Origin of the sequence: Chitinophaga sp. (assembly GCF_039596135.1) — a bacterium.
GTDB lineage: Bacteria > Bacteroidota > Bacteroidia > Chitinophagales > Chitinophagaceae > Chitinophaga.
In genome coordinates, this window is record NZ_JBCNKH010000041.1 from 1 (window position 1) to 57,671 (window position 57,671).

50 protein-coding genes and 1 pseudogene (1 of these 51 running past the window's edge) are annotated in these 57,671 nt (G+C 42.6%); 19 read left to right on the forward strand and 32 right to left on the reverse strand.

The window, feature by feature from the left end; all coding sequences use genetic code 11:
• Positions 1–287: pseudogene (locus tag ABDW16_RS21075) on the reverse strand (hypothetical protein); the annotation flags it as partial.
• Positions 288–607: 320 nt separating this feature from the next.
• Here ABDW16_RS21075 and ABDW16_RS21080 point away from each other — a divergent pair.
• A complete protein-coding gene (locus ABDW16_RS21080; RefSeq protein WP_343672462.1) occupies positions 608–1,519 on the forward strand; it encodes a glycoside hydrolase family 43 protein in 912 nt (303 codons plus the stop codon).
• A gap of 79 nt (positions 1,520–1,598) precedes the next feature.
• Here the strand turns inward: ABDW16_RS21080 and ABDW16_RS21085 are convergent, their stop codons facing one another.
• The 14 genes from ABDW16_RS21085 to ABDW16_RS21150 all read right to left on the reverse strand — a co-directional run bounded on the left by ABDW16_RS21085 (position 1,599) and on the right by ABDW16_RS21150 (position 23,622).
• The gene (locus tag ABDW16_RS21085; RefSeq protein ID WP_343672463.1) at positions 1,599–1,964 is read right to left on the reverse strand and encodes a hypothetical protein; all 366 of its coding nucleotides are present in this window, start codon (positions 1,962–1,964) and stop codon (positions 1,599–1,601) included.
• A gap of 60 nt (positions 1,965–2,024) precedes the next feature.
• Positions 2,025–2,612, reverse strand: coding sequence for a Crp/Fnr family transcriptional regulator (locus ABDW16_RS21090; protein WP_343672464.1), 588 nt, complete (start codon positions 2,610–2,612; stop codon positions 2,025–2,027).
• Positions 2,613–2,764: 152 nt separating this feature from the next.
• The gene (locus tag ABDW16_RS21095) at positions 2,765–3,130 is read right to left on the reverse strand and encodes a hypothetical protein (protein ID WP_343672465.1); all 366 of its coding nucleotides are present in this window, start codon (positions 3,128–3,130) and stop codon (positions 2,765–2,767) included.
• A 317-nt stretch (positions 3,131–3,447) separates the two neighbouring features.
• On the reverse strand, positions 3,448–4,323 hold the full coding sequence (locus tag ABDW16_RS21100; protein WP_343672466.1) for a hypothetical protein: 876 nt from the start codon (positions 4,321–4,323) through the stop codon (positions 3,448–3,450).
• Between the two features lie 46 nt (positions 4,324–4,369).
• A complete protein-coding gene (locus ABDW16_RS21105) occupies positions 4,370–4,804 on the reverse strand; it encodes a hypothetical protein (RefSeq protein ID WP_343672467.1) in 435 nt (144 codons plus the stop codon).
• Positions 4,805–4,906: 102 nt separating this feature from the next.
• Entirely contained in the window at positions 4,907–5,614 is a 708-nt protein-coding gene (locus tag ABDW16_RS21110) for a hypothetical protein (protein ID WP_343672468.1), read from the reverse strand.
• 301 nt (positions 5,615–5,915) lie between these two features.
• Complete coding sequence (locus tag ABDW16_RS21115; RefSeq protein ID WP_343672469.1) at positions 5,916–6,206, reverse strand: hypothetical protein; 291 nt, start codon at positions 6,204–6,206, stop codon at positions 5,916–5,918.
• A 702-nt stretch (positions 6,207–6,908) separates the two neighbouring features.
• Positions 6,909–7,457: a macro domain-containing protein gene (locus ABDW16_RS21120; protein ID WP_343672470.1), complete on the reverse strand. Its 549-nt coding sequence runs from the start codon at positions 7,455–7,457 to the stop codon at positions 6,909–6,911.
• A 413-nt stretch (positions 7,458–7,870) separates the two neighbouring features.
• Entirely contained in the window at positions 7,871–8,740 is an 870-nt protein-coding gene (locus tag ABDW16_RS21125) for a hypothetical protein (protein ID WP_343672471.1), read from the reverse strand.
• 2 nt (positions 8,741–8,742) lie between these two features.
• Entirely contained in the window at positions 8,743–15,234 is a 6,492-nt protein-coding gene (locus ABDW16_RS21130) for a DUF6443 domain-containing protein (protein WP_343672472.1), read from the reverse strand.
• Positions 15,235–15,245: 11 nt separating this feature from the next.
• Entirely contained in the window at positions 15,246–18,761 is a 3,516-nt protein-coding gene (locus tag ABDW16_RS21135; RefSeq protein ID WP_343672473.1) for a hypothetical protein, read from the reverse strand.
• 11 nt (positions 18,762–18,772) lie between these two features.
• On the reverse strand, positions 18,773–20,134 hold the full coding sequence (locus ABDW16_RS21140) for a hypothetical protein (protein ID WP_343672474.1): 1,362 nt from the start codon (positions 20,132–20,134) through the stop codon (positions 18,773–18,775).
• Between the two features lie 189 nt (positions 20,135–20,323).
• A complete protein-coding gene (locus ABDW16_RS21145) occupies positions 20,324–21,733 on the reverse strand; it encodes a hypothetical protein (protein WP_343672476.1) in 1,410 nt (469 codons plus the stop codon).
• A gap of 110 nt (positions 21,734–21,843) precedes the next feature.
• On the reverse strand, positions 21,844–23,622 hold the full coding sequence (locus tag ABDW16_RS21150) for an ABC transporter ATP-binding protein (protein ID WP_343672478.1): 1,779 nt from the start codon (positions 23,620–23,622) through the stop codon (positions 21,844–21,846).
• A 75-nt stretch (positions 23,623–23,697) separates the two neighbouring features.
• Between ABDW16_RS21150 and ABDW16_RS21155 the strand changes: the two genes are divergently transcribed.
• From ABDW16_RS21155 to ABDW16_RS21165, 3 genes are all read left to right on the forward strand, one after another.
• Complete coding sequence (locus ABDW16_RS21155) at positions 23,698–23,922, forward strand: VF530 family protein (RefSeq protein ID WP_343672480.1); 225 nt, start codon at positions 23,698–23,700, stop codon at positions 23,920–23,922.
• A 15-nt stretch (positions 23,923–23,937) separates the two neighbouring features.
• The gene (locus ABDW16_RS21160; protein WP_343672481.1) at positions 23,938–25,074 is read left to right on the forward strand and encodes a serine hydrolase domain-containing protein; all 1,137 of its coding nucleotides are present in this window, start codon (positions 23,938–23,940) and stop codon (positions 25,072–25,074) included.
• Between the two features lie 90 nt (positions 25,075–25,164).
• The gene (locus ABDW16_RS21165) at positions 25,165–28,344 is read left to right on the forward strand and encodes a reprolysin-like metallopeptidase (protein ID WP_343672482.1); all 3,180 of its coding nucleotides are present in this window, start codon (positions 25,165–25,167) and stop codon (positions 28,342–28,344) included.
• A gap of 86 nt (positions 28,345–28,430) precedes the next feature.
• Here ABDW16_RS21165 and ABDW16_RS21170 read toward each other — a convergent pair whose 3' ends face one another.
• Positions 28,431–30,212 carry a hypothetical protein gene (locus ABDW16_RS21170; RefSeq protein ID WP_343672484.1) on the reverse strand — a complete coding sequence of 594 codons (1,782 nt, stop codon included), beginning with the start codon at positions 30,210–30,212 and terminating at the stop codon, positions 28,431–28,433.
• Positions 30,213–30,500: 288 nt separating this feature from the next.
• Between ABDW16_RS21170 and ABDW16_RS21175 the strand changes: the two genes are divergently transcribed.
• The 7 genes from ABDW16_RS21175 to ABDW16_RS21205 all read left to right on the forward strand — a co-directional run bounded on the left by ABDW16_RS21175 (position 30,501) and on the right by ABDW16_RS21205 (position 36,974).
• On the forward strand, positions 30,501–32,693 hold the full coding sequence (locus ABDW16_RS21175) for a ribonucleoside triphosphate reductase (protein WP_343672485.1): 2,193 nt from the start codon (positions 30,501–30,503) through the stop codon (positions 32,691–32,693).
• Positions 32,686–33,363 carry an anaerobic ribonucleoside-triphosphate reductase activating protein gene (locus ABDW16_RS21180; protein ID WP_343672486.1) on the forward strand — a complete coding sequence of 226 codons (678 nt, stop codon included), beginning with the start codon at positions 32,686–32,688 and terminating at the stop codon, positions 33,361–33,363. Before ABDW16_RS21175 ends, ABDW16_RS21180 begins: the two co-directional genes overlap by 8 nt.
• Positions 33,364–33,621: 258 nt before the next feature.
• On the forward strand, positions 33,622–34,188 hold the full coding sequence (locus ABDW16_RS21185; protein ID WP_343672487.1) for a hypothetical protein: 567 nt from the start codon (positions 33,622–33,624) through the stop codon (positions 34,186–34,188).
• 178 nt (positions 34,189–34,366) lie between these two features.
• On the forward strand, positions 34,367–35,233 hold the full coding sequence (locus ABDW16_RS21190; RefSeq protein WP_343672488.1) for a DMT family transporter: 867 nt from the start codon (positions 34,367–34,369) through the stop codon (positions 35,231–35,233).
• A 3-nt stretch (positions 35,234–35,236) separates the two neighbouring features.
• Positions 35,237–35,776, forward strand: coding sequence for a YbaK/EbsC family protein (locus ABDW16_RS21195; RefSeq protein WP_343672490.1), 540 nt, complete (start codon positions 35,237–35,239; stop codon positions 35,774–35,776).
• Between the two features lie 108 nt (positions 35,777–35,884).
• Entirely contained in the window at positions 35,885–36,625 is a 741-nt protein-coding gene (locus ABDW16_RS21200) for a lysophospholipid acyltransferase family protein (protein WP_343672491.1), read from the forward strand.
• A 19-nt stretch (positions 36,626–36,644) separates the two neighbouring features.
• Positions 36,645–36,974, forward strand: a complete 330-nt coding sequence (locus ABDW16_RS21205; protein ID WP_343672492.1) for a gamma-glutamylcyclotransferase family protein — start codon at positions 36,645–36,647, stop codon at positions 36,972–36,974.
• Here the strand turns inward: ABDW16_RS21205 and ABDW16_RS21210 are convergent.
• The 8 genes from ABDW16_RS21210 to ABDW16_RS21245 all read right to left on the reverse strand — a co-directional run bounded on the left by ABDW16_RS21210 (position 36,971) and on the right by ABDW16_RS21245 (position 44,412).
• Entirely contained in the window at positions 36,971–37,459 is a 489-nt protein-coding gene (locus tag ABDW16_RS21210; protein ID WP_343672494.1) for a hypothetical protein, read from the reverse strand. The genes ABDW16_RS21205 and ABDW16_RS21210 overlap by 4 nt on opposite strands.
• A gap of 123 nt (positions 37,460–37,582) precedes the next feature.
• Entirely contained in the window at positions 37,583–38,278 is a 696-nt protein-coding gene (ric, locus tag ABDW16_RS21215; protein WP_343672495.1) for an iron-sulfur cluster repair di-iron protein, read from the reverse strand.
• A gap of 20 nt (positions 38,279–38,298) precedes the next feature.
• Positions 38,299–39,066 (reverse strand): ABC transporter permease subunit, encoded by a 768-nt coding sequence (locus ABDW16_RS21220; protein ID WP_343672496.1) that lies wholly within the window; start codon positions 39,064–39,066, stop codon positions 38,299–38,301.
• Between the two features lie 12 nt (positions 39,067–39,078).
• Entirely contained in the window at positions 39,079–39,786 is a 708-nt protein-coding gene (locus tag ABDW16_RS21225; protein WP_343672497.1) for an ABC transporter ATP-binding protein, read from the reverse strand.
• Positions 39,783–41,003, reverse strand: coding sequence for a nitrous oxide reductase family maturation protein NosD (locus ABDW16_RS21230; protein WP_343672498.1), 1,221 nt, complete (start codon positions 41,001–41,003; stop codon positions 39,783–39,785). Before ABDW16_RS21230 ends, ABDW16_RS21225 begins: the two co-directional genes overlap by 4 nt.
• Positions 40,982–41,941 carry a nitrous oxide reductase accessory protein NosL gene (locus ABDW16_RS21235; protein ID WP_343672499.1) on the reverse strand — a complete coding sequence of 320 codons (960 nt, stop codon included), beginning with the start codon at positions 41,939–41,941 and terminating at the stop codon, positions 40,982–40,984. The genes ABDW16_RS21230 and ABDW16_RS21235 overlap by 22 nt, the downstream gene beginning before the upstream one ends.
• A gap of 10 nt (positions 41,942–41,951) precedes the next feature.
• Positions 41,952–43,913: a Sec-dependent nitrous-oxide reductase gene (nosZ, locus tag ABDW16_RS21240; protein WP_343672500.1), complete on the reverse strand. Its 1,962-nt coding sequence runs from the start codon at positions 43,911–43,913 to the stop codon at positions 41,952–41,954.
• A gap of 7 nt (positions 43,914–43,920) precedes the next feature.
• Complete coding sequence (locus tag ABDW16_RS21245; RefSeq protein ID WP_343672502.1) at positions 43,921–44,412, reverse strand: cytochrome c; 492 nt, start codon at positions 44,410–44,412, stop codon at positions 43,921–43,923.
• A gap of 177 nt (positions 44,413–44,589) precedes the next feature.
• Between ABDW16_RS21245 and ABDW16_RS21250 the strand changes: the two genes are divergently transcribed.
• The 4 genes from ABDW16_RS21250 to ABDW16_RS21265 all read left to right on the forward strand — a co-directional run bounded on the left by ABDW16_RS21250 (position 44,590) and on the right by ABDW16_RS21265 (position 47,076).
• Positions 44,590–45,180, forward strand: coding sequence for a Crp/Fnr family transcriptional regulator (locus ABDW16_RS21250; protein ID WP_343672503.1), 591 nt, complete (start codon positions 44,590–44,592; stop codon positions 45,178–45,180).
• Positions 45,173–46,345 (forward strand): hypothetical protein, encoded by a 1,173-nt coding sequence (locus tag ABDW16_RS21255; protein ID WP_343672504.1) that lies wholly within the window; start codon positions 45,173–45,175, stop codon positions 46,343–46,345. The genes ABDW16_RS21250 and ABDW16_RS21255 overlap by 8 nt, the downstream gene beginning before the upstream one ends.
• 76 nt (positions 46,346–46,421) lie before the next feature.
• On the forward strand, positions 46,422–46,889 hold the full coding sequence (locus tag ABDW16_RS21260) for a hypothetical protein (protein ID WP_343672506.1): 468 nt from the start codon (positions 46,422–46,424) through the stop codon (positions 46,887–46,889).
• A gap of 1 nt (position 46,890) precedes the next feature.
• On the forward strand, positions 46,891–47,076 hold the full coding sequence (locus tag ABDW16_RS21265) for a hypothetical protein (RefSeq protein WP_343672507.1): 186 nt from the start codon (positions 46,891–46,893) through the stop codon (positions 47,074–47,076).
• A 129-nt stretch (positions 47,077–47,205) separates the two neighbouring features.
• Here the strand turns inward: ABDW16_RS21265 and ABDW16_RS21270 are convergent, their stop codons facing one another.
• Positions 47,206–48,324: an NAD(P)/FAD-dependent oxidoreductase gene (locus ABDW16_RS21270; RefSeq protein WP_343672509.1), complete on the reverse strand. Its 1,119-nt coding sequence runs from the start codon at positions 48,322–48,324 to the stop codon at positions 47,206–47,208.
• 91 nt (positions 48,325–48,415) lie between these two features.
• Here ABDW16_RS21270 and ABDW16_RS21275 point away from each other — a divergent pair, with 91 nt between their 5' ends.
• Together ABDW16_RS21275 and ABDW16_RS21280 are read left to right on the forward strand one after the other, a co-directional pair.
• On the forward strand, positions 48,416–49,345 hold the full coding sequence (locus tag ABDW16_RS21275) for an AraC family transcriptional regulator (protein WP_343672510.1): 930 nt from the start codon (positions 48,416–48,418) through the stop codon (positions 49,343–49,345).
• A complete protein-coding gene (locus tag ABDW16_RS21280) occupies positions 49,335–49,760 on the forward strand; it encodes a hypothetical protein (RefSeq protein WP_343672512.1) in 426 nt (141 codons plus the stop codon). The genes ABDW16_RS21275 and ABDW16_RS21280 overlap by 11 nt, the downstream gene beginning before the upstream one ends.
• Here the strand turns inward: ABDW16_RS21280 and hypE are convergent.
• The 7 genes from hypE to ABDW16_RS21315 are packed head-to-tail and all read right to left on the reverse strand — an operon-like array spanning position 49,757 to position 55,518.
• Positions 49,757–50,797: a hydrogenase expression/formation protein HypE gene (hypE, locus tag ABDW16_RS21285; RefSeq protein ID WP_343672513.1), complete on the reverse strand. Its 1,041-nt coding sequence runs from the start codon at positions 50,795–50,797 to the stop codon at positions 49,757–49,759. The genes ABDW16_RS21280 and hypE overlap by 4 nt on opposite strands.
• Complete coding sequence (gene hypD / locus ABDW16_RS21290; protein ID WP_343672514.1) at positions 50,788–51,882, reverse strand: hydrogenase formation protein HypD; 1,095 nt, start codon at positions 51,880–51,882, stop codon at positions 50,788–50,790. The genes hypE and hypD overlap by 10 nt, the downstream gene beginning before the upstream one ends.
• Entirely contained in the window at positions 51,879–52,124 is a 246-nt protein-coding gene (locus ABDW16_RS21295; RefSeq protein WP_343672515.1) for a HypC/HybG/HupF family hydrogenase formation chaperone, read from the reverse strand. The genes hypD and ABDW16_RS21295 overlap by 4 nt, the downstream gene beginning before the upstream one ends.
• Before the next feature lie 3 nt (positions 52,125–52,127).
• Positions 52,128–54,305: a carbamoyltransferase HypF gene (hypF, locus tag ABDW16_RS21300; RefSeq protein ID WP_343672516.1), complete on the reverse strand. Its 2,178-nt coding sequence runs from the start codon at positions 54,303–54,305 to the stop codon at positions 52,128–52,130.
• The gene (hypB, locus tag ABDW16_RS21305; RefSeq protein WP_343672517.1) at positions 54,281–54,991 is read right to left on the reverse strand and encodes a hydrogenase nickel incorporation protein HypB; all 711 of its coding nucleotides are present in this window, start codon (positions 54,989–54,991) and stop codon (positions 54,281–54,283) included. Before hypB ends, hypF begins: the two co-directional genes overlap by 25 nt.
• Positions 54,992–55,001: 10 nt before the next feature.
• Positions 55,002–55,334 (reverse strand): hydrogenase maturation nickel metallochaperone HypA, encoded by a 333-nt coding sequence (locus ABDW16_RS21310; RefSeq protein ID WP_343672519.1) that lies wholly within the window; start codon positions 55,332–55,334, stop codon positions 55,002–55,004.
• Positions 55,327–55,518, reverse strand: a complete 192-nt coding sequence (locus ABDW16_RS21315; RefSeq protein WP_343672521.1) for a hypothetical protein — start codon at positions 55,516–55,518, stop codon at positions 55,327–55,329. The genes ABDW16_RS21310 and ABDW16_RS21315 overlap by 8 nt, the downstream gene beginning before the upstream one ends.
• Before the next feature lie 134 nt (positions 55,519–55,652).
• Between ABDW16_RS21315 and ABDW16_RS21320 the strand changes: the two genes are divergently transcribed.
• Positions 55,653–56,765 carry a hydrogenase small subunit gene (locus tag ABDW16_RS21320; protein WP_343672522.1) on the forward strand — a complete coding sequence of 371 codons (1,113 nt, stop codon included), beginning with the start codon at positions 55,653–55,655 and terminating at the stop codon, positions 56,763–56,765.
• Positions 56,766–56,779: 14 nt separating this feature from the next.
• Positions 56,780–57,671: the 5' portion of a nickel-dependent hydrogenase large subunit gene (locus ABDW16_RS21325; protein WP_343672523.1), read on the forward strand. Its footprint extends 833 nt past the window's final position; only the first 892 of its 1,725 coding nucleotides appear in the window; the start codon lies at positions 56,780–56,782; its stop codon lies beyond the right edge, outside the window.

The following is a 57,671-nucleotide window of genomic DNA, read 5'->3' on the forward strand; positions in this document are numbered from 1 at the left end:
GGATACCGATAAGCATCCTTTACAGCCATATTATAAGCATTCTGCCCCGGGCCTGCCAGCGACTTATAATAAGCCTTCAGCTCCGGATCTTCCAGGATCACCACAGCATAAGCCGCCGCTACCCGCATCTTATACCGCGCTTCCAGCTGCTTCTTCGTCGGCTTTTTCTTAGACGGGCCGCGTTTCTTCGCCATAATTATCTGCCCGTTCCGCTCGTAAATTGTAATCTGATCGCCCAGCGTACCCCGGACGAGTTGGAGGAGTATATTGTCTTTAACAATAGCCATAAAAATCAATTTTGGGGTTTATAAGACCAATATTAATGATCTTATCCAAACAATAGTGAAGCTTTATTACTAAATGAGTACTAATACGTCACTAAATGTGCACCTCAATATCCAATCGATATAGAAATGTACTTTTAATGTACTTATGGTATGCTTATCGTAGTAAGGCTATGCTATACATTAGCCTACTCGAAATACTATTTACTGGCGGCACCATCTATAGCCAGTAAGCAAAGAATCTTTCTGGAAAATATACTATCGCTATATTACCTTTAACCCCTATGAATACTCAGAAAATATCTTTTTGCATTGCATTCCTTATGACATGCGTCTCCACCGCATGCCTGGCACAACAGCCATCTATCTTTCTGGCTGACCCAACAATATTCAGGGATCAGGGAAAGTTCTACCTTTATGGCACCGGCAATCCGGACGGATTTCCAGTCTTTGAATCGAACAATCTTACAAGCTGGACACCTGCAGTCCACCACCTCGCCCTAACCCGAAGTGAAAGCTTCGGTTCGCAAGGCTTCTGGGCACCACAGGTCATCTTATTTAAAGGAGTTTATTACATGGCCTATACCGCCAATGAGCAAATTGCCATTGCTAAAGCTACCAGTCCGACCGGGCCATTCAGGCAGGATAGTCTCCATGCAATCAGCGGTACGGGCAAACAAATCGATCCATTCCTTTTCTTTGACGATAATGGGAAGGTATACCTCTATCATGTGAAGTTGCAACATGGCAACCGCATCTTTGTTACAGAAATGAAACCCGACCTGTCTGATATCATTCCCGGTACGGAAAAGGAATGTATTGCAGGAACTGCAGGATGGGAAAATACCGCAAATTCGGACTGGCCCGTAACGGAGGGGCCTACGGTTTTAAAATATAAAAATACCTATTACCTCATTTATTCTGCCAATGACTTTCGTAATAAGGAATATGCAGTAGGGTATGCCACATCTGCTTCTCCAACAGGTCCATGGAAGAAATATGAAAATAATCCCATCATCAGCAGGCATAATATCGGGTATAACGGAACAGGTCACGGAGATGTTTTTATGGACAACAGCCATCATATGTATTATGTGCTGCATACACATCGTTCAACGGAGAAAGTATCTCCCCGTGCCACTGGCATGATAAAAATAAAATTTAAGGATGTAAAATCAGGGCCGGCAGTACTGGTAGCAGATACGACCTCGTTTGAATGGTTGCAGGAGAAGTAGTTTTTTATAGCCCGGCAAAGCGCCACTTTGCCGGGCTGATTATTTTTCGTAATGTGGCCTGTGTTGGCTGATTATATAATTATACCTTTTCTAAGCCATCCGGTATGTCATCCACACTATAATATACCTTCAGTCCCATTTCCCTCGCCTTCCTCACATCCTCATCCGCCCCTTTGGAAGCTCCTTCTATTCTCAACACTGCATCACATTTTTCCAGCATCCTATGTGCAACAGGGTACTGAATTTCCTCCCATGCCGCATCTCCTGGCCGCTTGGAGCCGGCCAAATGAATTAAAGGCAATGCTATCCATTCCCCTATAAATGGAACATGCCCTTTCCTGAATATAGGCAACGCTACTGCTTCCAGCTTTGACAGGTTTTCTTTCATCCGTGCGGGGTCGTCATTCGTCCCACTACGATAGGGGCCGGCAATTAGAATCAACATGTTTTTGTTTTTTTACAAAGGAAATAAGATTCCCACACTCCGGACTTAAGGTATATTAAGTTATTTGTCCCGAAGATGTTTTTTGCGAATATAGCTCAGAAACTCAGGGGTAATGCCCAGGTAAAAAGCAATTTGCTTTTGGGTAACATTACTGGCAATCTGTGGATACTTGTTAATAAACCGTACATATCGTTCTTCCGCATTGAGTGTCAGGTTTTCTATACTACGCAGCTGTTCCCTTGTATAAGCATTCTGCATCAGTATGCGGAAAAAACGTTCAAACTTTGGAATGGCAGTTAATAACTGGTCAAAATTGACTTTGCTCAAGTTGAATACACTGCTATCTTCAATGGTTTCTATAAAGGTCATGCTTGGCTTTTCGTTGAGAAAGCAATACATGTCTGTCAGCCACCAGTCTTTCATCGCAAACATAATGGTAGATTCCTTCCCTTTTTCGTCTAAGCAGTAGGATCGTAAAGCACCGGTATGGATATAGCTTAACTGGTTACAGGTCTGACCTTCTGCTAATATGGTTGTTTTTTTGGGTATTTCTTTATGGACCAGGAGGGAGGTGAAATAGTTTTGCTCTTCTTTGGTTAAAGAAATATGTTTGGCTATGGTTTTTAAAATTGAGTCGTTTAGTTCCATGGAGAGGGAAGGTAGTAATAAAAATGAAAATGGAGACTTGGGGCTGGTTCAATTGGCTGATATTTGGGCAAATCCCTATGATTATGACCTTTTTCCAATGTTCTTATTACAGGTAAAAATGAACATTCTAATTTTAGATCTCATCAAGTGTCTTAAATAAAATACCCCTGAATAGATTTACAAAGAACATAATCCTGATCTTTAAAATGAATTTCATTTTCTTCATTAAAAGGATCCAAAGAAATATAATACCCCTCATTATTCTTAAATAATTTAAAACGTTCAACGTAATAAAAGTAATGGGATTTTGAATAAAAAAAAGAGTATTCTTCTATTTCCAGAAATCTTATTTTAATTTCTCTTTGCGCTTTTGAACGAGATAAATTTAAATAGATATCGATCACTAATCCTTCATTAGCGTCTTCAAAAATATCTAATTTAAATAGTCTGCTATCCAGTATACTTAATTCTGCAGATAACTTATTAACTAAATTCTCATTCGATTCTATTAATTGCATATTGCTAAACATTTACGTCTAAACTGAGAATGATAGGCGGCTTTTAAAAAATTCAAGAAAAGAAAATGTATTATTGACATAACAATTTCATTACTCCCTCGATATGGCCATTAAATACAATAAAACCTGAAAAACATACTCCTGCTAACATGAATTCTAATCCACCGCCATCTCCGAACTCCTTATTCTGTAGTTTTTTTCATTACAATTAAATCTGTTCTCCAGGTAGTTCATTCCCTCCAATGCATTCGAACTTATCTTCCCCATAGTAAGTACCAAAGAATAATAATGAGTTCATTTGGTAAAAGCAGTTTCAGTTATTTATTTAGCTTACTACAAAAAGAAGTATCTAAAAGCATCCATGTTATTTCATTATTTTTTTGGCTGGCGATAAACGTTATGTTCAATTTAAATACTGACGTGGGCTTCCTATCTTCTCTTCCATATCCGTTTTGCAGTCCCTCACAAAAAGACAGAATATCTCCAGAAAAATTCAAATCCATTAAACCATCCTTATCGACATCAATATTCTTGAATATAAGTTCAAACGGCTTGTAACATATACACTCCAGGCTATTGTTATACACTGGTATCCCATTATTACAATAGTTATCTGACAATGTGCTAAATTTACTCAGAAAATACTGGGTTCCATCAAATTCATATAAGTAAAAATATCCCCTTGATTTTAAAATATGAACACCAGCAAGAAAGTAGGCAGTATCTGCTTCTTTCAATTTTACGAGATCAAAATTATCTAAAAAAAATATTGCAGCTTGCGCCCTCAGTTTGCTTATAACTAATATTCCTTTTTTATAAACTGATTCTGGCAGCTGATCTGATAACTCAAATTTATAAATGCTGGTCATTCCCCAATTTCTAAGGTTCGCTTCTTTAACATACATGATTTTCTTAATATCATTAATAGTAATACTTGGGAATATATCAGAGAAAGAAGTTAAAAAAAATTGATTTGGAATAGAATCTTTTTTAACAATATCTAAATTGACTCCTACTACTTTGCTTTTATTTAATAGATCATTCGCTGTTGAATCCTGGGGTTCCCTTGTACTATCACTAGATTTAGATAAAGAAATGTTATCTAATCCCGTTTTATACTTTTTCTCATCCAACCTATGCTTACAACTAATGCATAGAGAAAATATTAGAATGATGAACCTAAGATTTTTCATAATCTTGTTTTTTTCTTTTTCTGAAGCATTTATTAAATACTCAATACTAGTTTCCAGAAAATGTAAAAACATCCCCCTCTTTTCCCTTGCATAATATGTAAATCTGTTTAGGGATTCCATTTTCAAAACTTATCGTTGTTTTTTGATCACAGTCTTTATATGGAAGAAATATCAGTTTTGCCTTCTCCAATCTATCAGGAAGATACCATACCCCACCCACATAATAATTTCCCAAATACCTATTCCTTCTATCATAGATCAAAAGCTGACATGTAGCCCGCTTTGCATCTTCGTACAATCCAAAAAGGTAAATTGAATTTAAAAATTTCAGCGTTTCCCCTTTCTTCGTCTTAATACACACTAAATATCTTAATCGGGTTTCACTATTACCTTTCGCTTTAAATATAAATTCCTTCCCTACAACATTTTTATGCAACACCTGTTCCCTAATCCTGACCTCATCTTGAGCGTATGTCCTCAAATAAGCACCAATAAAAAATAGTCAAATTATGGCTCTCATGATTTTAAATAATTAGAAATGAAGCAGTTATAATGCGTCTTCTCCTTAAATTCTATTTGCAGTCTAATAATTTATAATTTTGTAGCATACGGGGATAAAAACTTCCTTCTTTTTATTATATCGTGCAAGATAACTTACATGCTTGTTGTTTCGAACCTTAAAGTCCAATTTCAATCCTGTTTCATTAATAACTACACCGCTAAAAGCAAACACGACAACCTCCATTTTAGCTAAACTAAAAATTAAAAAGGGCTTATCCTGATTTGCAGATGTTGGAGATAAGTATTTGAACACTACTACCACACATTCTCCATAATTGTCTATAGCAGCGTTATAAATCCTGTCAAACCTAAGCCGCTCTGTCAAATAAAAATCTTCGTCCGCGCCCATGATTTTTCTATAAAATTCATTTGCAAAAACGGAATCTTTTAAAAGTCCAGTGATGGTATCCTCATATTGGTAGTATTTGACTTGATGATTAAACAGATTATACTCCTCCAATAGTTCTTTAGTACTCAATGCCTGATATCCTCTTTGGCAGTCGTGAACTTCATTGATTGAGTCTAATACAGAATTATTTATATTTTCTTTTTTTCTGATAAACGCAATAGAATGTACGTTGACAGTATCAACCTTATCAATCATTTGGCCTATTACGGTATCATTTGAAGTGAAGGTAGAATCCCCCATTCCCGTTTTATTGCCGGTATGAGAACAACTAATCATAGCAATAGTGAGAACAAGAATAACAATATCACCATTATACTTCATAACTAATAGTTTATACTAGTGGGGTTCTTTGATTTTCCTTTCATTTTGAGAACGTTCCTTTTTATCTGGCAATCATTTTTTTGCCTTGCACATTCTGTATTATCAGAGGATTTTTTGAAAACTGACATTAAGTTCTTCGACCCAAAAGTTGCTCCCAAAAACATATTAACCAGCTACCCGCGGAAGCTAAAGATTACGTATTCAATCACATTGACATAACAATTCGAGGCATTAAAAGCAAAAATCATAAATAATGTAAGCTTTACCAATTATGGCATGACCCACAATATTTATTTTAAACTTACCTGATCTCCCCTTCTCCTAAAATATCCCGTCCTTCATCAAAAGTAAACTTCACTCCCGTTTTACAATAACCATCATCTATCATTTCTTTTATAAAAGTAATTTCAACGTTACCTTTTGAACCTGGGTAAAAATAGTCTGCTCCTATAATTTTAATACTACCCGATATTTTTGTCGTTGCACCCGGAAGGTTAAACAATGGTCTATAGCCGCTCCTAAAAGGAGTTTTTCGTAATCGCGCATCTGAAAACAATTCTATTGTTGCAAAATTTTTTATAAGATCTACCATTCTTTAGAGTTAAAAGAGTTAGTGGGACGAGGTGAAAAATTTAACCTTTTCCTTTAAAAATGATAGTGCTATCTTTTTCTAAGAAAACATTAAAGCTGTCAAAAAACTTTACCAGTTACCAAGATGTATATATAACCACTAATACCCCATTGGAAACCAGACTCCCCTTGCAACAGGGGGGACCATGTTGGGTATTACATGACCCTGATCTAAGGTCCTTATATCAACATTTTTAACCATTCGCTTTATTATCGGAAGGTCATTGGTCTTAAAGACTTTTTCCTTCAAAATCCCAATTGCATCTTCATAATTATATGCAGTAATACCACAGCCTATTAGTGTACCAGAAGGTATTTGGCAACATCCGTGAAATTTAAATCAAATTCAAACCAATATCTTAACATATAATGTTGTTTTAAACTAATTATCACTCTTTATTCTACAGTCGCCGGGTCAGCGTCATAATATTGACGGATATATTCTATCACCTCAACAAAACGGTCGTCCGCCCCACACCGCCATTCCCCCTTGGTTGCTGCGACGGCAGCCAGAGTGTTCAGAAGAAGGCCGTAATACTATTCTGCGCGTGGAGGATGCGCCCTTAAAAGAAACTCAACTTACGACTACTGCTAAAACTAAAAGCATAAAAAGCCACAGATCTGAATCTGTGGCTCGATTATTTTAAAATTCCATACGCTAAGATCAAGATTTTAAAAACTCTTCAAAGACGACTAGATTAACTAAAGAATCTTTAGCTGTATGAACAATTACCTCCTTTACTTCCTCCCAAACCAACCCTCCTAAGCCAGCTCCAATTCTCGGCAGGCCAATCTGCGTTATACCATTATCATCTGCAAGCTTTAGCATCAAAGACAAGCTTTCCATTATTGCTGGCAACTCCGCTTTTGTTCTCCAGTTTTTTTGAGTCCCTAAATTGAATACCGTAAACGGAGGGGAGCTATAAACAAAAACACTCCCTAATTTGAATGTTCCATTTTTGCAACGAACCTTATACTCTTCATACATCTTTGGGTACCTGACCTTAAAATCCAACGCTATGCCTTTTCCCATTGCCCCGGCACAATTGCATCCGTGGGCATAGGCGGTAAGGCCAGGATAATTAAACAGATCACCTTTAATAAACAAAACTGCCATTCTATTTCCTATTATTCCATGATCGATAAAATTCTTCAGCCGTAATTCTATCAGAAGGATCAAAATCAAGCTGATCAAGTGGTTGATCCCTAACATATGTTCCCCTTCTTCCGGATTGTTCTCATCCAGATAAATAACCTTTGCAGGATAAACTTCTATTTGTTTAGTAATATAATTATCTGCAAACTCAAAATAAAACGTTCCCCACTCCCCTTCTGCAGATTTTCGTTCTTTTTTATATATACTTTATCCATCATTATTTTAATTTCCACCAGGTAGACCATGATTTCTGATTCGCCCTCCTAAATTCAATGAAGTATTAGAACTATTTAAGAAAATATTATTCTTGTGTCTAACTTTTAGGGGGCAGGTCATATGTACACTATATTCCCGTGGATACTTATTCAAAAAAACAAAAAGCATATTCAGAGTAAAACACAAACCAGCGGAATATATCCGCGGAACTTTGTATGATCAATATTTCACTTAGCACTTCGGGGCAATTTCACCTATATCCAATTTGACATTAACAATTGAAAACTACTATTCAGATTCAATGAGTCATCCAGTTTAATCAACATAAAATACTCTTCCCCATTCTTATCCTTCATCACTTCCCATTGCCCTTTCTTAAAAGAAAAAACAGTAATTTTATAACACTCAGCATCCGAACAATTAAAATTTTTATATTTCTTATTCCCCGCTACTAACCTCTGTATATCCTTATGAGTAAAGCCGCTTTGAATAGACAAAAAATCCAGGCACCCATCATGATTTATATCTGAGTATCTAAGCCCTGCAATGTCATCAGTATTAATAAAATAATGAAAACTTGTATCTGATTTATAAATTCCAATCACAGGATAAAAGTTAATCCGACAGGCCCCTCCTACACAATTATCAGGATAAGGCCCACCTTTCATGATAATAAATGATGCCCCATTGTAAGTGATTAAACTATTAGGCCAATAATTAAATTGCTGCCAACACATTAAGGTATCCTGATTGAAGCATTTATTACCAATACCTAAGAAGCTATAACAACCCTCGGGGTCATTAGCAATGGACCCTTTTTCAGAAAAAAAATATTGTTTCACCAATCCCATTTTCTTCACAAGCTTTAAGCCATGTTTAGTATATAAAGTATCAGTCTGCGGTCTACTTACTGAAAAAGCATTCCTTTTTTTTGGGGACAGTTTGCCCATATAGCATATACTATCTAAAAAACGCTTAAAGGATTTATACTTCGATGCTTCATAATTGTCCGGAGTACCTGCCTCACAAACTTGTACAATTGCACTTGATTTTACTGATTTAACAGATACCCCCATTTTAAAATGGCTAAAAAACAACAAACAAAAACCTAATATAAATTTCATATTTATTTCTTTTTATACTTATCAGAAAAAGTACCGTAAATATTACCTCCATAAGAAGCAGTAATAATATACTTATAACTATTCGAAGAAGTTCCAATGTGTGCAGGGTTAGTAATAGGCGTATATATACCTTTAAAATAGCCATTATCAGCCCATTTATATCCATTTGCCTGCTGCTCCTTATACATTATCCATCCGGGAGTAAAAAAGTCCTTACCATGTTCTTGTATCGCTCCATTTGAATAATCCTCACCTCCCATCAGCACATGTATAGCTGCCCCAATTGCACTTTTCATACCGCTTACTGCATCTCTTCCAGCATCACTGGATGCTAAAAATTCTCTTTGATTAGATAGAAATGAGGAATTTCTACCTCCAGTTTGCGAGTAAATCGTATTAAGTGCATCTTGTTCATTATTTATCTTGTCAAATCCGTAATAGGTATTTTTTGCCTTCGTCCAATTCTCGAGCATACCCAGTGATGCCTTTTGCGCATCCCCATTTGCTACATTCTCATTGTAAGCCCATCCTGCCATTTGTAAAAAAACATCTTTGTTCACTCCTGTTTGCGCAGTTAGGTCGGTTACTTTGCTTTTATCCAAAACCGACATTGTCATCCCATCACCTGCAGCTGACGAAAATTTCACCCCGCCATCTGCAACCACATATATTTTTTTATCGTCAATGTTATCACTGCCAATATATGCTCCATCCGTTCCATAATAGTCACCGGCTATCATTCCATCAACATCAATAAACCGAATCGGATTATTATAAGTATAATTATAGGGGCTCCATCTTCTGGACATTTCAGTCATTGGATCAATCACATTCCATCTCCCTATCTGCTGATCATACATCCTCGCTCCGTAATCATACCACTCTAACCCTGAACCATCCCCGAACTCTTTCGACTGTAGTTCTTTACCATTATATTTCAGACGGTTTTGCGGGTAGTTAGATCCTTTGAGCGCATTCGAACTAATCCCCGCCATCGTCAACCCAAATGGATAATAATGCGTTTCCTCCAACACTCCCCCGCTATTATGTGTCACTATCAAATTATCAAAAAACACATCTTGCCCACTCTCATTCGATTCATAAATATAAATAAATCCTGTCTTTTTAATCACCATCTTACCCACCACCAAGGAAATCAACGAATCTATCTCCCCCTTCACCTGCCTCACCCCACTATTCTCATCCACCAAATTAAACTGATCATCAAACGCCGCAAAATTCAAATACGCCTTCGGTTGTGTCGTCACATTCTGATTCGGATCCTTGCTCTTTAAACCGTCATAAATCCCCGTAGTAAGCAGCGAAATTGGAGAACTACTTCCTGTCCCTCCATGCACCCCATCACTGACTCCACTCCCGGAAAAAGCCTGTAATATCGCGCTTACCATACTACTTGAAGTATTCCCCGAAGTACTCGCTCCCGCATTCTTATATAATGCTTTACAAACAATCGTAATACTATCCCCAGCCATCACCCGCAATACCAGTGACGGACCTATCTTCTGCCCATTTACACCATTCAATTTCGCCACATAATCATTCGGACTAGTTGTATTATCCGTCGGGTACACCGCAGGCTTTGCCGCCCTGGTATTGTCGATATTATTGAACAAGGCGTTCTCGATACTACTAGCCGAAGTCTCCATCGTAGCAGCATAAACAGCCGTATCTGACTTCGTCCCTAAAACCATTCTCACATTCCCTAAGTGATCTTTTACAAAATAATCATAGGTATACCCAACCGGTTGACCTGTTTTATAAAGCAGCCTGATTCTTCCCTCCTCAGTAAGGATATATCTCAACGTGTCAATGCCATCCACACCGGCCTCATAAACCATATCTCCTATATAGTGCGTCCAAAGATATTTCGGCGTAGCGGTATCACTCACCAGTTTTGATACCTTTTCATCCCCACCCGCGTATTGATAAAATATTTTTCCTTTATTCTTCACCTCAACTATAGACACCAGATTCATATGATTGTACCAAATGCTGTCTATATCTTTATTCTTATCCCTAGCTAAACTACCTGACCCATTATACCAATAGTCCCTGGTTTCATCATTGGCCGACTCTTTAAAATCGCCTAAAATAGTTTGAGTGTCGTTTCGCTTATCTGTGACATAATTTAACTTATTACTGAAATTGAAATACCCATACTTCAAACTATCTACCGTCTTTATAGCAGTTCCATTCATACCCACCTGTTTCATGGAACTGATATTGCCGGCAATATCATAAACCAGCCCACTAACAGAGAAGTCTATCTTGTCCTTTGTCCATGCCGTACTGCCGCTATTTTGTTGATTAAAATTTGCCTGCAATAAGCGGCTCAAATTATCATAATTAAACCCATAGGTCCTTGCAATACCATCTCCTCGGCTTTTCCATTTTATGCCTGAAATATTGCCGTTTAACTGCTTTAAATCAAAACCAAAATCATAGTTAATTTCCTCTCCAAAGTAATTGGTTGTACTTCCCGGACTATTTACGTACGATTTGTTTATGCCCCTCAGCCAATTCTGAATATTATACTCATAGTTCAGGGTTTCCAATGCAGATGAAGCTACTCCAAGACGCTTGGAGCTTAAACGGCCTAATTCATCGAAATCGTTGACCGATATTGTCTGTTGAAGATTAAGATTATCATTTATCCGTTTTTTAACAGAATCAATCCTGCCCCCTGGATCAAAATGATTCATTGTGAGCAGCGTTGTTTGCGGAGTCGCATTGGATTTCGGGTTATTATGTCTTAAGTAAGTACTTAAACCCTTGCCAGAAAAATCAAAAAGATTATTGGTTATATCTTTTCCACCCTGCATATTTTCAGCTATAACCTGTACCTGTCTTCCTTTATCATTGAAATAAAACGTTGACATTAAAAACTGCCCACTATAATCAACCTGCACCCTTGATCCGGTTACTAACCCTCTTGTCTGTTTAGAGGCCGTGGCGGGTAGTGGCTCTGAATATAAGTTTCCACCCGCAAGTGGCTTAGTCAGATCTGTAGTGGCGTATGCACTAACACCAGTAAAATTATAATCATCATAGAAGGTATAGACCTGTTTAGTTACATATGTGGTATCAATAAAGCCAAAAGGATTGGTAGGGTTAAATGCATAATGAGAGATGGAATCCAATAAAGCCATCCTACTCAATTGAATATAGCATAGACCTCTCATTCTTTCCCTATTTTCAGAATCATAGTAATAAAATTCCCAAAAGCCTAATGACTTTAAATTTCCGTCTCTCCTTGCAATAATTCTATCTCTTTTATCATATACAATTTCTACAGAATCTGCCCCGGGATTTTTATTAATTACATTTCGGCTACGGGAATCACACCGGTATTGAAAACATAACTCAGCCGCAACAGAATCTGCAACAATCCAGTTGCTCTTAATACTTTCTACAGCTTTAGGAGTAATTACAAATCTTAATCTATCAAGATCATCATTTACATAATAGGTACATGCCCATCCGGTATGACCAGGCATCAGCTGATCAGAAAGCTGGCTTTTAGCTAAAATAGTATGACCCTCAAAATCACTAAATTCAATGGAACGATTACCATTCTCATCTATCCCTTCCTTCACTGATAAGGTGCCAGGGGAAAAATATCCTTTCCGGTATGGTACACTGGCACTATCAATACTAATTTTCCATAATACGACTGAGTCAAATACGGTATTTGCCCTTTCAATAAATTTCGATCCAACTCTTTTCCCTGTCCAGCTTTTACCAGGCGCAGTTGTCTCCAATGTCCGGTTAAGAGGAGATGATTCATAAATTGTATTGGAATAATAATATCCTTCCTGATTATTGTAAAGAGAATTGTAAAAGGCAGGTTGCTTTATATTTGAGTTCGTTCTAAACTCACCGGTTGCCAGACTATCAGTATAATCCAGATATTTCTGTGGTTCTCTGCCAAACGGATCATAAAACCTTGTAGAAATCATATCAGCCAGGTCACGTGTCGCTTGTTTAGCTACCGTTTGAATTGATCTGCCTAATCCATCATAGTATTCCGTCACCTGCTTAACATCGTTGGGAGACGTTTGCGCATCTGCTGTAGCCTGATCAGTAATTTGCGGTTTGCTAAAAGTTCTCGTACGGACATAATTCATATTATTAGCATTCATGCCAGTATATGCCGGCATGGAAACAGCCACCTGAGTTCCTGCAGAAGCACCTGTTTCTGAATTGGGCACTAACTGTGCATTGGCATTTACAACCCTTACCTGCACTGTGTTAGATGCCACACTTTTTGATGTACAGGTAGCCATCCGGCGAAACCATGTATTTACTGTTATGCCGGATACAGTTGTAGCACTTATATTATTCCAGGTATACCCATCCGTTGAACTCTGGTACTGGTAAGTATAACTACTGCAAGCTCCCCCTGATGCATTTTGTGTGCTTGACAGCGTGATACTTCCCCCACTGGAAACTGCGGCACTATTGATACTTATAATCCCACCATAAAATACCGGGAAGACATTTATAGTATCGCTATAAGCTATAAAGCTGGAACTGGTTATTTTAAGCCTATAATAGGTCTTAGAAGCGATTACAGGAACAGCATAAGACAATGAGGTCGCTCCGGAAATATTTCCCCACGTTACAGCATCGCCTGAAGACTGCCAATTGTATGTATAAGCACCAGTACCTCCAATTGGCGCCTCTGATACAATAGTAAGTCCCCGGGCATAAAAAAGTGTATCAGTTGGTATATCTGCTGGTACAAGGGGTGGATAAACGTTAAAAATGGCCGTATTCGAATTAGCTGTTGCCCCATTACTGGTCGTTGTTCGCCTGAACCATGTGGTCACATTAAGAGCCGGAGAAGTATAATTCTGTGCATTTGCGCCGCTAATAGCTGACCAGGTAGTACCCGCATCAGTAGAACTATACCACTGATATGTATATGATCCACTACCACCAGTTGGTATGGTTCCTGAAATTTGCCCCGATGTATTACCCTGAATTATTTCCCCGGATGCCGGAGATACAGTTCCTGCTGACAGTATCGGATATACATTTACTGTAATTACATTGCTGGTTACCGTTACCCCGTTACTGGCAGTATTCACTCTAAAATACCTCGTAGCGGTCAGTGCAGGAGATGAATAATTTTGCGCCGTAGCGCCGCTGATATTTGTCCATGTAACATTGTCTGTTGACTGCTGCCATACATAGGTATACGTTCCATTCCCACCAGTTCTGGTATTTGTAATTTGCCCGGGAGCTGTATTGTAATTTATATAGGTACCAGACCATGATAAAACACTGGTGAGCTGTGGATACACATTAACGGTACTAACCGCACTTGTAACGGAGACTCCATTGCTTGTGGAAACTATCCGGTAATATCTTGTAGCCGTAAGATTTGTGGTGGAATAAGTTAATGCATTTGCGCCAGCGACGTTACTCCATGTACTGTTATCAGCGGAAACTTGCCATTGGTATGTAAATGAACCATTTCCACCGGTAGGGGCAGTAGCCGTAAGAGCTGTAGTACTATTATAATTAATACTGACGGTCGTAGGAGCAACAGATCCGGATACCAATTGAGGATACACATTAACAACAGAAGAATTACTATAAACATTTACTCCATTACTGCTGGTCCAGACACGAAAATATGTAGTCTGAGTTGGTTTTCCGTCAGTCCATTTCATTAGCCCTATAGTTCCATTCATGGATCCCCAACTGCTATTGTCAGTGGAAACCTGCCAAATAATCGAATAGCTGCCATTTCCTCCAGCTGGTGAAGAGTATCTTAAGGTATCAAAAGCTGTATTATAATTAATTGATTGGCTGGATGGTGTTAGTGTACCAGAGATTAACTGAGGATAAACCGTAATCTGGCTAACATTACTGTATACAGTCTCTGTTCCACTTGTTGCTTTTAATCGAAAATACGTGGTCGAGGTTAAGGTTGGGGGAGTATAATTTACGGCCGTTGCGCCAGATATATCTGTAAAGCTAGTGCCATTACTACTTTGTTGCCACTGGTATTGATTAGACCCTATCCCTCCTGTTGCACCGGTATTTGACAATTGCCCCGGGCTCGTATTGTAGTTGATCGCAGCAGATGCCGGGGATGTTGTTCCAGCTGCCAGATGATCCGCAACAATTACAGTAGCGACTGGACTCAGGTCTGTGCTACTATTTGTAGTACTGGTAAAATAAACCCGGTAATACCATGTTTGCGTGATAGCACCCGGACTATATGTTGTCCCTGTTGCACCAGAGATATTATAAAAGTCAACATTATTCGAAGACCGCTGCCATTGATACGTATAACCCGATATATCCGGCCCGCCAATGGTAATTGAAGATGCTGTAGCTCCGCTATATATTTGTTGTGTAGTTGGAGAAATGCTTCCTCTCTGGCCTATTACGGTTATAGAAAAAGCTATAAACATTAATAAGCAAAGCAATATTTTGCTATAAAAAAGTTTATTCATAGTTGGGGTTATTATTGTACAAAATGATATTGTAATGTCTGGATAATGTTATTGTCCTTATCCCTGATTAATTTTAAGCGGCCCAGACCATCATACTCATAGTAAGATGTTAAATCTCTTGCATTTGTCTTAGAGGTCATTCCAATTCCGGGAGCATAAGTATAGGTTTCCATTTGTGCTATGGAAGGATACAATCTTAATTCATCTATTCCCCCACTACCGGCAACCTTGATGGAGGTTACTCCACTTACCTGGTGTTCATAATACGTCCATGTAACGCCACCTCTGACGACAGAAGGACCTGTTTTGACAGGAGCCGTTCCGGCAGCAGTATATGCTCCGCCCTTACTCCAATAGCTAACAATATAAGTCGTAGCTGAGATCAAACCAGTTTTGGTCAGCCCCGCAGTAGTTAATGTATAACACTTACTACCGGTCACGGTCGCTGCACTTACAATATTAGCATTGATGATTCCAGTCCAATTGCCGGCGCCGTCTGCTTCAAAACTTGAATAGGCGATATCAGAAACGGCGGCATTACTTGCAATAGCAACGGGAAGTGTGGAACGATAGTCGAGTATCACTGACTGATAAGAATCACTATCTTTTTGCTGCTGAAGGATATTACCATATCCATCGTATTGATTATATCGCGCTCTGACTTCTGACGGATAAACTGAATTTTGTATTTCTAATGTTGATGGTACCAGTAACTTTGAGTTGCCTGAAAAGTCAACATAATTTTTTGTCACTGCTGAAATCTGAGTTCCATTTAAAAGCTTTCTGATCTTAATAACCGGCGTCACAATATTACGGGATACCATCTTTTCATAAACATTGCCGGTAGTTGATAGATCATTAGGATATAATAATAATTCTACACTGCTATCACCATTGCTTTTAATCATTTGCCGGGAGACGGGAAGAAGATTGCTATTATAAGCGGTAGTTACTGACGTACCTAATTGATATCCGAAATCGTCATTTAAAGTGTCATTTTGAATAATTGGCACCATAGCACCAGTGGTAATTGGTACTGCATAGGATGATACTGCAAATGAACTGTATTCCTCACATCCACTTGATCTATATTGAGGTTTAATCTTTAGAATGTTTTGTTGGCTTTCCATTGTCGACAAATATGAAATCCGCTTCCTCTTTTGCAGCATATAATTTCCGGATACATATTTGTAGATATCCTCTCCTGTCTGAAAACCATTTTTCCAGTTGTTACTTATCAGGTATACACCATTTACAAAGTATTCAGACGGCAGCTGATCACCAATACCATTATTACTCAGAGTAGATCCATCCTGATAGACCTGAAAATAACTGATTGTTTTCCCATTCGGTGTACCAATTGAATCTACGTTATATGCTGTAACTTTTCTGTATAAAACCGGGCTACCTGCAAATTGGGTAATCGGGTATACAGGGTTAGAATAATAAATCATTGAATACCCTACCGGATTTATTGTTGGATTAGTTTCAATTTCATCAACGCAGAAAGCCTCCAATCCGCCACCATGACATCCTACCCGTTGAATGGCCTTTTCAAAATTTATATTTTGAAAATACTGAGGGGTGAGAACGATGCCCTCTCCACTATCGCCATATTCATAGAGCTGCCTGCTTAAAAACTTTCCATTCAAATCATAATTGCTGATTTTTTTTACCCGTAACCCTCCACCGAATCTGACTTCCGGAACATTCGGCAGAGAATCAATCCAGTTGACAATAACATTAGCATTTACCTGACTACTGTTTGTATAAATATTTATACTTATTACATAAGTATGCCCGGGGATGAGCGTCAAAGCCTGTGGACCGGGCTGGTAAGGAGTTCCAGCCGAGCCAGAACCAGCAGGAGTTTCAACATGGTTAAATACCAGCTGGTTGGTAGCCTGGTCCTTAATGGTGATCGTAGGAGAACCGGAAAATCCCTGATTTGTATTTGTTGCAGATATGTAGGGGGTACAAGTATAACCGTATGAATTGGCGCTAACGGTAAATGTGCCGGTTAGCGATTGCTGCACACCACCAGTTACATACAAATAAGTGTTTTTCTCCTCACGTTTTGAGAAATTAGTTTTATATCTGTGGGGTTCATACTCAAATACTGTTTTCCCCTTCGTTGGATACTGAATTGACTTTAAAGTGCAGGCAAGGCTATAAGAGGAATCTGCATCTCTGTTAGCAGAGCCAAAAGAATAATAAACTCCATTATAAACCGCAAATTGTTTTTCCATTCCACCACCTGCTGTGAACTTTCCATTATTAAAGCCCCATCGATCCATGATCTGGCTTTCTCTTGGAGCCATGGCTGTCGTATCATAGATCATACGATAAGTTACAGGTTGATCCGATGTCCCTATGGGCAGGATGGCAACTGAATCTAATCTCAATCTGTAAAATTTCTCATTAGGCGTTGTATTAATTAATGGATTGCTGAAAAAGTCCCCCTGATATAATTTTATTCGTTTAGTTTGGGTATAAGTTCCATTGTTCTCCGAGTATATATCTACTTCGTCAAGTCTTTCTCCCGAGCCGGTAACATCCTGCCTTCCACATATATTCACAAAAGAGATCTTTCCTCCCCGCCATTTAATTTCTTTTAAATAAGTATCATAGTGCGAAATATTCTGATAATATGTTTTCGATTCCGGGCCAAAACCACTGGAAAATGTAGAAAAGAACTGTCCATTTATCTCCTCAAAACCACATGTTCCACCAGTCATCCCAAAGGACTGAGTAACCGTTGCAAATTGCTCATATGAAGTATTACAAGTGGACTCATAAGAGAAAAATATCGTATCAACTGTATTTGCATCAACTATTTTGGTTAATTGCCATTGGGTAGGATAAGTCGTATTATCACCCGCATTTGTGGTTGTAAGCGACAAATCAAAAATATATTGGGCACCATTTGCATCAATGATATTAAAGCCAGTCCCGGTATATATTATTTTATTATTGGTAACAGGAATTTGCATCAAAGTACTATCATGCCTAAAAATAAATTTCCCGCTCTGACCATTGAAATTAAACTGAAAGATATCTGGCTCCGCTTCTGACAGGCCCTGATGGACGTCAAAAACATATTGCTTATAAAGTGTGCTTGTAGTTCCACCTGACAATGCAACATCTGTTGCTTCCGGAGAGTTTATATATCCGTGTTGATATAATTCATCAGGAAGTCCTACTACGTTACGAGATATAATACCATAACCATCAAGTGCCCATCCCATACCTACACAACTGGCAACTTCATCGACACGTACTCCTCCCGCATGATAAGCCAGATTAACAGGAAATGACGTGTTTCCCACTTTAACTACATCAATTGGTATTGAGACACCAGGTATACCAGTCGAAAGACCAACAGGAATATTACCAAATTTTCCGATACTGGCAGCTTCAGGGCCAACAGAGCTAATAGGTACATAATCTATTGGAGGGGCGCTTGTTTGGGCTAAACAGACAGAGATAAGCATTGATAAAATCAATGAGATTGGAATAAACTTCATAGATACAACATTTAAAAATTATAGCCTACACGAACTTTAATATGATTTGTGGTTGAATTACCTTTTAGAAGAAAATCATACAATAGCTGGAGATTTCCTTTTACTTTGGGGTTGATTTTATATTTCTTCGAAACTCCAAGCAACGCACTTTCTGCCCATTGTTTCAATTGATACAATTCAGAAAAATTTGAGAAATGCTGGAAGTAATTTTTCTCGTATCCACCTGTTAAATAGAAACTCCCCTTTATCTTATAATCAATATAGGAACGTAAACCGATGCCCTGATGTGAAAAGGCAATATGATTCCAGCCAGTTCCCAATCCGAGTTTGTAACTAATACCTAGTCCTATACTTCCGTTTTTATTGAATTTATACCCCACCTGACCAGCAATATCACCAATGGTCGGGTAATAAGAATTGCTCTTTTGAAATTGAATGTTTCCGCCATATTCCAGGCGCTTAAAAAAGGATTTAGTCTTCACCGGGTTTGGCTTAAAATCCGGCATTTCCGCCTGGCTATTCAGCTCCGGGAACTTATTCTTTAATTCGGATATTTTGTCCTTCACCTGTTGCATCTGCTGACTTATGGCCGCCCTTGCACCAGGATCTGAGCCGAGTCGCGTTTGTACAATCTCTTCTACCTGTGTTCTAACTTGTAAACCTTCGAGGGTTCTGCTGGTATTATAATTTTCGCCAAGGTTAAACATGTTTCCGATAATGGAGTTGTTTTTAACAAACTCATTATATGCAGGGAGCTTTTTAAGTTCACTTATTGCCTTCTTTTCAATCTTCGACGGATTTTCATATATCGTCTTATATTCTTCTAATTGTTGTTTATAATAATAAGCCTGCTTACCCAATCGTTGAAGATTCTTAGAAAACTGGGAGTACTGGCTTAACTGCTCCTGTAATTGCTTCCGCCTGTTATGAATATAAGCCTGAATATCTTCCGTCACTTTAAGTTTTCCCTGCAACGCTTCCTGATTTCTGGATGCCAGATCAAGATATTGTTTGCCCCACCCCTTTTTATGTAAAAACTGTAAGGATAATTGGGTTGTATCAAAATGACTACTAAGGGGTATTTGGGAATACACTTTATTCTTCAGATTATCAGAGTAAGACCGAAAATTATTATTGAAAAGCTCATTCGCTTTTTGTGGGTCAATCTTTTTTAACCGTTTTTGGATCTTATTTTCTTCTTTGCTAAATCTGGCCAGCATTTTTTCGGAGTAGTGAGTTATCTTCTTTTCATAGCTTAAGGTTGATTGTCCTACATATTGAATATACTTAATTTGGTTGCCGATACTGTCCTGGGCGCTAACATGACAAGGAAATAGTATTAAGGCAATCGGGATGAATGCGATTAACTTCATACAAGGGGTTATTCTTTAGGTACAGAATTGATCTAATTGTGCAGCTAAGTAAGGCTATTTTATCCTACGAATTAGTTAATGCGGAGTTAACAAATAAAAATGATTATAATGATTTGTGTGTTATCATTATAATCATGATCAATTAGTTATAATAAAATATGTGAATTTTATTGTAATTATTTTGCTACACTATTCCCCACACCGGAACGAACTGCTAACAGCATTCAACTTCCCCCACACAGCATGCCCCAATGGTTGTGGAGAGATCTTTACAAACAGCACCGTGTTACATTCTTTCTTTTCTACCATAAAATTAAATACGATCGGCTTCTTCTGCATATAATCCATCATGCTGATTGTACCTGTATAAGTCCCTTTTTTAAAGTTAACCTGTGCAGGAGTGACCAATTCCATGTTCCTTTTAACCAGGCCATCATAATATGCAGCAAGGATTTTTTTCAATTCATTTTCATCCGGAGCTTGTTTTCTCTCTAACGATAAGATGTAGCAATAACTCCAATATTCGTCGGAATGACTATTTCCCCAACCGGGCAAAAAGAACAAATCCTCTACTCCTTTCTCCGGAATGGCAGGCGCAAAATCAGGCGGGAAAGCAGATAACTCTCTGCCCCAATCAGCTGGAACATCTATCTTGTACGGTCTTTTCCAGGTAACCGGATCAAAGATACCCAATGACTTTTTAAGCCAACGAATACAATCCCCTTCTTCTATTACTGAAAAAGAATTCGGATTACGTACCCCATTAGGTCGCATACCAGGACGCGAAGATATAAAAGCCGCATTCTTATGACCAGCCAGCATCAAACGTTTTATTAGTTCCGAACCATCCGGAATGTTAGTGCCGTAAAAACTATTCCTGCGGTTATCCAATTGCCAGTTGATATCTGTATCATAATACATCCTTACGCCTATACCATGCAGGAATTGTTCATTGCCAACCGTATCGCTGCTCACTACAAAGGGACTTAATTCCTTATACCTTGCGGCATTCGTATGGATGTCTCCATTTTCTGATCGCATGCGTTCCAGAATGAATTTAGCATCGCCTACACTTCCGGCATTAAAATTCTTTTTAAAATCATCTTCACAACGATTCCAAAAGTTGAAAAGATCTGTAGGACTGTCTGCTGCAAATACTGCTTTCGGAACTACAGGAATACCCATGCGCCCCGCCTGGGCCAATTCAGCATATCGCAATGCAATCGTTCCGCCAAATTCATAGGCTCCGATAGCGAACCGGGAAGTGTCTGGCTTATATACCTGGATAACGTGAGAAAGGATTTGATTGAGCCGGCTAATGGCAACCGTGTCTGCATACAACTTTTGCCCGGTAGATACGAGGATGGTCAGGAAATCATTGGCTGCAGCTACATCAGGCAGGTTCGTTTCTGATAGGATCACCTCAGGATCTCTAAATCCGCGCAATAAAACCAGTACCCCTTTTATATTGCCGGATGTGGGCTTCACTGCCAGATAATAATCTTTATCATTAAAAGGTACCTTTTCTACATGTTGGGCGAAAGAAACGAATGCATTCGTCAGCAGCATTAATGCGATTGCAAATGGAAGCTTTATCATAATAAAGCCCACACGAATGACGTGCCAGTATAAATGGTCTCCTATACCAGGTATATATAAATAGGAATAAGTGCAATGTGAGACATTCGCATTTTACTATCGAACATATCTTACTGAAAATGTCTCCCCATTGTATCTTTCTGGTGTTTCCATAATTCCTGGAAAACCGGGCTGTTATTTCTGAGAGATTCAAATGTACCTTCGGCTACTATACGCCCCTGATGCAATACATATACATAGTCAAACTGAGGCAGCAGGTGCAGGCGATGAATAGAAGATATCACTGCCTTATCTGCAAATGCCGCGAACAGTTTATTGTAGATCATGACTTCTGTCTTGGGGTCTACACTGCTGGTAGGTTCGTCCAGTAGTACCACTTCGCTTTCACGGGCAGCGAGTATGCCACGGGCCAGTGCCAGCCGTTGTTTTTGTCCGCCGGAGAGGTTCACTCCTTTTTCACGTATATCAGATTCCAGCCCCAAAGGCAACTGGCTGATCACTTCTGCAAAATGTGCGCTTTCGCACACCGCAGTAATATCTGCTTCGCTAAAAGGCAGACCCAGGGTTACATTGTACGCAATCGTATTCTCAAAGATCTCCGGCTCCTGTGGAAAGAGGGTCACTGTTTCGTTCAGGGTGGCCAGGTCAAATGTCTTTCCATCTACTGTCAGCGTCATTCCCGGGCGGGGATCATATAGTCCTCTTAGTAGTGACAACAGCGTACTTTTACCACTACCACTCTCGCCTATCAACGCAATCCGTTTGCCACGGGGTATGCGGATGTTCAGTCCATGCAAGCTTTGCGGCGCATGTGCTGCATCATACTCCTCCCTGTGGGAAAAGCTCAGGTCTTTGATCTGAATCTCCTGCCAGGTATCCGGCAGGTCTGTAGGCGCATCCGGACGGTGGTGTTGTTTAAATGCGATGTCAATATTGGCGGCTGTTTGTACAGAGGTGTTGTATTGCGTGATATCCGTATACTGCCAGGCAAAGTCGTAAAACACACTGGTGAATTGGTTCACATATCCCAGCAATGTTACAAGGCCGGCTACATAAAATACCTTTCCCGGCTGCCAGTACTGCAATACATAGCCTACTGCCACTACGCAGTAAATGAGGGTGATCAGTATATCAGCTACAAACCATTTCCATTCGTTGATCCGGACGTTCTTTTTAAAAGGAGGCAGTATCAGCGCAACTTTGGCCAGCAATCCCGTTTCCATGCTCTTTTCAAGGCGCAGGGTAATCACTGTCATGATATTGGAAAGACTGTCGAACAGGGTGGAGGATACCACGTGTTCCTTTTCATTCACTTCATCCAGTGTACGGATAAAAGGTTTGTCGAATTTGAAGATGACCCAGATAGTGATGGCACCGAGCACAACACCGATGGTGCCAAATAAGGGCGAGAAATAAACGATGGCAATTACGGAAAATATGAGTTTACCGACTGCCCTCAGATACATAAAGCCATGATCGAAAAATGTCTTCAGGGCTTCGTAGGCTTTACGTATACGATTGATGGTAGCGCCACTGTGATGGTCCTGGTGCCATTTTACCGGCAGGTGCAGTACCTGGTGATATCGTTCATGCAGAAAGTTACGGCTCAGGTTAAAGGCAAGTTCCCGCTCCATCACGCGGGCTGGACCATGGAAACACCATTCCAGTACTTTGAGGCCGAAATAACTGGCGGCGTACAGGAAAGCAAAGTGTAATACCTGCCGGGTGTCCTGCTGGATTTTGTTGATAAACCAGCCCAACAGCATAGGGTATAATGCGTAAATGATGGCAGAAACGGTGAACATGGCATACACCACTACATACCTTCTCCTCTCCTTTCGTGCGTAATGCCAGGCAGTGCGCAACAGGGATATATATGGGTTTGCCATAGCAGTAAAATATTAGGTAAGATGCAAAGATATAAAAAATAATGTGCTGTATATTTGCCGGACAAACAACACGACATGGAATCAAAAGATCCCTTACATGGCATTACCCTCGAAAAACTACTTACCCAACTAGTAGATACCTACGGATGGGATGAGTTGGGCTATCAAATCAGGATCAATTGCTTTATTAGTAATCCTTCTATACAATCTTCTCTCAAGTTTTTACGTAAAACACCGTGGGCGAGAACTAAAGTAGAAGAGTTCTATAAAGACGCGTTGAAAAAAGGGAAGTTGAAATGATTAATACGGCTTTCCATGCAAAAGAAAAAAATCGCATTCCTTTTATTATCCCTGCTGGTGTTGAACAACGCCTACGGTCAAACCACTGATCTAAAGCTACAGGAAAAAATTGACACAATAATCAACAGGTATATGAAAGCCACTAATATAGTTGGCCTTTCAATTGGCATTGTCCGCAACAATCAATCATATTACGCAAAGGGATATGGAACAATAAATTTACAAACCAACAAACCAGTAGATACCCTCACGAATTTTCATGCTGCCTCCATCTCAAAGTTATTTACCGCAACTGCCATCATGCAGTTAGTGGAACAAGGCAAACTGGATATCAATAATAAATTAGTCTATTATTTGCCCGCATTTAAAATGAAAGACGAACGGGTAAAAGATATCACCCTTACACAACTACTTAATCATACCTCCGGTATACCGGATATTAATGATTACAACTGGGATCACCCCAATAACAGTAAGCATGCGCTTAAACATTTTGTGTTGCCATCAAAATTTTCGACATTGAGCTTCACACCAGGAACTGATATTCACTACAGTAATCCTGCCTTTGATATTTTAGGTTATATAGTAGAAAAAACAGCGAATCAAAGTTTTGAGGAGTATGAATACGAAAAGGTTTTGAAGCCTGCCGGAATGACCCATAGCAGTTTTGATCTGGCTAAAATAGATCCTGCCAGGAAAAGCACACCCCATATCATAGACAGTATTTCAAAAAAAGTAGAAATATCAAAAGTATATCCGTTCAATAAAGAACATAGTCCCTGCGGCACGTTAAACACCTGCTCCCATGATCTGTCAAAATGGATGCTTGAAATGCTGTCCATCTATAACGACAGTACAGACAGCTATCATGGCGTAATAAGACGGGAAACATTGCTTCAGATGTGGACCCCGACACACAATATTGCATATCCCGGCTTGTTTCTTTGCTTGGCCTGGTGGAAAAGAGAATCAAAAGAATATGGCAATTACTTTTTCCATGTGGGAGTTGATGTTGGCTATTCATGCAGCCTCACCCTGTTTCCTGATAAAGGATTAGGCATTGTAGTGTTATGTAACGGCGATTATCCCGGCCTGCCTGTTTACAGGGATATTCCTCTTGAGATAGCACGGCTGTTAACTGAAAATAAATAAACATTTTTTTCAACTCAATACACCTCAGGCTGCAGTAAGTTAACCTACATTCATAAACAGAGCAATTTATTGACCTAAAAAACCCTACGCATGAGACTAGTTTTACTATTCGTTACTGCTTTATTATGCAGTACCCTATCATTTGCCCAAAACTACTGGAGACCCCACACCGACGGTGCCAGAATTATTCCCGACAAAGCTGTTTCCCGCCTTGCATTCCCCGCAACGTTCAAACTATTTGACCTGGACTTAACCCCATTGCGGAATGAGGCATTCAGAGCTGTCAGCAATACTTCCGGGCACGGTACCATCATCTCCCTGCCCAATGCAGACGGACAAATTGAACAATTCGAAATTGTCGAAGCGTCCAATTTCGAACCTGCATTACAAGCCCAATTTCCTGATATACGCGCCTTTTCAGGAAAAGGTATCACCGACAAATCTGCTACTTTAAAACTGAGCATCTCCCCCCAGGGAATACAAACCACGGTATTCCGTGTGGAAAAAGAGACTGAATTTATTGAACCTTATTCTGCCGACCACACTGTATACACAGTGTTCAAAAAACAACCAAAGGCACTACCCTGGAAATGCTCTACGCCCGAGCAAAAACTGGCTACTGACCTTAGTAACAATGTTGCCGCCCGGTCCACCGGCGATCTGAAAACATTGCGGCTTGCACAGTCTGTAACCGCTGAGTACTCCAATTATTTTGGCGCCACCAGCTCATCGCAGGTTGCATTAGTGCTCGCAGCTGTGAATGCGACACTGACCCGCTGTAACGGCGTATATGAAAAAGACCTCGCCATTCACCTGAACCTGGTCTCCAATACTACCAGTGTATTTTATTATAACGCCTCCACAGATCCCTATTCCAACGCCAGCACCGGCGCCGGTGGAGCCTGGAACAGCGAGTTACAAAGTACACTGACCTCCGTAATCGGCGCTGCCAATTATGACATCGGTCACCTGTTCGGTGCATCCGGTGGCGGTGGTAATGCTGGTTGCATCGGCTGTATCTGTGTCGATGGCTCTAAAGGAAGTGGTTTTACCTCTCCTGCCGATGGTATTCCACAGGGCGATAATTTCGATATCGATTATGTAGTGCACGAAGTAGGCCACCAGCTGGGTGCCAACCATACCTTCTCTTATGGCAACGAAGGTACAGGCGTCAATGTGGAACCTGGTTCCGGTATTACCATTATGGGTTATGCCGGTATTACCAGCTATGACCTGGCACCACATTCTATTGATATCTACCACGCCGCTTCCATTGCGCAAATCCAGACAAACCTTGCGAGCAAGACCTGCCCGGTTACTACCAGCATATCTGCCAATAACGCAACCCCTGTTGTGAGTGGCGGCGGTAGTTATACAATTCCTATCAGTACCCCATTCGCGCTGACAGGTTCTGCTACCGATGCCAATGCCAGCAATGTGCTCACTTACTGCTGGGAGCAGAATGACAATGCTTCCTCTTCACAAACAAACGCCAGCAGTGTTGCCAGCGCTACCAAAGCATCTGGCCCTAACTGGATTTCATTTGCCCCCACTACCTCTCCTACCAGGTATTTCCCCAAACTGGCGACTATCCTGGCAGGTAGCTTAATATCCGGCCCATTGACCGGTGGCGATGCGGGTGCGAATACAGAAGCCCTGAGCTCCGTGTCAAGAACTTTGCATTTCCGGTTAACGGTAAGAGATAATGCCCCTTATAGTTCTACGGCACCGGTTAGCGTTGGTCAAACCAATTACGCTGATGTAACCGTCACCGTTTCGAATACCTCTGGCCCGTTTGCAGTGACAGCCCCTAATACAGCAGTATCCTGGGCAGGCAATTCATCGCAGACCATCACCTGGAATGTAGCCAGTACAACCGCATCACCAGTGAGTTGCGCCAATGTAAAGATATCCCTCTCTACCGATGGGGGTAACACATTCAGCACACTGGTAGCAAGTACTGCCAATGACGGCAGCGAGGTGGTAACGATTCCGAATACCCCCACTACCACAGCCAGGATCAAGGTAGAAGCAGTAGGCAATATCTTCTTTGATATTTCAAATACTAACTTCACCATTACCGCAGGTTCCGGTTGTTCCGCACCAACAGGTTTAACATCATCTGCTGTTACCACCACATCTGCTACTGTAGGATGGACAGCTGTGAGTGGTGCTGCATCTTATAAGGTAGATTACAAAGCTTCCTCATCCAGTACCTGGATCAGTGCTGCTACTGCTACTACCGCTACTTCCCTTGGCTTAACAGGTCTTACCCAGGGTACTACTTACGACTACAGGGTAAGAACTACCTGCACCAGCGATACCAGCGTTTATACAACTGCGCAGTTTACAACCGTCTCTACCGATACCTGCAATGCGCCTGCCACACTGACCAGTTCTGCTGTAACATCCAGCGGGGCAACTGTAAGCTGGACAGCCGCAAGTGGAGCATTGAGTTATGATGTGGATTACAAATTGAATACATCTTCTACCTGGACCAATGCCGCAACTGGTACTACGGCTACCAGTGTCAGCTTAAGCGGATTAACGTCTGCCTCCCTGTATGACTGGCGGGTAAGAACAAATTGTTCAAGTGGCAGCAGTACATATGCTACTGCACAATTTACTACCTTAACGGCTTCTGGTTGTGCAAATACAAAGGATACTTCAACCAATGGAACCATCTCCGGTGCGGCGACTATTCCATTCAATACAAATATAACTGGACTGATCAGCCCAAGTGGTGATATAGATAATTATAAATTTGTAATCACTACCAGTGGTACTATTACCATTACATTGAGCACACTGCCTGGTGATTATGACCTGAAACTGCTGAACAGCGCTGGTACACAGCTCAATATATCACAGGCAGGCGGCACCACCAGTGAAAGCATCAGTCGTACGGTTAGTGCAGGTACTTATTACGCACAGGTATATGGTTATAATGGAGCGAATAGCGCGACTACCTGTTATACCTTGCGGGTAGCTTTAGGCACTGCCACCCGTTCAGATGAAGTGACCAATGAGCAGGAAAAAGTGCTGATATATCCAAACCCGGCCAAGAATGTGGTAAACATTAACCTGGCAGGTGTGAAAGGAAAATCAGAGGTAAGTATGTTTGATGTGAACGGACGATTGGTGCTGCGTCGTGAAGTGAATGCGGTAACTGCACAGCTGGATATTTCTACATTATCTACAGGTGTGTATATAATAAGAGTGAAGAATGGAGAGAAAGAGGTGAGTATGACGAAGATCGTTAAACAATAAAGATACCTTTTAAAAAAAGGGATGTATCAAAACCATGATACATCCCTTTTTTTACCTGATGGAGACTGACCATCATTTAAACGATTTTATTTTATAATGTAGGCTTCTACATCATCAAACGCTAATGCCTTTGTAGCTGCATTTGCATAAATGCCTATATCTTCCGGTTTCTTTATTATTTTTAAAGAAAGTAAAACGCCTGCAATAATTGCATTTCTATCTGTTTTAGTCATTTTCGACCAGGCGTCCTTGTCTTCAATCTTTTCTTTAAAATATTGACGATACTTTTTATGCTTTGCATACTTAGGCAGTTTGTCTGTAATTTCTAATATGTTCTCCAATTCCTCCTTTTTCATGTTAGCTTTCCTTCCTACTGTAGTAGTGGTAGTGGTTACGGCCTGGGAGGGTGGCTTAAGCAATGCTAATTCCTGTTTTAACCGTTCTACCTCGTCACTTAGTGCTGCATTTTCTTTTTCTTTCTGCGACAGTTCCAAAATTAATTGCTTCTTCTCTTCCAATACTTTTGGATATTGTGCGATTGCTTCTTCTTCTTTGGCCTCCTTCTGCCCTAACGCAAAATGTTCATAGCTTTTCTTGGGTGTACCCGGCATATATGAGTTTGGAATGCCGGGATTATCCTTCCCCTCCCTGTATGCGGGATGCTTTTCCTTTTGCCGCTGATCATGTCCATGCAGCATGGCCTGACTGGTTCCCAAAGATGCCCGCCCTGCTTTTTTCACAACCTCTACACGATATTTCATGATCGGCCGCTTGATGGCTTCTTCTTTTTTTGCATCTTTTCTTTCTGCCTCTGAATCCGCATGCACTGCACGGATAGCCAGTATTGTTACTTCTCTCAATCCCTCACTGATTTTTTCGTCTGCCTCTTTTAATGCACTATGTTCGCCCAGTTCCTCCCTTCCATGCTCAACGGCCCAGTCAACAGCCTTTTGTGCTACTGTTTTTCCATCCTGTGCACGCATGAGAATACCCCGGGTATTCACCTTGCCCAGCGATTTGATAAACTCTTCTCCAAACCAATCCAGTCCTCCAAGCCAATACAATAAATCATCGCTGGACTTCCCCGTTAAACCATTACATGTAGCACACAAAAACCATAAATTCTCCATATGGTTATAAAACCTGCTAAAAAACAATTTTGATCCGTCTATGTCAGGCGCATCTCCAATAAAATAATTTTCAGCATCGGGTAAGTATTTCATAACAGCCTCCCGATAATCCCGGTCTCTGTTCATGCGGGCAATGATCTTCTTTTGTCTATCCAGGATATCAGATGCCGGCTGCGTGTGGTCTGTCTGCAATGACTCATTTGCAGTAGGTTTCAGGCAGGCATTACAGGCAAATTGTTGTTGCCCTCTGTTATCCAGCCGGTCACGCCCCCTCCCCTCCTCTATATCCTTCAATTCCATCCGGGCAGCAGTCCCTTCTTTAGAAGCATAAAACGCCGGTTTTTTCTTAGGCCCCGGAATAAATACTGTCTCGCTCCAGGCTTCTTCAGTACTTTTTCCCCACATAGGCGGCATATAGTCAATTTCAGGGTCATGTGCCTCATCTGTAGGAATAATAATATCCGGATCAATTCTTCGGGTGTAACTCGTGTTCTCCTTATTCCAGTCGAGTATAGCTCTCATCTGGTTGTCCGGGTCCGGCTCCCTGAAAAGATATTCCAATACATCCTTTCTTGTATACTTTCCTTCTGCCTTCCCGGTTTTTTCTGCCAGGAATTTGGAACGTTGCACAACTGTGCCAAAAGAAAAAAGTTGTACTGCTGGTTTGGAAATACCCTTACCCGAAAATGGATCTGGTGTACGGGCACTCATGGTTTGGGATCGGGGTTCGCGCTCCATAGAGATAGATTTTAATGAACTGAATGTACATAAATTCCTCCTTCATATACAATACAATCAAAGCCTATATCTATATATCTCAATTTAAATCAATTAGAAAAACCTGACCATCATCATGGTTTAATAAATGAACCTTACCTGTCTTAATTTTCCGGCTTTATTTACCCGCTGTAAACGGCAAAAAACACATTTTCTTCCGCATTTATTTTCGCACTCCCTGTTGACAAGTTTTAAAACTCATCTTCCATTGTTCAGGTATTTTGCAGCATCTTAAACCCATTAAAAGCCATGAATTACGTTATCAAAAGAAATGGTGAGTTCGAACCCTTTAAAGCCTTTAAAATAAAAGATGCTATTGAAAAGGGGTTCATCAGTGTGAATAAAAAACCTGATGATGTAATATACCAGCAGGTCACCGCACAACTCCTGCACAAAGAAGTATGGTCTGTAGAAGAGATCCAGGATATCATAGAAAAAGAATTGTTTGCACACAGCTACTTCGAGGTGATGCGGGCTTTTATGTTATACAGGCACACCCGCAAATTACAGCGGGAACATGTACATGGGCTCACGCCGGCTACAACACTTGTAGACAGCACTCAAACGATTGAAGAATACATCTCTCAAACTGACTGGCGCATCAATGCCAATGCGAATACCTCTTATTCCAACGCAGGCCTGGTGAACAACGTAGCCGGTAAAATCATTGCCAACTACTGGCTTGACAAAGTCTATTCTCAGGAAGAAGGATATGCACATCGTAACGGAGATATTCACATCCATGATATTGACTGCCTCACAGGATACTGTGCCGGATGGAGTTTACGTGCATTGCTGAATGAAGGTTTCAATGGGGTAAGAGGCCGTGTGGAAAGCCGCCCACCCAATCACTTCCGTGAGGCACTGGGCCAGATGGCTAACTTCCTGGGTATACTGCAGAGTGAATGGGCCGGGGCACAGGCATTCAGTTCTTTTGACACCTACCTCGCGCCCTATGTTTTTAAAGATCATCTTGGCTATGAAGATATTCTGAAAGCCGTCAGGAGCTTTGTATACAACCTGAACGTACCCGCCCGCTGGGGACAATCTCCGTTTACTAATATTACCATAGACTGGACTGTACCAGAAGATTTGAAAACACAGTTCCCCACCAAAAAAGATATTCATCTTTTTGATGGGATCACTGATCCCCTTATCATACAGAAAGCAAAAGACAGGGGTGTTCATCAACTCAGCGAACTGACCTATGTTCATTTCCAGCCTGAAATGAATATGATCAACAAAGCGTATTATACCGTGATGACGGAAGGAGATACCAATGGGCAGCCATTTACCTTCCCGATTCCTACTGTGAATATCACTGAAGACTTTGACTGGTATGGGGAGAATACAGACTTGTTGTTTGAAAACACCGCACGCATTGGCTCTTCTTACTTTCAGAATTTTATCGGGAGCCAATACATTTATGATGACCAGGGTAACCGTGTAGAAAATCCAAACGCCTACAAACCCAATGCGGTGAGAAGCATGTGCTGCCGCCTGCAGCTTGATTTGCGTGAATTACTAAAGCGGGGCAATGGCCTCTTTGGCAGTGCAGAGATGACCGGCAGTATTGGTGTAGTGACTATTAATATGGCCCGCCTGGGTTACCTGCACAAAGGAGATCAGCATGGACTGTACAAACGGCTAGATTGCTTGCTGGAACTTGCTAAATCAACACTGGAAAAGAAAAGAGTCTTTATACAGGACCTGTACGACCGGGGATTGTTCCCTTATACCAAGCGCTACCTCACACATTTCAGGAATCACTTTTCTACTATTGGCGTGAATGGTATCAATGAAATGATCCGGAACTTTACGAACGACCAGGATGATGTTATTTCTGAAACGGGTCGTGAAATGGCTGCTGCAATACTGGAACATATCCGTAAAAAGATGACGCAGTACCAGGCTGAAACAGGCAACCTCTATAACCTGGAAGCTACGCCTGCAGAAGGTACTACCTATCGTTTTGCCAAGGAAGATAAAAAACGGTTCCCTGATATTTTGCAGGCTGGCATGGATAATAATATCTATTATACAAACAGTTCCCAGATTCCGGTTGACTATACAGATGATCCTTTTGAAGCACTGCTGCTACAGGATGAGCTACAATGTAAGTACACAGGCGGCACCGTACTCCACCTGTACATGAGAGAAAAGATCAGTACCCCAGAGGCATGTCGCAACCTGGTAAAAAAAGTATTGTCACAGTTCAGGCTACCTTATATCACCGTTACACCTGTGTTCAGCATATGCCCGGAACATGGCTATCTTTCAGGTGAACATGAGTATTGCCCCATCTGTGACGATGAAAGCCAGAAATGTTTGGTGTATACACGTGTAATGGGATATCACAGACCGGTTGAGAGTTTCAATATCGGTAAAAAAGGGGAACATAAACAAAGAGTGCATTTTACGGAAACAGCCCATTGTGATTAAACCTATTCATAGTATTACACCTTTTACATTGCTGGATTATCCGGACAAAACAGCCTGCATACTTTGGTTTGCAGGCTGTAATATGCGGTGTGTGTATTGCTATAACCCTGGCATAGTATTGGGAAAAGGGAAACATAGTTATGCAGATGCGTTAAAGTTTTTATATACGCGCAGGCAGCTGCTGGATGGAGTGGTATTGAGCGGTGGGGAATGTACTTTGCATAAAGACCTGGTTGCATTTTGCAAACAACTCAATGCCGAAGGCTGGCTGGTTAAGATAGATACCAATGGTTCTAACCCACAGATGATCGAAACCTTAATACAGGAAGGGCTGATCAATTACATTGCACTGGATTATAAAGCGCCTGCACATAAATATGCTGCTATCACCCAATCTTCATTGTACAATAATTTTAAAGCAACATTAAAGCTGTTAATAAGCGGAACAACGCCTTTCGAAATCAGAACCACCGTGCATACAGACCTGCTGAATGAAGCTGACCTGCAGCAAATGGTCGATTGCTTAGCTCAGGAAGGGTTCAGGGGAAAGTTATTTATCCAGCACTTTATAAACGATACAAGTATCCTTGGCAACCTGGCTAATTCACGGAATAAAATAGATCCCCAAAAGGTGAAGAGTCATTGCATCGACCTGGTGTTAAGAAATTAAGTTATACCTGCCCTCTATCCCCTAAAAAACATCTCAACACCATATAAATATCTGATTATCAATAAAAATACTCCCCAATTGCACTAATCTGTAAGAGTTATTATATTTGTAACTGAAACTATACTATGAAAATGCAGGTGCAGACCACAATATTATCTGGAAACCATATTTCAATTCTTCAGCATCTATATAGATCGAAAGATTAGAAAGGTTCATTTACCTATGCATTTGACCTGGTTTAACAACTAAAAACTAAACATGGCTGAAGAAGCAAAGCTGGAAAAAGAAATACTTGCTGAATTAAAAAAAGATTTCCCTCTGACCAAAGAGTCCACGAAAGAAGTCAATCTGGGTCATTTTACTTCTTTCCGCAACGGTGATCATTTCAAAATTACTTACGCCTGGCGACTCGCTAATTGTGTACAACAGGTAAATTTTGTAAAATACCGGAACACAGGCAAAAGTGATAAATCCAGGTATGCAGGCGTCTGCATCAACCTGGCGCACCCACTGCCCGAGTTTAAGATTACGGCCAATACCGAAAACGATAAATTTCTCAACTTATACCTGCCAAACTCTGTCAAAGTAAAGACAGTACCGGCATTTAATCATAAATACATACTGGAAGCTACAGACGCAGGTACTATAGAACAAACGATCGGTATTGAGTTTTTTAATAAGATCATGCATGTACAGGACCTGAATGTAGAGGTAAAAGATAATAAATGCCTGATTTATGGAGTGTATCCTTTTAACTATGATAGTTGCAAAGTGATGTTCCAACTGGCAGAAGACATTGTAAAAAAAGATCAGGCTAATAGTTAAAAATGCCGGGCACCCACGTACGCGCCACTCTTGCGTACTTAAAAAAAGTACTTATCTTTATTGCATGCAACATCTTTTTACTTCCAACACGCCTCCCCCGGTAGCTGCCTGATGCGCTAAAAAACCGGTTCCCTTTCTTACAACCTGTGCACAGACAGTGTACACAAATACTGCTATTTTGAAAAATTTCAAATACCCATTCATGGTATTGCTGGGAGGCGCCATGTATGGCACGATGTCCTCATTCGTGAAAATGTCTTACACCCTGGGCTACAATGCCGCCGAAATATCGTTTGCGCAAGCCTTGCTATCTGCCCTCTTCCTGGGGTGCATTCCCCGCAAAACAAAGCTGACACGCCACAGCTGGATTTCACTTTTGCTCACTGGTGGTGCCATAGGTCTTGCAAATTTTCTATATTACCAATCCGTAAGCTATATTTCTGCATCTTTGGCAATCGTTATTCTGATGCAGTTCACCTGGTTCAGCCTCCTGCTGGAATGGATCATTTTCCGCCAGCAACCCGGCAAACCCGAACTGGTTACGGTGCTCTTTATTTTAATAGGTACAGTCATGGCAGGCGACCTGCTTCGTGATGGAGCGCTCTCTATTTCCTGGCAGGGTATTGCCCTCTCGCTAGCTGCATCCCTGGCTTACGCCGCGTATATCGTGGCAAACAGCCGGGTAGGGAAATGTGTAAACTGGCAAACAAAAAGCACCCTTATCATGGCTGGCTCCGCATTGACCATCTTCCTGGTCAATGCAGGTACGATCACCGCCCATAATCATTTCGGTGCTACGTTCCTGCTATGGGCATTGTTCTTTTCTGTGGTTGGCACCACCATTCCAACAGCACTCTTTGCCGTCGGGATTCCCAAAGTTGGCGCCGGTACCAGCGCCATCCTGATGACCATCGAATTTCCTGTAGCCGTGTTATGCGCACATTTCGTCCTGCATGAACGCATTTCACCCATACAGATCGCAGGCATCATCATCATGCTGACCGCCATATCAGCAATGAATTATTTCAAATCATTAAAAAAGTAGTCAATGTTCTATATCAGCGAAGTACACACCACACCACCGTCCGAATTCAAAACACCCCTGCAGGAGCTCGTGTATACCACTCTACTGAACCTGCAGGTACCCTTTGAACGCGTGGATACAGATGAAGCCATTACCATGGAAGATTGTATACTGATCAACGAAAAGCTGAATGTGCAGATTGTAAAAACACTTTTTCTCTGCAACCGGCAGCAGACCAATTTCTATCTTTTTGTAACAACGGCCGGCAAGCCTTTCGTTACCAAAGATTTCAGTAGCGCCGTAGGCATTCCCCGGGTATCATTTGCGAGTGTTGAGTTACTCAATAACCTCCTGGGCACACCGGTAGGCGGCGCCACCATTTTCGGTACCCTGCTGGACAAAGAAAATAAGGTACAGGTGCTGATTGATAAGGATGTACTCAATGAAGAATGGTATGGCTGCAGCGATGGTACACCCAAAGGCTATATGAAAATAAGCAGGGATTGGATCCTGAATGAGTTTCTCCATCACACCAACCACATACCTACATTTATAGCGGTATAAGGGTTATTAAAAATATAAATATATGAATTTCGTACTGACCCTAATCATACGTTATTCACCCAAACCTACCTATCTTGCAACTGGACAACAGAAAAAAGCATCAATACAATGAAGAAACTGATTGGATACTTTCTAACTCCCATTCATTATATATTTTTCGGTGGCCTCTTACTGATTTTCCACCCCATCCAGTGGCTCTGTCTCAAACTCGGTGGCTACAAAGCACATAAAACCTCCGTCGATATTTTGAACGGATTGCTTTCCTGTACCTATCTGCTCCTGGGCTGTCGTGCCCGCTTTGTCAATCAACAGGCATTGCCCACCGACCGTCCCATTATTTTCGTGGCTAATCACCAGAGCATGTACGATATTCCACCCCTCATCTGGAACCTCCGGAGGTACCACGCCAAGTTCGTTTCCAAAATAGAACTGGCCAGTGGCATTCCCAGTATCAGCTTTAACCTCAAATATGGTGGTGCTGCCAATATAGACCGCAAAGACAAAAAGCAATCTATGGGCGAGCTGCTCAAACTCGGCGCCCGTATGCAGGAAAAAAACTGGTCTGCCGTCATCTTCCCCGAAGGTACCCGTAGCCGGAAAGGCGAAATGAAACCATTCATGACCGGGGGTGTCAGCATCCTGCTCAAAAAAGTTCCCCAGGCACTCATCGTTCCCGTGGCTATCAATGGCAGCTGGAAGTTTTTCAGGCATGGAAAGTTCCCCCTTGGCACCTTCGAAAAAATGAGCTGGTCCGTTCTGACTCCTATTGAACCTGCCGGTCGCCCTGCGGAGGAAGTACTGCAGGAAGCTGAAGACGCTGTGAGAAAAAGTGTTGAAAACCAACACTAGGTTGTCTTACCTTCACACCATGAATCGTCTCTTTGTCTACGGCACCTTACGGCCCAATGAGGAAAATGCGTATATTCTGGATGCTATCGGTGGCACATTTAAGGAAGGTTTCATTTACGGCACTCACTACACATCAGGATTTGGACCTGATAAACAACATCCGGGTGTTACACTCAATGGTACTAACAAAATACCTGGCTATATCTTCTATTCAGACAACCTTGCCAACTCCTGGGAATCCCTGGATGAATTCGAGGGTGAGGGATACTATCGGGTTCCCGTCACTGTTCATTTTGAAGATGGCACCACGGAAACCGCGTACATTTATACTACCGACGAACAGTATTAATTACTGCTATCCATCTGTGCCCTGATTTCATTATATATATTGTCTATTATATTCTGCACCATCAATCGCTTTGCTTCTCTGTATGAACATATTCCAGTGATGGTTACAGTGCCCTTTATAGTCATCGTTCCGGACATATTATGGCCATTCCTGTGAATTCCGACAGGTATTGCGCTACTAAACTGAAAATGCTTGATCAATGGTATCCACATAACACCATGACTGATGTTAGTAACGGGCACAATTACAGCCGGATTATCGGGTGTACCCATCTCTCCCGCCTGATACCCCATACAGGTTACCATCAAAGGGACATTACGCAAAGAGCCCGGCTTACCAAAAGATAGCTCATGAAAGCTCCGGGATTGACTGGCAGTCACACTACTCTTATAAAAATTAAGCGTCAACCAGCCAGCTTCGCGAATAATAACGGAAGCTACAAACAGTAAAAACAGAATAAGGATAATTTTTCTTTTGCGGGTCATGGGTACGGATTAAGCCCCCAAGATAAATTATTTCCTCTTTAACCCTATCCCTTATATAATAAAAAACCGAAGGCTTGAAAGCCCCCGGTCACTCATTAGCTCTTTAACGAAAAAAACGCTCACTTAAGCTTCCTGCAACATTGCCAGGGTCTTAGGGAATAAAATGTTGTTCTCTAAATGAATATGCTGTCTTAAGTCTGTATCAAACTCCTGCAATTTCTCAAAAAGGAATCTATATGAATTACAGGCCCCCTGTGGCACCTGGTAATCATTTGTTAGCCTACGCCATTCTTCCAGCGATTCGCCGGATGAACTGTGCTCCTTCATCATACTCTCCACAGCACCTTTCACATATGGCAGGCCAGTTTCGCCGGCAGCTATTTGTTTAATAGCAGGAAACAGAATTTGTTCTTCTTTTTCCAGGTGATCCAGCAGGTCTTCTGCTTCACGCAGGATAGCAGCTCTCAGATCGATCAGTTCAGGATGCGTATCACCATGATGGCCCGCTACCTTTTGCGCAAACTGCCAGATCACAGGCAATGCTTCTTTCACATATTTATGGTGTGTGCTCAGAATATGTTCTGCCAGTAACTGAGGCGCCAATACACTCAGGTCACTCCCCGGCTGCTTTGCCTTTAATTCAGCAGCTTCCAGGGAACTCCACAACTCCTCTTCTGTAATACCGCCCTGCACCGCTGCCTGGGCAATCGTCTGTCCACCACCACAACAAAAATCTATACCATAACTTCTGAACACATCAGCCATGCGATAGTCCTTTCCAGCCATTTCTCCGACTGTGATTACATTATTTCTTTCCATATTGAATTTTTTAATTTTGATTACAAGTCTTTTCTGTTAAATCGCCGTAGCGCCCAGCTTAACGGCCAACCCATCCATAATAACAATAGTACAAATGCCGTGAGCATACCACCCACGCTGCCAAAAAATGAGGCAAACACCGCGCCTGTATACCCCATCATCGCAGAACTATCCAATCTTAACAACACTATGATTCTACCTAAATCTATCGGGTTCAAAGCACCCATCACCACCGCCGGTTTCTCCAGCGGATAGTCACTGAACTGAAACAACAGGAACAACACCAATCCATCATACAGCAAAGAGAAATAAAACCACGCCAGTATCGCCACCCCAATTCCCCTCGCCTTGTCCCTCATCATCACAGAGCCTAAAATTGCCAGCGCTGAAAAGATCACCGTCAGCGCCATACCCACCAATATCAATAACACCGCTGTCATACTCCCGTCAAAGATCATCAGCGGCACCCCTACACCTACTCCAAATGCAATCAGCAATGACAACGCTAATCCAATGTATACACTCAATAAGATCTTCGCTCTCCGCAACGGCTGACATACCAGCAGCTCAATAAACGCCGATGCATTGTAATAATAGATCGTTGAAAAAATAATACTCACCAGGGGCAACACGATCAGCACGATATTCAATAAACTCAATAATGCTTTTGTGCCATTATCTGTCAGGCACAGCAACAACATTGACACGATCAGCAGCAACACTGTATAACTCACCAATATCCTGTTACGTAAGATGTCCAGCACTACGTATTTAATAATCTTTTTCATAGTTATCCCTTTTCATTGACCTTCATATTCCATGACACGTGCCATTGCGCGTACTAACTTTTGCTCTCCCGTTTCCGCCTGCAACTCCGCCACCTGCTTGTGAAACCGTACTTTACCATCCTGCAGGTAGGCTACCTCATCTACCAGGTCATCCAGTTCAGACAGGATGTGTGAGGTGATCAGTATAAGCTTTCCATTCTTTGTCTCCTGCAAAATCTTGTCCTGCAGAATGCCTGATGCCAGGGGGTCTAATCCCGCAGTCGGCTCATCCAGCACCAGTACTTCCGGGTTAAATAAAAACGCCAGGCATGCACTTACCTTCTGCCTCGTACCGCCAGACAATGTGCGCATCCGCTTATTTGCCAGTTGTGGTAATTTAAATGCCTGTACAAGGTCTTCATCCAGCGTAGTATACTGCCTTATATCCTTCATCATCTCCATCACCTGTGCAATGGTCATATTCTCAGGATAACTGCTGATCTGCGGCATATAACCAATATTCGCCCTGTACGCACAACTACCCAGCACGGAGGTGCCTTTAAAGGCAATATCCCCCTTATCAGGTACGACCATTCCAAGGAGACTCTTGATCAAAGTAGTTTTCCCACTGCCATTAGGACCTATCAAAGCCACGCTCTTACCTTCTTCAAAAAAGAGATTGATATTATCCAATGCCTGCAGCCGGCCAAATCGTTTATATATGTTTGTAAAACGAATCATAATGAAAGGGGTTTCATAAAAGGTGCACGATCCACCAGGTTCACAGGCGTGATACCCGGCATTACTTTTTCAGTCCGGTCCAGCAGACTTACCATAAAACTGTGAAACAACATCATCACGGCAGGGTTCTTATCTGCCACCATTGCATACAAACTCACCGGGTGATAAGGCACGTCTCCTTTTCCGTCTCTGTTCAGATCATACCCCTCGTATTTATCCCAGTAATTATTATCAAAATTGTTCAGTACCAGCGAGCCATTCGTAGCCACATCGAATGTATTGCCTACAAAATTGTTGTGCGTAATCTTATTCTCAGCGCAACTTGCCTGCACCTTCATTGCCCAGCCATTTGTCTTAAACACATTGTCTGTGACCTGTACCCGCGTGGTTCCTTCCATATAAATTCCAACTGTATTATCTTCAAAGTGGCTCTTTTCCATTTTACTGTCCGTAATCTCTTTCAGCAAAATCCCATACGCACCACCACCCTGGTTGCCTGCAAATGTGTTCCGCTTCATATCCACACCATGTGAGAACATCACGGATACGCCGGCCTCATTGTGTTCGAAAATATTGTCCTCATAGTGGTCATTGTGCGAAAACATAAAGTGTAATCCATACCGCACATTCTTAAAACTATGATTCCCTTTGATCAGAGAATTCGTTACAAACTCGAAGTAAATTCCATCCCTGTGCTGCGTAACTGTATTACCTATTAACTGCATTCCATCACAATGCCAGCAGTGAATACCGTTTCCGGACTGAATACGCTGACTGGCATTGGACTTTAAGGTATTGCCTGTTATCACACAACTATCAGACTGCTGGCAGTAAATTCCAAAGAAGGTTTCTTCCAGTACATTGTTTTTAACAGTCACATGTTTCACATTCCCCAGTTTGATACCTGCCAGATCCTTCCAGTCGGAGAAGCCGGAACGCCTGATCACAAATCCCTCCACCGTAACATGACTGGACAGTATCAATATCACCTCATACTTGCTCTCTCCATCCAGTACCGGCCTTCCCACGCCTTTCAGGTAAATGGCCTTATCAATCACCAGGCCTTTTTCGTAGTATACCCCTGCGGGTACCACTACAGTATCGCCTGCCACTGCCTGCTGCAAAGTCGCCTTCACCGACCCTTTGACAGTCAATACACTGGCCCATGCCTGCAAAGGCAGCAGCCACAATAATATTATCGATATAGCTCTTTCCATGTGAGTGATTCTCCGTTAAACGCTTTCATATGCGCACTGTCTGCAAACGCAGCAATGTCGCTACCCATAGGAGAATGAAATGCAGTACTGTGCAATAACCTGCTATCTTCCGCTTTGATCCACTGTCCGTCTGTAAAATCCAACAACCAGATACTACCAACCTCTTGTTCGCCGGCCTTCAAAGCTGCCAGCAGACAATGCACATCGTCATACTTAAAAACCTTTCCTTTCTTCGTTACAATCTCTGCTCCAAAGCGCTTGTCTGTAAACCCCATTTTACAAAAGTCACAGGCATCCTGTCCATACCGGATAGGTGCTGGTCCTGAACTACAACTTTGCAGTCCCAATGTCAACCCTGCTATCACAAAAAAACCCTTCTTAAACTTAAATGACAACAACACCAGCAGGGCACCTACCCCAATAAAAATCCATCCACCTATATCAGGAATAGAATACGCCCCAAAATTCAACAGCTGCTTGTAACCCAGTAATGGTGGCTGATATGCCATACCCGGTACCCTGATCGGAGCTTCGGGATTCAGGTGGTGACCATAGTTATATTCCCATCTGTAAAAATCTACCATTGAAACAACCGCTACCAGCAGGAACAACGCCACCCAGCCATAATACACTTTCCTGTTATTCAGCGCACATACTACAAAACCCAACACAGCCAGGCCACCGATGATAAAAGGTAACACCTTAAATTCTATAAAATCTTCTGTATGCAATGTTTGCATACCTATGTAATGGTTCAATCCATTCACGATATCCACATCCCCGCGTAATCCATTAGCAGCAATTTTCAACGTAAGCCCTTCCGGGTATTGGGGGGCGGCCAGCTCTATTTTCCAGATAGGAAAATAGAGCACTGCCACCATCGCCAATGAAAGCATGAAAATGACTGCCCTGAAGCGGGTTGACAATTTTCTTTGCATTATATTCAGTTTAGTTTTTCGCTACTGCACTATCGGGCAGGTTAGTACCGTACTTGAGCGGTGTGTTTGCACCAGCTTTAGATACACGTACATAACCCTGCATTTCCTGGTGCAGCGCGCTACAGAAGTCAGTACAGTAGATAGGGAAAACGCCTTCTGCATCTGGTACCCACTTCAGTGTACAGGTTTCGCCAGGCATGATCAGAATTTCTGCATTTGCAGCACCTTTCACAGCAAAACCGTGTGGAATATCCCAATCCTGCTCCAGGTTAGTAACATGGAAGTATACTTCGTCTCCTACACGCACACCTTCAATGTTGTCAGGTGTAAAGTGGGAACGGATAGCAGTGATATACACATGTACCTTGTTACCTTCACGTACTACCTTCGCTTCTTTCTCACCTTTGGTCACGTAAGCATGCTTGTTTTCATCGATCTTGAAATACTTCACGGAGTTATTTTTGACCAGATCAGCAGGCAGTGCCTGTGCATAGTGAGGTTCACCTACGGTAGGGAAATCCAGGATCAGTTCCATTTTATCGCCTGAGATATCGTACAGTTGTGCACTTTGAGCCAACTCAGGACCTGTAGGCAGATAGCGGTCTTTTGTGATTTTGTTATATGCAATCAGGTATTTACCAAAAGGATGTTTGGTATCACCACCTGGAATACACAGGTGACCTACGGAATAGAAAGTAGGTTTCCTGTCGATTACTTTCAGGTCTTTGATGTTCCATTTCACCACTTCGGAAGAAACGAAGAAGGAAGTATACGCATTACCTTTTCCGTCGAACTCAGTATGCAAAGGACCAAGGCCTGGTTTCTGTACTTCACCGTACAGGGCAGATTCGTATTTAACAACAGGGATACCCTGATAGTCGCCATCGAAATCTTTCTTCTCGATCGCAGCCATCAGCTTGGTGAAAGAGAATACAGGAATCAGTGCAGCCAGTTTACCGCTACCTACGATATATTCACCGGTTGGGTCGATATCGCAACCGTGTGGAGATTTAGGACAAGGAATGAAGTACACGAAATCCTTCAGTTGGGAAGGGTCCAGTGTCAGCACCTTGCTTTCGATGGTGGAAGTCGCGCTGTGTGTTTTCTCATCATACACGTTGTGTGCATAACGGGAGTTTTTCAGCGTGCCTTTGTTATTCCGGATGTATTCTTCTGCTTTTTTCCAGTTCACAGCCATGATGAAGTCTTTATCACGCTGAGAAGCGTTAACTTCAAGCAGGGTATGCGCCTGTTCTACGTTGTAGCAGGAGAAGAAGAACCAGTCGTGGCTTTTACCTTTACCGGCATGGCTCAGGTCAAAGTTGATAGCAGGGGTCAGCAACTGGAAAGCCAGAGACATACGGCCATTGCTGGAATCAACTTTAATAAAGCTCACGGTACCATTGAAAGACTTCTTGTAAGAAGCGATAGGCACATCCTGGTTGTCGCCAATAGGTACGCTGAAACGGGTACCAGCTACTACGTATTCTGTATTTTCTGTACAGAAAGGAGAAGAGTGGTTACCGGCGCTGTTAGGCAGCTCGAGTATTTCTTCAGTTCTGAATGTAGCGAGGTTGATACGTGCCACCCTTGGTGTGTTGTTGGCGTTAGCAAAGAGCCAGCGGCCATCGGGGGTACCATCTTTTTGAGACAGTTCCAGGTGGTGCTGGTCATCCCATGGCAGGGAACCGTGGGAGGTTTCCAGCATTGGTTTGGTTTCTTCGCTGTATCCATAACCATTTTCAGGCATTACAGAGAATACAGGGATAATCTTGAGCAAACGGCCTGAAGGAAGGCCATAAACAGACACCTGACCATTAAAGCCACCGGATACGAAGTTGTAGAACTCGTCGTATTTACCCGGTGCTACGTAAACCTTTTCAGCAGCACCAGCAGTGATGGCACCGGCTTCGTTGCGAGGCTTACAGGATGCGAATGCTACGAGGAGCAACGCTATTGAACTTAACCGCATAGAATTACTATTTAGATGAATCATTGTTACGCATAAATTCAAATACGTCTTTTGTTTCCTCATCTGTCAGGTGCTGGTTAGGCATACGAACCATGCATACTGCCAGCATTGCCTGTGCGTGAGGATCTTTGTCGATCATCTCATCAGTGTTAGTCACGAAGTTCATAATCCATTCAGGAGATTTTCTCTTCGTAATACCTTTCCAGCCGGGTCCCACCAGCTTTTCATCAGTTAACTTATGGCAGGCCGCGCATTTTAAATCATACACTGTTTTGCCTGCGGCAACGCTTTTCTGATCTAATGTGGCACTCAGCTCTACATTAGTAAATTTCCCTGCCCCCTTGATGGAATCGTATGCTGCAGCAGATGCAGACGTGGAATTCGCAAGACTGTTGTCTTCAACTACAGGTGCCGAAGAATCCTCCTTAGGAGGCTGGCTGTTGTTTGAGCAGGCCCAGGTGAGTCCCAGCAGCACTGCGGTGTAAACATACTTTTTCATTTATTAAAGATTGTGTTCTGACAATTCCTGATTACAACATTACGCCAGTTGGAGGCTCGAAGTTATGATCCAAATCATAAAAGCAGGCTTGATATCAATCATCAGAAAACCTGCTGAAGATCATTTATCACCATGACAGGTCGGGATAGCTTTGGGATAGTTATTAAACCGTTCACAATGATCATCCACACCGACCTGTTGCGGGAATGGGGCGCCATTTGCCTGACAGCAGAAAAAGGCCGGGTAATCTTTACCGAGGGGGAAGAAGCGCACTTTTATTACCAGGTTGAATCCGGGACAGTACGGATGGTAAATACCGGGGCCAATGGAAAAGAGTTTATACAGGGGATATTTGGAGATGGAGAGTCCTTCGGGGAACCGCCACTTTTTACCGGCATGGGGTATCCGGCCGCTGCCGTAGCTGATAGCGATAGTGTTATATTACGATTGCCCAAGCCCGATTTTATCCGGTTACTAAAAGAAAATCCGGACATTCATTTTGCTTTTACCACATTGCTGGCTACCAGGCTGAGACAGAAGACTATTTTGTCAAGAGAGATGACTTGTAGTGAACCTGCTGTGCTGATAAGGGGGGTGCTGAAGAGGCATACGGTGCCGGAATTGTTGTATGGGCGGTTGCGTGTTTCATTGACAAGGCAGCAGGTGGCAGATATGACGGGATTGAGGGTGGAGACGGTGATCCGGACGATCAGGACGATGTATAAGAAGGGGGATTTGGTGGTGAATAAAGGGAAGGTGTATGTCTGAGACAATTAAGAAATGGACGTATTTGTCCCTGGTGAATTTACTGGTAGTATCGATCCTTGGGGTGATACTAAGATATAAGGGTGCTTTTTCCCTGCCGGTGCTGGATTATAAATACCTGTTGCACGCACATTCTCATTTTGCATTTTCAGGATGGGTAACGACGGTATTATTTACCTGCTTTGTTTACCTGATTCCTTACAGGAAAATATATGCGTACCAGTTTTGGCTAAACCAGGTAGCGAGCTTTGGTATGCTGATCAGTTTTGCGATACAGGGATATGGACCTGTGTCAATTGCATTTTCAGCATTGTCAGTGGTGTTTAGTTATTGGTTTGCTATTGCATATTTGAATGACATCAGTGAGATCAGTTTTCCCCCGTTGGTAAAGCCTTGTTTAAAACTAGCGCTTGCATTTTTACTGTTATCCAGTGCCGGGCCATTTATGCTGGCTTTTGGCAAGGGGGATATGGTGTATTACAATAATGCTATTTACTTCTATCTGCATTTTCAATATAATGGCTGGTTCACATTTGCGGTAATGGCATTGTTCTTTTGGGCGGCGCCGAGGTTTCATATTTACCTGGCGCCTAACTTCAGTAAGGTGTTTGTAATATTGATGGCGATTGCCTGTGTACCGGCGTATTGTTTATCCTTGTTGTGGTCACATCCGGCAGGATGGGTTTATACGATAGCCGGAGCGGCAGGTATGATACAGTTGGCCGCGTTGGTGTTTTTGATACTGGCGGTGCCGGTGATAAAGCATTTACATCCGTTGTGGGTGTTGGCTTCACTGGCGTTTATCATTAAAATTGTATTGCAGGTGTTGACGTTGGTGACAGCGTTGGGAAGGTTTGCTTATGGGTTCAGACCAGTGGTGATTGGGTATTTGCATTTGGTGGTGCTGGGGTTTGTTTCGTTTTTGATTTTAGGGTTTTTGATATTGAATAAGTTGGTGAAGGCGAATAAGGTGGGGTTGGTGATATTTGTGACGGGAGTGATAGCGAATGAGGTGATATTGATGACGCAGTGTGTGATGGCTTATTTTTGGGGGAGTGGGACGCCGATGGTGGTGTATTGGTTGTTGCGGGCGGGAGTGGTGATGATGGTGGGGATTGGGGTGATGGTGTGTGCCTCCTTTTTAGCGAGGCATTTTCATTTTGAGTGAATGTTTATTGAGGGATGAAAATGAACGAAAGTGAACAGCGAATGAATGTGGTCTGGGCCCTACATTCGTGTGTAGTATGCAGAAAGAAAAATATCCTTATAAAGCCGACGATAGCCTTGCCAAATTCGAGTTTCAAAGTCATGGCCCAAATGGCATCATCAACAAAACAATTGTTTATTCTGAAATTGGGAAACTCAAAGATGGAACTCCAGTACTAAATCTGGGATTTGGAGATTTGAATGAAACTGACAATACGTTCAGTGATATATCCGTATCCAATAATGCAGATCGGGAAAAAGTATTAGCTACAGTGGCAAGTAGTGTATTGGACATAATGTCTCACTATGATGACGTAGCAATCCGGGCAGTCGGTAGTACACCTGCCAGGACCAGACTATATCAAATGGGGATTAATGCCATTAAAAAAGAAATTGAGTCACAGTTTAATATATACGGGTTTAAAGACGATGAATGGCACAAAATCGAATCTTGTAAAAATTACAATGCTTTCTTATTAACAAAAAAAAATAGTAAATTCGAATAAAATGGAAACATTTATGGCTTTAAAACCTAGCAAAAAACCATCTAAAAGAGAAAAACCTGTTATAGGAAAGCTCAGTTTTACTGATGAAGATGTGAAGAATAGCCCCTTCTTTCAGAAGCAAATCGAAGAGGCTAAGCGTTTCATGAAAGAGCATCCATTTCCTATAGAATTGTTAAGATCAAAATAATTTTCAAGAGCCCGTATCAAAGTAAGATACGGGCTTTTTTTATTCGGGGGCAGGTAGGCATTTATGCGATTCTCAGAAGATTCATTTATTAATGATATATTCTCTTTCATATTCTTTATCACATCCGGATTATGCCATACCACTATATTCCATTCCTATTACTCCAAGCATCTTCCTGATCGCCTCCGGACTATGCAACCTCTCCGTCTGCTCCAACGTCATCGCTGCTGTAGCCGAAGCCCGCGCCCGCATCTCCTTCTCATACTTTGCAATTGCCGCATGCGTATCGTGTTCCTCCGTTAAACAACGACTCAACTCCAACGCATCCAGCATTGCCATATTCACCCCTTCTCCTGCATAGGGCGGCATCAGGTGCGCAGCATCGCCCAGCATGGTCAGGTTTGGCAATGCCTCCCAATTCTGATCCAAGGGCATACAATACTGTGGCCTTGGTATAAATCCGCCTGAAACATTCGCAAACAATGTTTCATATATGGGCGCCCATTCATTGAACTCAGATTTATACCAATCCAATACATCTCCTTTTAATACCCAGTCAGCCGAAGATTTAAACCCTGCATAAAAAGACAATGTTCCATCGCCCTTTGCACTTACAATCAGTGTCTTGCTATCCCCAAAGATGAACAACTTTCCGCCCTTTACTAATTCAAACATCTCTGGCACCAATTTCTCCGCTTCATACACACTTCCTTCTAGAGCTGTCATCCCTACGAAAAATGGTTGTATGGGGGTTAAATAGGACCTTATTTTAGAATTAGCTCCATCAGCTCCCACTACAATATCCGCATAGGCTGTCGTTCCGTTTTTAAAACGCAGCATCCATCCATCACCACTTTTCTCCATCCCTGCAAACTGGCTATCCCACACTACCGTATCTGCAGACAATGACTCTAACAGGATCTTTCTTAACGGCCCTCTGTCTATCTCCGGCCTGTTTTCTTCTTTCTCTCCTGCATGCTCATCCACTATTATATTCGCCTCCTTATCCACAATCCTGATCTTATCAGCCCCCGGACGATAGTTAGCAATAAACGCCTCCATCAAACCGGCTTCCCGCAATGCTGCCAGGCCAGACTCTTCGTGCAGATCCAAAGTTGCACCCTGTACCCGTGCATTCTTATCAGCATCTCTTTCATATACTTTTACAGACGAGACACCCTTTACCTGCAACAAACGAGCTAATGTCAATCCACCGGGACCTCCACCTACAATGGCTATTTTTTTCATAGAATTTCGTGTTTAATAACACAAAGTTCCGTAACGCCATCCGCATAAAATAGCTAACTTGGGGCAAAAAATAGTCCTAATCAGTCAAAACATGATCTTCGAGTTCAATTCCACCGAACGCACTGGCGCCATGCGGGCATTCGCAGACGCTACCGGCAGTACCGTCGAAGCCAAAGGCCATATTTCCCTGCCCCCCTCCCTGGGCAAGGGATACATGAAAGGGTTTGACTTCGGGCCTAACCTGCGCATGATGCTCCATCATTACGAACTCAAAGAAGAACTAATATTCAGAAGAAGCCGTGGCGGAGAATCTCCCGGTACCCTCACCCTCGCTTTTCACAATACCCAACCCCGAAGGGGAGACATCCGTCTTTTGCCAGCCGTTCAGCTGCCATCCCCCAACCTGCCCATGGAAGTCATATTTCCTGCCAATACCCTCATCAGCACCATCATGATCTCCATCGAAGGCAACCTGCTCAAAGAATTGATGCATGATCATTCCCTGCTACAACAACACTCCTATCTTTACGAAGAAATCATCTCGCCTGAAATTCAGAACGTAGCAGCAGAGATCATTACTCCCCATGCACCGCAGGCGCTATTAAATTTCTACCTCCGCCTTAAGGCAGAAGAACTGATATACCTTTTCTTTGTAGATTTACAAAAACGACAACACACCACCTCTTATGCCCTGAATGGAGAAGATGTAAAACTCATTTACAGTGTAAGAAATGAAATTATTAAAGACCTGGGTATTACGCCCGATGTCAAATTGCTGGCCCAACAAGCCGGTATGAGTGAAAGTAAAATCCAACGCTTATTTAAACAGATCTTTGGGGATAGTATCTACAATTATTATCAAACACTGAGAATGAAGGAAGCGGCGTACCTAATTAAAGAACAACAACTATCTGTATCTGAAGCGGGGTACAAATTAGGCTTTAGTAATCTCAGTCATTTTACAAGACTGTTTGAAAAACATATAGGGATGAAACCCAAGAAATACTCCTATGGAAATTAAATCATCGAACAAATTTATTGACTTATATCTCTTTACCATTGGCTTTGCCATTATCTTCATCCTCATCGCTTTCCACATGCATAAATTCAGGTGGCTGGCTCTCTTCCCGGTATTTGGCATTGTACTCTGGTTGATTGTATTGAAATACCGTTTTCCTAAATCAGTCTCAATAAAAGGGAATACATTAACCGTAAAATATTTTCAAACCTTCCGAACAAAATATGATTCGCTTCCGGTAAGTGCCTGCCGCTTTAATCTTGATATGTACACGCGTACCGGCAACAGAGGTCAAAAAACGGAACATTATGTGCTCACTATCTCTGCTAATAACGCCGTAAGGTGGAAACTCACCACGCTCGAAGGGTTCCATGTTGAAGACTTTCAGGTCATGTTAAAATACATTGGCATTTACTAGCAAATTCTCGGCAACTGCTCTCCCGGCAAAAAATTCACCACTCTATGCCCACCAATCCTACTCTCCAACACCACTTTCCCCGCATGCTCCTTCGTAACCTTTCCAATAATCGCGGCCTGCTCTCCACCTTTTATTTGATGCAATGCAGCTAAAAGAGAAGGTGCCACCGCTGCACTCACTATCGCCACCATAATCCCCTCATTCGCCACATACAGCGGATCCAGCCCCAACATCTCGCAAGCCGCCGCCACCTGCTCATTCACCGGCAAACTATTCTCATCCATCATCACTCCCAACTTCGTTGCCTCCGTCATTTCATTCAACACAGACGCCAGTCCACCCCTGGTCGGATCACGCAAAAACTTAATCTGTTCCCCAAAACAATCCAGCAACTTCGCCACCATCGCATGCAATGGCCTCGTATCACTACACACCTCCGTCTCAAACTCCAATCCCTTCCGCACACTCATAATCGCCATACCATGCGCCGCAATCTCACCACTCACTATCACCACATCCCCCGGCACAATCCTGTTATGATGAATCTGCGCACGCGGATGTATATGTCCAATACCTGAAGTATTAATAAACAACTGATCGCCTTTGCCTCTCTCCACCACCTTCGTATCGCCCGTCACTATTGCCACACCTGCTGCCTGCGCAGCTTCTTTAATATGCTGCAGCACCTTCCTGAACAAAGCTATCTCCAACCCCTCTTCAATAATAAAAGATAATGACAGGTACCTTGCCATTGCCCCACACATCGCCAGGTCATTGACCGTACCATTGATAGCGAGATCCCCAATATTCCCCCCAGGGAAAAACAAAGGAGACACCACATAACTATCCGTACTGAAAGCCACCTTTCCATTCAATGAAAAAGTAGCCCCATCATGCTGCTGATCCAGCCAGTCATTGTGTAATAAATCAAACACCTCTGTTTGTAACAACTGATGTGTCATCAATCCACCACTACCATGACCCAAAGTAATGATCTCACCAACACCAGTAGAAGGTAAAGGACAAGTTAACTGCATACTGAACTTTTATATTGGTAATAAGCGGCACATGCCCCCTCACTGCTTACCATCGGCGCCCCCAACGGATGCTCTGGTCTGCACCTGCCCCCAAAGGCAGGACATTGCACCGGTTTTTTATGTCCCCGCATTATATCACCACTAATACAATCAGGGTCTTCCTCTCTAACAGGTAAATGTATATTAAACTTCACCCTTGCATTATATTGTTTGTAAGCTTCCTTCACTTCATACCCACTTTCAGGTATAGAACCTATTCCCCGCCACATTCTATCGCTCACATCAAACACCTCATGGATCGCCTTCATCGCCATCGCATTCCCCTCTCGCGCTACCATGCGTGCATACTGATTTTCTACTTTATACGTACCTTTCTCTAACTGTGATACCGTCATCAAAATTCCCTGCAACAAATCTGCCGGTTCAAAACCGGTAACCACAATAGGCACTTTATATTTTGCCGCAATAGGGTCATACTCTGTCGTACCCATGATGGTACACACATGCCCTGCAGCCAGGAAACCATCAATCAAATTATCCGGATCCCCTAAAATCGCTTCCATAGCAGGTGGTACCAATACATGCGAAGCGAGGATACTATAATTAGCAACACCTCTTGCCGCCGCCTGTACCACAGAAAGTGCATTTGCCGGGGCAGTCGTTTCAAAACCAACTGCAAAGAATACCACCTCTTTGGTAGGATTTTCCACAGCCAATTGCACGGCTTCCAAAGGAGAATACAAAATACGTACATCTGCTCCCGCCGCCTTGGCATGCAGCAAGCTCTGTGTTGATCCCGGCACCCGCAGCATATCGCCAAATGAACAGAAGATCACATCCGGTTGCTGCGCCAGCCACAGGGCTTCGTCCAGCACACTCACACTCGTTACACATACCGGGCATCCGGGACCATGCACCATATTGATCTGTGGCGGCAGCATATCCAGCAAACCATTCTTCACCAGGCTATGCGTTTGTCCGCCGCAGATTTCCATAAGCGTCCATGGCCGCGTTGTGACGCGGAACAACTCATGCAGATATTTTTTTACCAGCTGTGGATCGCGGTATTCACTGATGTATTTCATAACAGTTCCTCCAGGTCTCCCATTTGTTCAAGATAGGAGAAGATTTGCTTTGCCTCCTCCTCATTTACCACACCAATAGCCACTCCTACATGCACCAGCACATAATCGCCCAGGGCCACCTCAGGCACCATACAAAGACTTACTTCCCGTGTAATTCCACTGAAAGAGACTTTGCCCTTTCTGAACAATGCATCTTCGCCTTCATGAATGGCAATGACTTTTCCGGGTATAGCCAGGCACATAAATTAATCGTTTTGTATACTAAAGCAAGCCAGCTGACCAGCTGCAATACATTCATCATTCGGACTCAGCATTCTGTGAAAGTGTCCCTGCATCATTCCTGATAGCAACGGGCTCTGAAATACGCCGCCACTGAATGCCACCTTCTCTGTCTGAAAATGCAACTTCAATTTTGTCACTAAATGCGCTAAAGAATAATACACTTTATACGCGATTTCTCTTTTATCCATTCCTCTTTCCACATCATCCATCACACCCAAAATTAGTGGGCGCCACTGTATCACTTCACCATGAATAGGCATGTCATAATAAGTATGTGTAACTACATCACCAATACCTGCTTCCATCTTCATTACCGCCTCACCTTCATAGGTATTGATACCTGTCACACCCAGTATCGCAGCCACACCATCCAGCAAACGCCCCATGCTACTGGTCTTTAATGCAATATGCCCGTGTAGCAACTGGTGATAATACCGCCACTCCTGGTCAGTAAAATAATGCCTGATTATGCCGTGCCGCCCGGGGAAGTTTTGCAATAAAGCCAATGCCGACAACCGTGGTTCTTTGTTCATTTTGTCTCCCATTAACTGAGGAAAATAATCAAGGTGTCCCACCCGCTTCATCTGACCTTCTTTATATACAAAAACTTCCCCACCCCATATCTGTTCATCTTCACCATAACCGGCACCATCCCATATAATGCCCAACACAGGATGCCGTTGCTGTAACAGGTTATTTTCTGCCAGTACAGCCCCAAAATGCGCTTTGTGATGCTGTATAGTCGTCAGTGTAGCGCCGGATAGCCTGGCCATCTGTTTTCCCAACCTGGAAACAAAATAACCTGGGTGCATATCCGTGAGGATTTGTACTGGTCGTTTATGTAATAGTTGTAATAATTTTTTTAAGGTCTCTTCGAATCGCTCTTCGGTTTCCAACGTACCATGGCTGCCCAGGTACTGGCTCACCAGCCAGTAGTCTTCGCCGGTCAGTGCAAATGTGCTCTTTAATTCAGCCCCCATGGCCAATGCACCATCTCTGCTATGCTTGTGTAAATACACAGGTGCCAGGCCCCGTCCGCCCCTGAGAATAATACGGCGGCCTTTAGTAGTAAAGCAGATCACACTATCATCCTGCGGAAATATAATCTCCCTGTCAAAGCTCACCACCAGGTCTGCTATGCCTACCGCATCTTCATCTTTGTAAATAATAGGCACACCATTTCCATTTGCGCTTGTAGCAATCAGCGGTCCCCCATATCTCGATGAAATCAGTTGTAATAAAGGTGAATAAGGTAATAATACACCCAATCTGTCCAGTCCCGGCGCTAAGCCTTCAGCGGGCTTTTTGAGCTTACACAATACCACTGGCGCTACAGGTCCTAATAATTCCAGCGACTCCTGCGCAGTGAGATATACATCTTCTGCAGCTTGCTCAAGTGTGGGATATAATACTGCAAAAGGTTTTTGTGGTCTGTTTTTCTTTGCACGCATAGCCGACGACTGCGACACATCGCACAGCAGCAAATAGCCGCCTATCCCTTTCACCGCCACAATGCCGCCTCTGCGCAGACAGGCATCTACTTCCTGCAGGGATGGCCCATACATAGGCACACCACATTCAGGACAGGAATTCGTTTCGCTATGAAAACGCCTGTCGGCACTATCCAGGTATTCTTCATTACAATCGGCACAATGCTGTAAGTGCGCCATACTGGTATGCTCACGCTCATAAGGCAATGCCCGCATGATAGAATACCGTGGACCACAATTTGTACAGGTAGTAAAAGCATATTGATAACGCCGGTTGGAACTATTATTCAATTCCTTCCTGCAGGTATCACAAAGCGCAATATCCGGCGTCAGTAAAAGGCTGGTAGCTGAAGCAACAGTACCAGGTAAAATCGTGAAGGTTGTAAAGGGAAACAATGGCGCTGGTCGCATATGGTGATGGGTAATCAGGGCATGTACGGGAGGTTGCGAAATAATAGTGTTATAGAAATGAGCTGCTTCTCCTGCCGAGGCGTTGAATGCAATGTGTACCCCATCAGTACTATTGCTTACAGCCCCCAGTATATGCAGGTCTTTTGCTACCCGGGCCACGAATGGTCGGAAGCCAACTCCCTGTACACGACCGCTGATATGGATATGATACGAGTTCACGATTTTTTTGATTCCAGCCATTGATACCATTTATCCAGTCCCTCTCCTGATGTACAACTCAGCGTAATCACTTCCAGTTTTGGATTAATCCGCTTTGCATTTGCAATTGCCTTGTCAAGAGAAAAAGGGACATAGGGCAATAAATCTATTTTATTAATAATGCACAGGTGAGATGTATGAAACATATCCGGATATTTCAACGGCTTGTCATCACCTTCTGTCACACTCATTACGACAACTCTTTCTTTCTCTCCCAGATCGAACATGGCAGGGCAAACCAGGTTACCCACATTCTCTATGAACAATACCCCATCCTCGTGCGGGTGCATTCCCTGCAAGGCGTGCATCACCATATGCGCATCCAGATGACAACCTTTCCCGGTATTGATCTGAACTACTTTTGTTCCAGTGGCATGTATCCGGTCAGCATCACGGGTAGTTTGCTGATCTCCTTCAATTACGCTAAAGCTCACTTTCTCTTTCAGGTCCGTCAATGTCCTTTCTAATAATGTCGTCTTTCCTGAACCCGGTGAGCTGACCAGATTGACCGCGAGAATGTTCTTTGCATCGAAAAACCCGCGATTCCTTGCCGCTAATAAATTATTCTCATATAAAACATCCTTCTCTACAGCTATATGTTTCTCATCATGAGAATGAGAATGTGTATGAGAATGTGTATGTGTATCGCATCCACAAGTGGCGCACATAACTTTCAATTTAATAAATGATCAATGAACGTACCTTCAACTCCTTGCCCTGTGCAATCCGGATCAGGTGACTACCGCAACCGGTACAGGCATCATAGACCTCCGTAATAGTAAATTCTTCTCCACACTCCAGGCACATGGCCTTCCCTTCGATCCGGTTAATATCCAAAGCAGCGCTTTCGAGTAGCGTACCTTTGATGGCCTGTTTCCATGCCATATCAAAGGCAAACAGCTCGATCGTCGTGAGGCAGCCAATATCCAGTGTTACCTCTTTGACGGGAGCGCCCTGGGCATATTCCGTCACTACATCAATGATGCCCATTACTATGGACAACTCATGCATTCCGGGTTCTTCTCGCTCTTATTACTAATCCGATAGTCAGCAGTATCACCGGCCATGTAATTATAGCATGGTTCCATTCTGTAAAGTAGTGAATGATTGTAAAGCCTTCAGTCGTTCCATGACCGGGATGTGCCGACGCCATAAGTGGCAATAAAATGATTGAGAGTAATAGTGATCTTTTCATTGGGCTCGTTTGTACCCTCAAAGTAAAGATTGAATTGCCGCAAAAATGGTAACAAGGATCAGCCGTATTTCTGATGGTTATCATCTCCGGCCCCTGCCGTTTTCGGTAACTTCAATGACGATAAACATATGCTCATGAGCCAGCCTTTAACGTATTACGACGAAATGAAAAACAAGGGCTACAGCCGGCGTGACTTCGTGAAGTTTGCCACTATGATGGCAGCCTTCATGGGGTTGGAACGGTCTGCAGTCGGCCAGATCGCCCAGTCGATGGCCAGTAAGCCCAGGATCCCGGTGATCTGGTTACATTTCCAGGAGTGTACCTGTTGCAGCGAAAGCTTTATCCGGTCCTCCCACCCTATTGTTGCCGATATTCTCCTGGACCAGATATCGCTTGATTACACGGAAACCCTGATGGCTGCATCCGGTTTCCAGGCAGAAGAGGCCATGCACAATACTATGAATAAATACAAGGGAGAATACATCCTTTGTGTGGAAGGTAGTGTGCCCGTAGAAGCAGATGGGGTATACTGCATGATAGGTGGCAAAACCTCCATGCAGATACTGGAAGAAGCCGCAGCTGGTGCCAAAGCAGTGATTGCCTGGGGTAGCTGTGCATGTAATGGTTGTGTGCAGGCAGCCAAGCCAAACCCAACCGCTGCAACCCCTATTCACAAACTCGTGAAAGGAAAACCTATTATCAAAGTACCTGGTTGTCCGCCAATCGGCGAAGTGATGGCCGGGGTAATCGTACACCTCGTCACCTTTGACCGCATTCCGCAACTGGATGCACTGGGCAGACCCAAAGCTTTCTATAGCAAGCGCGTACATGATACCTGTTACCGCAGACCATTCTTTGATGCGGGGCTGTATGTGGAAAGCTTTGACGACGAAAATGCAAAGAAAGGATATTGTTTATATAAGGTAGGATGTAAAGGTCCGGTTACTTACAATGCCTGTGGTGTTACGAAATGGAATGGAGGCACCAGCTTCCCTATCCAGTCAGGCCATGGATGTATAGGATGTAGTGAAGAAAATTATTGGGACAACGGACGCTTGTACGAGCGGGCTTCTGCATTTGCAGGCTTCGGTATTGAAGCCACTGCCGATGTGGTAGGCGGTATAGCCCTCGGAGCTACTGCTGCCGGTGTATTGGGGCATGCTGTGATGACGAACATCCGCAAGAAGGAAAACATCCATATGCTGGAAGATGAAGGCAGAAAAGAAGAAAAAGAATTGGATCACTGAGAAATTCCACCATTATGAACAAAAGAATTGTCGTAGATCCCGTCACGAGGATTGAAGGACACCTTCGCATAGAAGCAGAAATTGAAAATGGAAAAATAAAAGATGCTTACAGTAGCGGTACCATGGTCCGCCTGCTGGAAGAAATACTCCGGAACCGTGATCCCCGCGATGCATGGGCCATCGTAGGCCGTGTATGCGGTGTGTGTACTTCTGTACACTCGCTCACTTCTGTGAGATCTGTAGAAGACGCTTTGAACATCACCATCCCGCCCAACGCTGAACTGGTACGCAATATTATGTATTGCACGTCTTTTATGCATGATCACGTAGTCCATTTTTATCACCTCCATGCCATGGACTGGATAGATGTTGTGAATGCACTGAAAGCAGATCCGCAACAGACATCCGCTCTTGCGCAGAAAATATCCAAATGGCCAAAGAGCTCTCCGGGTTATTTTAGTGACTTGCAAAAAAGAATTAAAAAACTCGTAGACAGTGGCCAGTTGGGTATTTTCTCCAATGGGTATTGGGGGCATCCCGCCTACAAACTACCGCCCGAAGTGAACCTGATCGGTCTGGCACACTACCTCGAAGCACTGGAATGGCAGAAAGAAGTAGTGAAAGTACAGGCGGTATTTGGTGGTAAGAACCCACACCCTAACTACCTGGTGGGTGGTATGGCCTGTGCCATCGGTGTGGATGATGTAAGCGGTATCAACGCAGAGCGGTTGTCATTAGTGAAAAGTAAACTGGACGAAGCAAAGACGTTCATCGAGCAGGTATACATTCCTGACCTGATGGCCATTGCTTCTTATTATAAGGAGTGGGGTAGCATTGGGGGCGGCCTGGGCAATTTTATGGTGTATGGCGATCTGCCATGGAATGGGTATCGCGATGCCTCTTCTT

Excerpts from the sequence above, each read along its gene's own strand:
- ABDW16_RS21220 (WP_343672496.1), bottom strand. The coding sequence starts at position 39,066 with ATGAAAAAGATTATTAAATACGTAGTGCTGGACATCTTACGTAACAGG.
- ABDW16_RS21125 (WP_343672471.1), bottom strand. The coding sequence starts at position 8,740 with ATGAAATTTATATTAGGTTTTTGTTTGTTGTTTTTTAGCCATTTTAAA.
- hypB (WP_343672517.1), bottom strand. The coding sequence starts at position 54,991 with ATGTGCGCCACTTGTGGATGCGATACACATACACATTCTCATACACAT.
- ABDW16_RS21295 (WP_343672515.1), bottom strand. The coding sequence starts at position 52,124 with ATGTGCCTGGCTATACCCGGAAAAGTCATTGCCATTCATGAAGGCGAA.
- ABDW16_RS21185 (WP_343672487.1), top strand. The coding sequence starts at position 33,622 with ATGGCTGAAGAAGCAAAGCTGGAAAAAGAAATACTTGCTGAATTAAAA.
- ABDW16_RS21280 (WP_343672512.1), top strand. The coding sequence starts at position 49,335 with ATGGAAATTAAATCATCGAACAAATTTATTGACTTATATCTCTTTACC.
- ABDW16_RS21145 (WP_343672476.1), bottom strand. The coding sequence starts at position 21,733 with ATGATAAAGCTTCCATTTGCAATCGCATTAATGCTGCTGACGAATGCA.
- ABDW16_RS21230 (WP_343672498.1), bottom strand. The coding sequence starts at position 41,003 with ATGGAAAGAGCTATATCGATAATATTATTGTGGCTGCTGCCTTTGCAG.
- ABDW16_RS21130 (WP_343672472.1), bottom strand. The coding sequence starts at position 15,234 with ATGAATAAACTTTTTTATAGCAAAATATTGCTTTGCTTATTAATGTTT.
- ABDW16_RS21085 (WP_343672463.1), bottom strand. The coding sequence starts at position 1,964 with ATGTTGATTCTAATTGCCGGCCCCTATCGTAGTGGGACGAATGACGAC.
- ABDW16_RS21320 (WP_343672522.1), top strand. The coding sequence starts at position 55,653 with ATGAGCCAGCCTTTAACGTATTACGACGAAATGAAAAACAAGGGCTAC.
- ABDW16_RS21310 (WP_343672519.1), bottom strand. The coding sequence starts at position 55,334 with ATGCATGAGTTGTCCATAGTAATGGGCATCATTGATGTAGTGACGGAA.
- ABDW16_RS21205 (WP_343672492.1), top strand. The coding sequence starts at position 36,645 with ATGAATCGTCTCTTTGTCTACGGCACCTTACGGCCCAATGAGGAAAAT.
- ABDW16_RS21110 (WP_343672468.1), bottom strand. The coding sequence starts at position 5,614 with ATGAAGTATAATGGTGATATTGTTATTCTTGTTCTCACTATTGCTATG.
- ABDW16_RS21270 (WP_343672509.1), bottom strand. The coding sequence starts at position 48,324 with ATGAAAAAAATAGCCATTGTAGGTGGAGGTCCCGGTGGATTGACATTA.
- ABDW16_RS21210 (WP_343672494.1), bottom strand. The coding sequence starts at position 37,459 with ATGACCCGCAAAAGAAAAATTATCCTTATTCTGTTTTTACTGTTTGTA.
- ABDW16_RS21260 (WP_343672506.1), top strand. The coding sequence starts at position 46,422 with ATGCAGAAAGAAAAATATCCTTATAAAGCCGACGATAGCCTTGCCAAA.
- ABDW16_RS21160 (WP_343672481.1), top strand. The coding sequence starts at position 23,938 with ATGCAAAAGAAAAAAATCGCATTCCTTTTATTATCCCTGCTGGTGTTG.
- ABDW16_RS21155 (WP_343672480.1), top strand. The coding sequence starts at position 23,698 with ATGGAATCAAAAGATCCCTTACATGGCATTACCCTCGAAAAACTACTT.
- ABDW16_RS21135 (WP_343672473.1), bottom strand. The coding sequence starts at position 18,761 with ATGAAGTTTATTCCAATCTCATTGATTTTATCAATGCTTATCTCTGTC.
- ABDW16_RS21115 (WP_343672469.1), bottom strand. The coding sequence starts at position 6,206 with ATGGTAGATCTTATAAAAAATTTTGCAACAATAGAATTGTTTTCAGAT.
- ABDW16_RS21140 (WP_343672474.1), bottom strand. The coding sequence starts at position 20,134 with ATGAAGTTAATCGCATTCATCCCGATTGCCTTAATACTATTTCCTTGT.
- ABDW16_RS21170 (WP_343672484.1), bottom strand. The coding sequence starts at position 30,212 with ATGGAGCGCGAACCCCGATCCCAAACCATGAGTGCCCGTACACCAGAT.
- hypF (WP_343672516.1), bottom strand. The coding sequence starts at position 54,305 with ATGGCTGGAATCAAAAAAATCGTGAACTCGTATCATATCCATATCAGC.
- ric (WP_343672495.1), bottom strand. The coding sequence starts at position 38,278 with ATGGAAAGAAATAATGTAATCACAGTCGGAGAAATGGCTGGAAAGGAC.
- ABDW16_RS21150 (WP_343672478.1), bottom strand. The coding sequence starts at position 23,622 with ATGGCAAACCCATATATATCCCTGTTGCGCACTGCCTGGCATTACGCA.
- ABDW16_RS21245 (WP_343672502.1), bottom strand. The coding sequence starts at position 44,412 with ATGAAAAAGTATGTTTACACCGCAGTGCTGCTGGGACTCACCTGGGCC.
- ABDW16_RS21080 (WP_343672462.1), top strand. The coding sequence starts at position 608 with ATGACATGCGTCTCCACCGCATGCCTGGCACAACAGCCATCTATCTTT.
- ABDW16_RS21275 (WP_343672510.1), top strand. The coding sequence starts at position 48,416 with ATGATCTTCGAGTTCAATTCCACCGAACGCACTGGCGCCATGCGGGCA.
- ABDW16_RS21200 (WP_343672491.1), top strand. The coding sequence starts at position 35,885 with ATGAAGAAACTGATTGGATACTTTCTAACTCCCATTCATTATATATTT.
- ABDW16_RS21175 (WP_343672485.1), top strand. The coding sequence starts at position 30,501 with ATGAATTACGTTATCAAAAGAAATGGTGAGTTCGAACCCTTTAAAGCC.
- ABDW16_RS21250 (WP_343672503.1), top strand. The coding sequence starts at position 44,590 with ATGATCATCCACACCGACCTGTTGCGGGAATGGGGCGCCATTTGCCTG.
- ABDW16_RS21195 (WP_343672490.1), top strand. The coding sequence starts at position 35,237 with ATGTTCTATATCAGCGAAGTACACACCACACCACCGTCCGAATTCAAA.
- ABDW16_RS21120 (WP_343672470.1), bottom strand. The coding sequence starts at position 7,457 with ATGTTAGGGATCAACCACTTGATCAGCTTGATTTTGATCCTTCTGATA.
- ABDW16_RS21095 (WP_343672465.1), bottom strand. The coding sequence starts at position 3,130 with ATGCAATTAATAGAATCGAATGAGAATTTAGTTAATAAGTTATCTGCA.
- ABDW16_RS21315 (WP_343672521.1), bottom strand. The coding sequence starts at position 55,518 with ATGAAAAGATCACTATTACTCTCAATCATTTTATTGCCACTTATGGCG.
- nosZ (WP_343672500.1), bottom strand. The coding sequence starts at position 43,913 with ATGCGGTTAAGTTCAATAGCGTTGCTCCTCGTAGCATTCGCATCCTGT.
- ABDW16_RS21165 (WP_343672482.1), top strand. The coding sequence starts at position 25,165 with ATGAGACTAGTTTTACTATTCGTTACTGCTTTATTATGCAGTACCCTA.
- ABDW16_RS21100 (WP_343672466.1), bottom strand. The coding sequence starts at position 4,323 with ATGAAAAATCTTAGGTTCATCATTCTAATATTTTCTCTATGCATTAGT.
- ABDW16_RS21235 (WP_343672499.1), bottom strand. The coding sequence starts at position 41,941 with ATGCAAAGAAAATTGTCAACCCGCTTCAGGGCAGTCATTTTCATGCTT.
- ABDW16_RS21265 (WP_343672507.1), top strand. The coding sequence starts at position 46,891 with ATGGAAACATTTATGGCTTTAAAACCTAGCAAAAAACCATCTAAAAGA.
- hypD (WP_343672514.1), bottom strand. The coding sequence starts at position 51,882 with ATGAAATACATCAGTGAATACCGCGATCCACAGCTGGTAAAAAAATAT.
- hypE (WP_343672513.1), bottom strand. The coding sequence starts at position 50,797 with ATGCAGTTAACTTGTCCTTTACCTTCTACTGGTGTTGGTGAGATCATT.
- ABDW16_RS21255 (WP_343672504.1), top strand. The coding sequence starts at position 45,173 with ATGTCTGAGACAATTAAGAAATGGACGTATTTGTCCCTGGTGAATTTA.
- ABDW16_RS21225 (WP_343672497.1), bottom strand. The coding sequence starts at position 39,786 with ATGATTCGTTTTACAAACATATATAAACGATTTGGCCGGCTGCAGGCA.
- ABDW16_RS21090 (WP_343672464.1), bottom strand. The coding sequence starts at position 2,612 with ATGGAACTAAACGACTCAATTTTAAAAACCATAGCCAAACATATTTCT.